General features: G+C 65.2%; 52 protein-coding genes and 1 pseudogene. 33 read left to right on the top strand and 20 right to left on the bottom strand.

All coding sequences use genetic code 11. The features are described from left to right. Positions 1–124: 124 nt before the first annotated feature. From PMI15_RS06935 to PMI15_RS06880, 13 genes are all read left to right on the top strand, one after another. A complete protein-coding gene (locus PMI15_RS06935; RefSeq protein ID WP_007865713.1) occupies positions 125–223 on the top strand; it encodes a potassium-transporting ATPase subunit F in 99 nt (32 codons plus the stop codon). Continuing rightward, positions 223–2,022: a potassium-transporting ATPase subunit KdpA gene (kdpA, locus tag PMI15_RS06930; protein ID WP_007865710.1), complete on the top strand. Its 1,800-nt coding sequence runs from the start codon at positions 223–225 to the stop codon at positions 2,020–2,022. Before PMI15_RS06935 ends, kdpA begins: the two co-directional genes overlap by 1 nt. A gap of 25 nt (positions 2,023–2,047) precedes the next feature. Next, on the top strand, positions 2,048–4,138 hold the full coding sequence (gene kdpB / locus PMI15_RS06925; protein WP_007865709.1) for a potassium-transporting ATPase subunit KdpB: 2,091 nt from the start codon (positions 2,048–2,050) through the stop codon (positions 4,136–4,138). 15 nt (positions 4,139–4,153) lie between these two features. Beyond that, the gene (gene kdpC / locus PMI15_RS06920) at positions 4,154–4,726 is read left to right on the top strand and encodes a potassium-transporting ATPase subunit KdpC (protein WP_007865708.1); all 573 of its coding nucleotides are present in this window, start codon (positions 4,154–4,156) and stop codon (positions 4,724–4,726) included. 10 nt (positions 4,727–4,736) lie between these two features. Then, positions 4,737–5,072 carry a hypothetical protein gene (locus PMI15_RS06915; protein WP_007865707.1) on the top strand — a complete coding sequence of 112 codons (336 nt, stop codon included), beginning with the start codon at positions 4,737–4,739 and terminating at the stop codon, positions 5,070–5,072. After that, positions 5,062–5,199, top strand: coding sequence for a hypothetical protein (locus PMI15_RS24690; RefSeq protein WP_157214555.1), 138 nt, complete (start codon positions 5,062–5,064; stop codon positions 5,197–5,199). Before PMI15_RS06915 ends, PMI15_RS24690 begins: the two co-directional genes overlap by 11 nt. Continuing rightward, the gene (locus tag PMI15_RS06910) at positions 5,189–5,371 is read left to right on the top strand and encodes a hypothetical protein (protein ID WP_007865706.1); all 183 of its coding nucleotides are present in this window, start codon (positions 5,189–5,191) and stop codon (positions 5,369–5,371) included. The genes PMI15_RS24690 and PMI15_RS06910 overlap by 11 nt, the downstream gene beginning before the upstream one ends. Before the next feature lie 189 nt (positions 5,372–5,560). After that, positions 5,561–8,278 (top strand): DUF4118 domain-containing protein, encoded by a 2,718-nt coding sequence (locus tag PMI15_RS06905; protein ID WP_007865705.1) that lies wholly within the window; start codon positions 5,561–5,563, stop codon positions 8,276–8,278. 9 nt (positions 8,279–8,287) lie between these two features. After that, positions 8,288–8,995, top strand: coding sequence for a two-component system response regulator KdpE (kdpE, locus tag PMI15_RS06900; protein WP_007865703.1), 708 nt, complete (start codon positions 8,288–8,290; stop codon positions 8,993–8,995). A gap of 44 nt (positions 8,996–9,039) precedes the next feature. Continuing rightward, entirely contained in the window at positions 9,040–9,891 is an 852-nt protein-coding gene (locus PMI15_RS06895; RefSeq protein ID WP_007865701.1) for a pseudouridine synthase, read from the top strand. Between the two features lie 107 nt (positions 9,892–9,998). Next, positions 9,999–10,478, top strand: coding sequence for a response regulator (locus PMI15_RS06890; RefSeq protein ID WP_007865698.1), 480 nt, complete (start codon positions 9,999–10,001; stop codon positions 10,476–10,478). Positions 10,479–10,645: 167 nt separating this feature from the next. Continuing rightward, positions 10,646–11,845: a serine hydrolase gene (locus tag PMI15_RS06885; protein ID WP_036837820.1), complete on the top strand. Its 1,200-nt coding sequence runs from the start codon at positions 10,646–10,648 to the stop codon at positions 11,843–11,845. A gap of 58 nt (positions 11,846–11,903) precedes the next feature. Continuing rightward, complete coding sequence (locus PMI15_RS06880) at positions 11,904–13,238, top strand: triacylglycerol lipase (protein WP_007865695.1); 1,335 nt, start codon at positions 11,904–11,906, stop codon at positions 13,236–13,238. A 59-nt stretch (positions 13,239–13,297) separates the two neighbouring features. Here the strand turns inward: PMI15_RS06880 and PMI15_RS06875 are convergent, their stop codons facing one another. The 7 genes from PMI15_RS06875 to PMI15_RS06845 form a co-directional block, all read right to left on the bottom strand. Continuing rightward, on the bottom strand, positions 13,298–13,669 hold the full coding sequence (locus tag PMI15_RS06875) for a hypothetical protein (RefSeq protein WP_007865693.1): 372 nt from the start codon (positions 13,667–13,669) through the stop codon (positions 13,298–13,300). A 277-nt stretch (positions 13,670–13,946) separates the two neighbouring features. Continuing rightward, positions 13,947–14,846, bottom strand: coding sequence for a spore coat protein U domain-containing protein (locus PMI15_RS23970; protein ID WP_007865690.1), 900 nt, complete (start codon positions 14,844–14,846; stop codon positions 13,947–13,949). A 204-nt stretch (positions 14,847–15,050) separates the two neighbouring features. Continuing rightward, positions 15,051–15,923 (bottom strand): spore coat protein U domain-containing protein, encoded by an 873-nt coding sequence (locus tag PMI15_RS23965; RefSeq protein ID WP_007865687.1) that lies wholly within the window; start codon positions 15,921–15,923, stop codon positions 15,051–15,053. Beyond that, on the bottom strand, positions 15,920–18,235 hold the full coding sequence (locus tag PMI15_RS06860) for a fimbria/pilus outer membrane usher protein (protein ID WP_238541087.1): 2,316 nt from the start codon (positions 18,233–18,235) through the stop codon (positions 15,920–15,922). Before PMI15_RS06860 ends, PMI15_RS23965 begins: the two co-directional genes overlap by 4 nt. Positions 18,236–18,336: 101 nt before the next feature. Continuing rightward, on the bottom strand, positions 18,337–19,068 hold the full coding sequence (locus tag PMI15_RS06855) for a molecular chaperone (RefSeq protein WP_007865677.1): 732 nt from the start codon (positions 19,066–19,068) through the stop codon (positions 18,337–18,339). Positions 19,069–19,070: 2 nt separating this feature from the next. Next, positions 19,071–19,661 (bottom strand): hypothetical protein, encoded by a 591-nt coding sequence (locus tag PMI15_RS06850; protein WP_238541086.1) that lies wholly within the window; start codon positions 19,659–19,661, stop codon positions 19,071–19,073. A gap of 7 nt (positions 19,662–19,668) precedes the next feature. Continuing rightward, positions 19,669–20,121 carry a spore coat protein U domain-containing protein gene (locus PMI15_RS06845; protein WP_007865671.1) on the bottom strand — a complete coding sequence of 151 codons (453 nt, stop codon included), beginning with the start codon at positions 20,119–20,121 and terminating at the stop codon, positions 19,669–19,671. A gap of 274 nt (positions 20,122–20,395) precedes the next feature. Here PMI15_RS06845 and htpG point away from each other — a divergent pair, with 274 nt between their 5' ends. Continuing rightward, positions 20,396–22,276 carry a molecular chaperone HtpG gene (gene htpG, locus PMI15_RS06840; protein WP_036837835.1) on the top strand — a complete coding sequence of 627 codons (1,881 nt, stop codon included), beginning with the start codon at positions 20,396–20,398 and terminating at the stop codon, positions 22,274–22,276. 58 nt (positions 22,277–22,334) lie between these two features. Here the strand turns inward: htpG and PMI15_RS06835 are convergent, their stop codons facing one another. The 5 genes from PMI15_RS06835 to PMI15_RS06815 form a co-directional block, all read right to left on the bottom strand. Further along, positions 22,335–23,405 carry a serine/threonine protein kinase gene (locus PMI15_RS06835; protein WP_007865667.1) on the bottom strand — a complete coding sequence of 357 codons (1,071 nt, stop codon included), beginning with the start codon at positions 23,403–23,405 and terminating at the stop codon, positions 22,335–22,337. A 73-nt stretch (positions 23,406–23,478) separates the two neighbouring features. Then, positions 23,479–24,585: a DUF2855 family protein gene (locus PMI15_RS06830; RefSeq protein WP_007865664.1), complete on the bottom strand. Its 1,107-nt coding sequence runs from the start codon at positions 24,583–24,585 to the stop codon at positions 23,479–23,481. 71 nt (positions 24,586–24,656) lie between these two features. After that, positions 24,657–25,073 carry an organic hydroperoxide resistance protein gene (locus PMI15_RS06825; RefSeq protein WP_007865659.1) on the bottom strand — a complete coding sequence of 139 codons (417 nt, stop codon included), beginning with the start codon at positions 25,071–25,073 and terminating at the stop codon, positions 24,657–24,659. Positions 25,074–25,139: 66 nt separating this feature from the next. Continuing rightward, positions 25,140–25,589, bottom strand: a complete 450-nt coding sequence (locus PMI15_RS06820; RefSeq protein ID WP_007865656.1) for a MarR family winged helix-turn-helix transcriptional regulator — start codon at positions 25,587–25,589, stop codon at positions 25,140–25,142. A 170-nt stretch (positions 25,590–25,759) separates the two neighbouring features. Then, positions 25,760–26,161, bottom strand: coding sequence for an RNA-binding protein (locus PMI15_RS06815; RefSeq protein WP_007865653.1), 402 nt, complete (start codon positions 26,159–26,161; stop codon positions 25,760–25,762). 277 nt (positions 26,162–26,438) lie between these two features. Between PMI15_RS06815 and PMI15_RS06810 the strand changes: the two genes are divergently transcribed. Further along, a complete protein-coding gene (locus PMI15_RS06810) occupies positions 26,439–27,368 on the top strand; it encodes an SAM-dependent methyltransferase (RefSeq protein WP_007865651.1) in 930 nt (309 codons plus the stop codon). Here the strand turns inward: PMI15_RS06810 and pcaQ are convergent. After that, positions 27,365–28,321, bottom strand: coding sequence for a pca operon transcription factor PcaQ (pcaQ, locus tag PMI15_RS06805; protein WP_007865649.1), 957 nt, complete (start codon positions 28,319–28,321; stop codon positions 27,365–27,367). The two genes, PMI15_RS06810 and pcaQ, sit on opposite strands and share 4 nt — an antisense overlap. A gap of 154 nt (positions 28,322–28,475) precedes the next feature. On the opposite strand from pcaQ, the gene pcaH reads away from it, so the two are divergent. The 3 genes from pcaH to PMI15_RS06790 all read left to right on the top strand — a co-directional run bounded on the left by pcaH (position 28,476) and on the right by PMI15_RS06790 (position 30,268). Further along, positions 28,476–29,189, top strand: coding sequence for a protocatechuate 3,4-dioxygenase subunit beta (gene pcaH, locus PMI15_RS06800; RefSeq protein ID WP_007865644.1), 714 nt, complete (start codon positions 28,476–28,478; stop codon positions 29,187–29,189). Positions 29,190–29,208: 19 nt separating this feature from the next. Next, positions 29,209–29,799: a protocatechuate 3,4-dioxygenase subunit alpha gene (gene pcaG / locus PMI15_RS06795; RefSeq protein ID WP_007865643.1), complete on the top strand. Its 591-nt coding sequence runs from the start codon at positions 29,209–29,211 to the stop codon at positions 29,797–29,799. A 79-nt stretch (positions 29,800–29,878) separates the two neighbouring features. After that, complete coding sequence (locus PMI15_RS06790; RefSeq protein WP_007865640.1) at positions 29,879–30,268, top strand: VOC family protein; 390 nt, start codon at positions 29,879–29,881, stop codon at positions 30,266–30,268. Positions 30,269–30,863: 595 nt separating this feature from the next. Here the strand turns inward: PMI15_RS06790 and PMI15_RS06785 are convergent. After that, positions 30,864–31,679, bottom strand: coding sequence for a siderophore-interacting protein (locus tag PMI15_RS06785; protein WP_007865637.1), 816 nt, complete (start codon positions 31,677–31,679; stop codon positions 30,864–30,866). Between the two features lie 212 nt (positions 31,680–31,891). Here PMI15_RS06785 and purT point away from each other — a divergent pair, with 212 nt between their 5' ends. Next, complete coding sequence (gene purT / locus PMI15_RS06780; protein ID WP_036837815.1) at positions 31,892–33,097, top strand: formate-dependent phosphoribosylglycinamide formyltransferase; 1,206 nt, start codon at positions 31,892–31,894, stop codon at positions 33,095–33,097. A gap of 40 nt (positions 33,098–33,137) precedes the next feature. Beyond that, positions 33,138–34,238: a mechanosensitive ion channel family protein gene (locus PMI15_RS06775; RefSeq protein WP_007865629.1), complete on the top strand. Its 1,101-nt coding sequence runs from the start codon at positions 33,138–33,140 to the stop codon at positions 34,236–34,238. Positions 34,239–34,254: 16 nt separating this feature from the next. Here the strand turns inward: PMI15_RS06775 and ddpX are convergent, their stop codons facing one another. Beyond that, positions 34,255–34,824 carry a D-alanyl-D-alanine dipeptidase gene (gene ddpX, locus PMI15_RS06770; protein ID WP_007865625.1) on the bottom strand — a complete coding sequence of 190 codons (570 nt, stop codon included), beginning with the start codon at positions 34,822–34,824 and terminating at the stop codon, positions 34,255–34,257. Positions 34,825–34,832: 8 nt separating this feature from the next. After that, on the bottom strand, positions 34,833–36,332 hold the full coding sequence (locus tag PMI15_RS06765) for an AMP nucleosidase (RefSeq protein ID WP_036837811.1): 1,500 nt from the start codon (positions 36,330–36,332) through the stop codon (positions 34,833–34,835). 99 nt (positions 36,333–36,431) lie between these two features. Between PMI15_RS06765 and PMI15_RS06760 the strand changes: the two genes are divergently transcribed. Together PMI15_RS06760 and PMI15_RS06755 are read left to right on the top strand one after the other, a co-directional pair. Then, positions 36,432–37,802: a serine protease gene (locus PMI15_RS06760; protein WP_036837808.1), complete on the top strand. Its 1,371-nt coding sequence runs from the start codon at positions 36,432–36,434 to the stop codon at positions 37,800–37,802. Beyond that, complete coding sequence (locus PMI15_RS06755) at positions 37,799–38,800, top strand: FHA domain-containing protein (RefSeq protein ID WP_007865616.1); 1,002 nt, start codon at positions 37,799–37,801, stop codon at positions 38,798–38,800. The genes PMI15_RS06760 and PMI15_RS06755 overlap by 4 nt, the downstream gene beginning before the upstream one ends. Positions 38,801–39,018: 218 nt before the next feature. Here PMI15_RS06755 and gorA read toward each other — a convergent pair whose 3' ends face one another. Together gorA and PMI15_RS06745 are read right to left on the bottom strand one after the other, a co-directional pair. Further along, positions 39,019–40,389: a glutathione-disulfide reductase gene (gorA, locus tag PMI15_RS06750; RefSeq protein ID WP_007865615.1), complete on the bottom strand. Its 1,371-nt coding sequence runs from the start codon at positions 40,387–40,389 to the stop codon at positions 39,019–39,021. A 53-nt stretch (positions 40,390–40,442) separates the two neighbouring features. After that, positions 40,443–41,333 carry a LysR family transcriptional regulator gene (locus tag PMI15_RS06745; protein ID WP_007865614.1) on the bottom strand — a complete coding sequence of 297 codons (891 nt, stop codon included), beginning with the start codon at positions 41,331–41,333 and terminating at the stop codon, positions 40,443–40,445. A gap of 152 nt (positions 41,334–41,485) precedes the next feature. Here PMI15_RS06745 and PMI15_RS06740 point away from each other — a divergent pair, with 152 nt between their 5' ends. Both PMI15_RS06740 and PMI15_RS06735 read left to right on the top strand, forming a co-directional pair. Continuing rightward, positions 41,486–42,139, top strand: coding sequence for a glutathione S-transferase family protein (locus tag PMI15_RS06740; RefSeq protein ID WP_007865613.1), 654 nt, complete (start codon positions 41,486–41,488; stop codon positions 42,137–42,139). After that, positions 42,136–43,104, top strand: a complete 969-nt coding sequence (locus PMI15_RS06735; RefSeq protein WP_007865612.1) for a pyridoxamine 5'-phosphate oxidase family protein — start codon at positions 42,136–42,138, stop codon at positions 43,102–43,104. The genes PMI15_RS06740 and PMI15_RS06735 overlap by 4 nt, the downstream gene beginning before the upstream one ends. Here the strand turns inward: PMI15_RS06735 and PMI15_RS06730 are convergent. Beyond that, positions 43,101–44,021, bottom strand: coding sequence for a LysR substrate-binding domain-containing protein (locus PMI15_RS06730; protein ID WP_007865611.1), 921 nt, complete (start codon positions 44,019–44,021; stop codon positions 43,101–43,103). The genes PMI15_RS06735 and PMI15_RS06730 overlap by 4 nt on opposite strands. Positions 44,022–44,143: 122 nt before the next feature. On the opposite strand from PMI15_RS06730, the gene PMI15_RS06725 reads away from it, so the two are divergent. Next, positions 44,144–44,428, top strand: a complete 285-nt coding sequence (locus tag PMI15_RS06725; RefSeq protein ID WP_007865610.1) for a DUF2917 domain-containing protein — start codon at positions 44,144–44,146, stop codon at positions 44,426–44,428. Next, positions 44,422–45,207, top strand: a complete 786-nt coding sequence (locus PMI15_RS06720; RefSeq protein WP_007865608.1) for a crotonase/enoyl-CoA hydratase family protein — start codon at positions 44,422–44,424, stop codon at positions 45,205–45,207. The genes PMI15_RS06725 and PMI15_RS06720 overlap by 7 nt, the downstream gene beginning before the upstream one ends. A gap of 14 nt (positions 45,208–45,221) precedes the next feature. On the opposite strand, the gene PMI15_RS06715 is transcribed toward PMI15_RS06720, so the two are convergent. After that, positions 45,222–46,142: a LysR family transcriptional regulator gene (locus PMI15_RS06715; RefSeq protein ID WP_007865606.1), complete on the bottom strand. Its 921-nt coding sequence runs from the start codon at positions 46,140–46,142 to the stop codon at positions 45,222–45,224. Between the two features lie 201 nt (positions 46,143–46,343). Between PMI15_RS06715 and PMI15_RS06710 the strand changes: the two genes are divergently transcribed. The 7 genes and pseudogenes from PMI15_RS06710 to PMI15_RS06685 form a co-directional block, all read left to right on the top strand. Continuing rightward, the gene (locus tag PMI15_RS06710) at positions 46,344–47,351 is read left to right on the top strand and encodes a porin (RefSeq protein ID WP_007865599.1); all 1,008 of its coding nucleotides are present in this window, start codon (positions 46,344–46,346) and stop codon (positions 47,349–47,351) included. Positions 47,352–47,398: 47 nt separating this feature from the next. Continuing rightward, on the top strand, positions 47,399–48,370 hold the full coding sequence (locus tag PMI15_RS06705; RefSeq protein WP_007865597.1) for a tripartite tricarboxylate transporter substrate binding protein: 972 nt from the start codon (positions 47,399–47,401) through the stop codon (positions 48,368–48,370). 12 nt (positions 48,371–48,382) lie between these two features. Beyond that, complete coding sequence (locus PMI15_RS06700; protein ID WP_007865595.1) at positions 48,383–50,311, top strand: CocE/NonD family hydrolase; 1,929 nt, start codon at positions 48,383–48,385, stop codon at positions 50,309–50,311. Between the two features lie 24 nt (positions 50,312–50,335). Then, entirely contained in the window at positions 50,336–51,766 is a 1,431-nt protein-coding gene (dbpA, locus tag PMI15_RS06695; protein ID WP_007865594.1) for an ATP-dependent RNA helicase DbpA, read from the top strand. A 414-nt stretch (positions 51,767–52,180) separates the two neighbouring features. Beyond that, positions 52,181–52,369 carry a hypothetical protein gene (locus PMI15_RS06690; RefSeq protein ID WP_007865592.1) on the top strand — a complete coding sequence of 63 codons (189 nt, stop codon included), beginning with the start codon at positions 52,181–52,183 and terminating at the stop codon, positions 52,367–52,369. Further along, the gene (locus tag PMI15_RS24685) at positions 52,366–53,022 is read left to right on the top strand and encodes a hypothetical protein (protein ID WP_007865590.1); all 657 of its coding nucleotides are present in this window, start codon (positions 52,366–52,368) and stop codon (positions 53,020–53,022) included. Before PMI15_RS06690 ends, PMI15_RS24685 begins: the two co-directional genes overlap by 4 nt. After that, positions 53,019–56,350 (top strand): annotated as a pseudogene (locus PMI15_RS06685) (hypothetical protein); the annotation flags it as partial. The gene PMI15_RS24685 and the pseudogene PMI15_RS06685, both read left to right, overlap by 4 nt.

Below are 56,350 nucleotides of genomic sequence, written 5' to 3'. Positions count from 1 at the left end.
CATCGTTATTGCTGGAGAAAGTCATGGATCTCGCGTTTGTTCTCGGTGCCGCCGCCCTCTGGGGGGCGATGGTCTTGCTGGTATGGGGCTTTAAAAAGCTCGAAAAGCCTGAAGGAGGCCGTTCATGATCAGCCTTGACGTGCTTTACGGCTTTGGCGGCATCTGCGCCGTCCTGCTGCTCACCTACCTCGTGTATGCGCTGATCTGCGCCGAGGAGTTCTGATGAGCAATTCTTCATGGGGCCTGCTGGCCCTTTTCCTCGGTGCCTTGCTGGTCACCGCTTGGCCGCTGGGCATCTGGTTGGCGCGCCTCTATTCCGGCAGCCTGCCCAACTGGATGCACAAGCTGGAAGCGCCGCTGTACCGTCTGGCCGGCACCTCGGCCGATACGAACATGAAATGGTCGCAGTACGCACTGGCCCTGTTGGCCTTTAATGCGCTGGGCGTGCTTGCCGTGTATGTCCTGCAGCGCCTGCAGGTCTGGCTGCCGTTGAACCCGGCCGGCATGGCCGCCATCTCGCCCGACTCGGCCTTTAACACCGCCATCAGCTTTGTCTCCAACACCAACTGGCAGGGTTATGCCGGTGAATCGACGATGAGCTACCTCACGCAGATGCTGACGCTGGCTGTGCAGAATTTCTTCTCCGCCGCCACCGGTATTGCCGTGGTGTTCGCCTTGTTCCGCGGTTTTGCCGCGCGGGCCACGGGCGCCATCGGCAACTTCTGGGTGGACGTCACGCGCATCACGGCCTGGCTGCTGCTGCCGCTGTCGCTGGTGTTCGCCATCTTCCTCGTGGGGCAGGGCGTGATCCAGAACTTCGATGCCTACAAGGACGTCGCGACGCTGGAAACCACGTCTTACCAGGTTGCCAAGAACGGCCCCGACGGCCAGGCCCTCAAGGACGACAAGGGCAATGCCGTGATGGAAGACGCCAAGACCGACAAGCAGACCCTGGCCATGGGCCCGGTCGCTTCGCAGGAGGCGATCAAGATGTTGGGCACCAACGGCGGCGGTTTCTTTAACGCCAACTCGGCCCATCCTTATGAAAACCCGACGGCGCTGAGCAATTTTTTCCAGATGCTGTCCATCTTCCTGATCCCCGCGGCGCTGTGTTTTGCTTTCGGCCGCGCGGTGGGTGACACACGCCAGGGCTGGGCCGTGCTGGCCGCGATGACGCTGATATTTGTGGTTGCCGTGGTGGCCATTACGCCCGCTGAGCAGGCCGGCAACCCGCTGCTGCCGCCTCTGGGCGTGGACCAGACCGCCAGCCTGCTGCAGGCAGGCGGCAATATGGAAGGCAAGGAAACCCGTTTCGGCATCGATGCCTCCAGCCTGTTCGCGGTCATCACCACGGCGGCCTCGTGCGGCGCGGTCAATGCCATGCACGACTCCTTCACGCCGCTGGGCGGCATGGTGCCCATGGTGATGATGCAGCTCGGTGAAGTGGTGTTCGGCGGCGTTGGCACCGGGCTTTACGGCATGCTGATTTTTGCCATCCTCGCGGTGTTCATCGCCGGCCTGATGATTGGCCGCACGCCCGAGTACCTGGGCAAGAAGATCGAGTCGCATGAGATGAAGCTGACCTCCATCGCCATCCTGGTCACGCCCATCCTGGTGCTGGCCGGCACAGCCATCGCGGTACTAGCCGGCGCCGGCAAGGCCGGCATCGCCAACCCAGGTGCGCACGGCTTTTCTGAAATCATGTATGCGCTGACCTCGGCCGGTAACAACAACGGCAGCGCCTTCGCGGGCCTGTCGGCCAACACGCCGTTTTACAACACGCTGCTGGGCCTGGTCATGTGGCTGGGCCGCTTCGGCGTCATCGTGCCGGTGCTGGCGATTGCCGGCGCGCTGGCCGCCAAGAAACGCCTGCCGGTCACGGCCGGCACCATGCCCACGCACGGCCCGCTGTTCGTGCTGCTGCTGATAGGCACCGTGCTGCTGGTGGGCCTGCTCAATTACGTGCCTGCCCTGGCGTTGGGCCCGGTGGTCGAGCATCTGATGCTCTGGCCAGGCAAATAACCGCAAGGCCCAAAGAGAAATTTATATGAGTACCAAAAAATCCTTAGTGTTGCTGGACCCGGTCCTTCTGAAACCGGCCATCGTGGCTTCGTTCACCAAGCTGAACCCGCGCGTGCAATGGCGCAACCCGGTCATGTTTGTCGTCTACATCGGCAGCATACTGACCACCTTGCTGGGCCTGCAGGCCTTGCAGGGGCAGGGCGAGGCGCCGGCAGGCTTTATCCTGGCCGTGGCGGTGTGGCTGTGGTTCACCGTGCTGTTCGCCAACTTCGCCGAAGCGCTGGCCGAAGGCCGTAGCAAGGCGCAGGCCGCCTCGCTGCGCAGCCTCAAGAAAAGCACCTGGGCCAAGAAGTTCAAGGAGTCCAATAGCAAGGTTTTCCACGGCACGGCCTGGCTGCCGGAGCAGGCCGAGAACCTGCGCAAGGGCGCGGTGGTGTTCGTGGAAGCCGGCGACATGATTCCGCTGGACGGCGAAGTCATCGAGGGCGTGGCCTCGGTCGACGAAAGCGCCATCACCGGCGAATCGGCACCGGTGGTGCGCGAGTCGGGCGGCGACTTCTCGGCCGTGACCGGCGGCACGCGTGTGCTGTCCGACTGGCTGGTGGTGCGCATCGTGGTCAACCCCGGCGAGTCCTTCCTGGACCGCATGATCAGCATGGTCGAGGGCGCCAAACGCCAGAAGACGCCCAATGAGATCGCGCTGACGATTCTGCTGGTGGCGCTGACCATCGTCTTCCTGGTGGTCACGGTCACGCTGCTGCCTTACTCGGTGTTCAGCGTGCAGGCCGCGGGCTCGGGCACCGTGGTCAGCATCACGGCGCTGGTGGCCCTGCTGGTCTGCCTGATCCCGACCACCATAGGCGGCCTGCTGTCGGCCGTGGGGGTGGCCGGCATGAGCCGCATGATGCAGGCCAATGTGATCGCCACCTCGGGCCGCGCGGTGGAAGCCGCCGGCGACGTGGACGTGCTGCTGCTGGACAAGACCGGCACCATCACCCACGGCAATCGCCAGGCCTCCAGCTTTTTGCCGGCGCCCGGCGTGAACGGCGCGAAACTGGCCACCGCCGCGATGCAGGCCTCCATGGCCGATGAAACACCCGAGGGCCGCAGCATTGTCGCGCTGGCGCAGCGGCTGGGCGCCAGTGAACCCCTGGTCGGCGACAGCCACGAGGTTCCCTTCACGGCACAGACGCGCATGAGCGGCATGGATGTGCAGCGCCCCGACGGCAGCACGCGCCAGCTGCGCAAGGGCGCGGTCGATGCGATCCGCAAGCATGTGGAGGCGCTGGGCGGCAGCGTGCCGGCCGAGGTGATTCGCGCGGCGGACGAAGTGTCGCGCCGCGGCAGCACGCCGCTGGCGGTGGCCGACGGCGCCGTGGTGCTGGGCATCGTGGAACTCAAGGACATCGTCAAGGCCGGCATCAAGGAGCGCTTCGGCGAACTGCGCCGCATGGGCATCAAGACGGTGATGATCACCGGCGACAACAAGCTCACGGCCGCGGCGATTGCCGCCGAGGCCGGTGTCGACGACTTCCTGGCCGAGGCCACGCCGGAGGACAAGCTCAAGCTGATACGCCAGTACCAGGCCGAAGGACGTCTCGTGGCGATGATGGGCGACGGCACCAACGACGCGCCGGCCCTGGCCCAGGCCGACGTGGCGGTGGCCATGAACAGCGGCACCCAGGCCGCCAAGGAAGCCGCCAACATGGTCGATCTGGATTCGAACCCGACCAAACTGCTGGAAGTTGTGGAGACCGGCAAGGCCTTGCTGATGACGCGCGGCTCGCTGACCACCTTCTCCATCGCCAACGACGTGGCCAAGTATTTCGCCATCATCCCGGCGATTTTTGTGACCACCTACCCGCAACTGGCCGCGCTCAATGTGATGCGCCTGGGCAGCCCGTCCTCGGCCATTTTGTCGGCGGTGATCTTCAACGCGCTGATCATCATGTTTTTGATTCCGCTGGCGCTCAAGGGCGTGAAATACCGGCCCGTCGGCGCGGCGGCACTGCTGCGCCGCAACCTGCTTATTTACGGCCTGGGCGGGCTCGTCGTGCCTTTTATCGGCATCAAGGCGATTGACCTGCTGCTGGTTGCGTTCAATCTCGCGAACTGATCCCAAGGAAACCTTATGACAAACATTCTTCGCCCCGCACTCGTGATGTTCACCGTGCTGACCCTGGTCACCGGCGTGGCTTATCCCCTGGTGGTGACCGGCACTGCGCAGTCGCTGTTTCCATCGCAGGCGGGAGGCAGCCTGGTTGTTCGCGACGGCAAGGCCGTCGGCTCCGCGCTGATCGGGCAAAACTTCAGCGATCCCAAAAATTTCTGGGGCCGCCCTTCGGCCACCGGCCCCATGCCCTACAACGCCGCGGCTTCCAGCGGCGCCAACCAGGGGCCGCTCAATCCCGCGCTGGTCGATGCCGTGAAGGGCCGCATTGAAGCGCTCAAAGCGGCCGACCCCGGCAACACGGCGCCCGTGCCGGTGGACCTGGTCACCGCTTCGGCCAGCGGGCTGGATCCGCACATCAGCCCGGCTGCCGCGCGCTACCAGGTGGCCCGCGTGGCCAAGGCGCGCGGCCTGGCCGTCGAAAAAGTGCAGGCCCTGGTGGAACAACACACCGAACAACCCCTGCTGGCCGTTCTGGGCGAAGCCCGGGTCAATGTGCTGCGGCTCAATCTTGCGCTGGAGGCTCTTCGTTAAGAGATGCACCATGGCCTATGCCGCTTACTGTGAGTCGTTTGGGTTAACCCCGTCCTTGCATGTGCCGCGCCCCGTTGCGGTGAGGTGGGTGGTGATGGACGTCACCGTGCGCAGCCGCGACGCCCTGCGGGTGCGCCGCGCGCTGGTGAACTGCGCGGGTGCCGGTATCCTGCGCTGCATTCCCCAGCTCGATGAGCACCGGGCCCGGCTGGAGATCCGCCTGACGGCGCACAGCACGGCCGAGGTGATGGATTGTGTGATGGCCTGCGTGCCCGACGGTGTGATAGGCCCGCTGGTCTCCTGGCGCCGCCACCTGCAACGGCGTGGGCTCAGCCATGGACTCTGATCTCCTGCGGGCCTTGTGCGCGCTGGCGGCCTTTGTGTTGCCGCTGGCCCTGGCCTGGGCCATCGTGTGGTGGCAGGGCCGGCCCCAGAAGCGCCGGCGGCAGCATGGAGCCGGCCATGGACTTTGACCTGCTGCACGCGCTGTGCGCGCTGGGGATTGTCGGCATCCCACTGGGCGTGGCCTGGTGGAGCGCGAGCCGCGGCAAGCAGGTCGGGCCCTTGCGGGACGACGAGGCTGACTGGGGAGATCCCGGTGAAGCGGCGCAAGCCACCAAACTTCCTTGGCGAAGCGACCTTTGACCCGCCAGGGGCTGGGTTGATGGCCCCTTTTTGTGTTTCCTGACGGCCGGTGCTGCCAGGTGGGTGATTCGAGCGGGCTGAACCCCAAACGGCTTGCAAAAACCACCTTGGCCGTGTCCGTGAGCAAGATGTTTCAAGGTTTGCGAAGGTGTTACGCTTTCGCATGCATGACCCGCGAGAGCGTTTCTGATGGCCTATAACCTCAACGACCGCCCCGACCCGGACCAACTGCTCGAGCAGATCCGCGGTGAGGACGAGCGGGCCCGGCGCGGCCGGCTGCGCATCTACTTCGGCGCCAGCGCCGGCGTGGGAAAAACCTACGCCATGCTGAGCGCCGCGCAGCGCGAGCGCAAGGCCGGGCGCGATGTGTTGGTTGGCGTGGTTGAAACGCACGGCCGCAGCGAAACCCTGGAGCTGCTGGCCGGGCTGGAGCAACTGCCTTTGCGTGAGGTGGCCTACCGCGGCCGCACGCTGAAAGAATTCGACCTGGACGCGGCGCTGGCGCGCAAGCCGGCGGTGCTGCTGGTCGACGAGCTCGCGCACAGCAATGTGGAGGGCTCGCGCCACGCCAAGCGCTGGCAGGACGTGCATGAGTTGCTGGAGGCCGGCATCGACGTCTGGTCGGCCGTCAATGTGCAGCACCTGGAAAGCCTCAACGGCACGGTGGGCGCCATCACCGGCATACGCGTGCATGAAACCGTGCCGGACACGGTGCTGGACGGCGCCGATGAAATCATCCTGGTCGACGTCACGCCCGACGAGCTGATGGCGCGCCTGAAGGCCGGCAAGGTCTACATGCCGCAGCAGGCCGAGCGCGCGGCGCAGAATTTTTTCCGCAAGGGCAACCTGATCGCGCTGCGCGAGATCGCGCTCAGGCGCACGGCCGAGCATGTGGAAGACGACGTGCGCAGCTACCGCGTCGAAAAATCCATTGCCCCGGTCTGGAACACCGAAGGCGCCATCCTGGCCTGCATAGGCCCGCGCGAAGGGGCCGAGCAGACGGTGCGCACGGCGGCGCGCCTGGCCGGCCAGCTCAATGTGCGCTGGCATGCGGCTTATGTGGAAACGCCGCGCCTGCAGCTGCTGGAGGTCGCCAGGCGCGACCGTATCCTCGCCGTCATCCAGCTGGCCGAGGAACTGGGCGCGGCCACGGCGGTGCTGACCGGAAGCGATGCCGCTGCCGAACTGGTGGCGCAGGCGCAGCAGCTCAATTGCGCCACGCTGGTGGTGGGGCGCCCGCAGTTGCCGGGATGGCGTGCGCTGTGGGCCGGCTCCACCATGACGCGCCGGCTTGCGATGCTGGCGCCTACGCTGGACATTGTGGAGGTGGGCCGCGCCGACAGCGCGCGGCGGCTGGCGCGCGCCGTGCAGCGTTCCGCCGAGGATGAGGAGGCCGCGGCCTGGTGGGGCAAGCTGCCGGCGTACGCCTGGGCCGCGGCCGGCAGTGCGGCCATCACGCTACTGGCCCTGCCGCTGCTGGCTTACTTTGACCTGGCCAACATCGTCATGGTGTTCCTGTTGGGGACGGTTCTGGTGGCGTTGAAGTTCGGGCGTGGGCCGGCGGCGCTGGCGGCTTTCCTCAACGTGGCGGCGTTTGATTTTTTCTTTGTGCCGCCGCGTCTGTCGTTTGCCGTCAGCGATGTGCAGTACCTGGTGACCTTCGGCGTGATGCTGGTGGTGGGGCTGCTGACCGGGCAGCTCACGGCGGGCCTGCGGTTCCAGGCACGAATTTCGTCCGGCCGCGAACGGCGTGCGCAATCGCTCTTTGAACTCACGCGTGATTTGTCGGCGGCTTTGCTGAGCGAGCAGGTCGTGGAACTCGGCGAGGCGGCTGCGCAGCGCAACTTTGGCGGGCAGGCACTGGTGATGGTGACCGACAGCCACGATCAGCTGCTGCCGCCCGCGAAGCCGCCTGCGGATTTTGATGCCAGCGTGGCCGACTGGGTGTTTCGCAACGAACAGCCGGCCGGCCTGGCCACCGCCACCTTGTCGGCCCAGGCCTGGCACTATTTGCCGCTCAAGGCGCCCATGCGGGTGCGCGGCGTGCTGGCCGTCAAACCGGCGCAGCCGCGCTGGCTGCTGATTCCCGAGCAGATGCGGCAGCTCGAGACCCTGGCGCGGCAGATCGCCATCGCGCAGGAGCGCGTGCATTATGTGGAGGTGGCCCAGCAGGCGGTGGTGCAGATGGAGTCCGAAAAACTGCGCAACGTGCTGCTGGCCGCGATTTCGCACGACGTGCGCACGCCGCTGACGGCGCTTATCGGCCTGGCCGATTCCCTGCAGCGCACGGCACCGCCGCTGAGCGAAGCGCAGTCGCAGGCGGTGCGCGCCATCGCCGGCGAGGCGCGCCACCTGAGCGCGCTGGTCAACAACCTGCTGGACATGGCGCGGCTGCAAAGCGGCGCGGTGAACCTGCGCAGCGACTGGCAGTCGGTCGAGGAAATCGTCGGCTCGGCCATACGCCAGGCACAGCACGCGCTGGCCGGCCGGGCCGTGGTGACGGCGCTGCCGGCCGACCTGCCGCTGGTGGAATTTGACGCGGCGCTGATGGAGCGTGTGCTGGTCAACCTGCTGGAAAACGCCGCCAAGTACGGCAAGCCGCCCATAGAGATCAGCGCCGAGGTGACGGACACGGCCTTGCTGCTGACGGTGCGCGACCATGGGCCCGGCCTGCCCGCGGCGCTCAAGGGCCGCGAGCACGAGCTGTTTGAAAAATTCACGCGGGGCGAGGCCGAGTCGGCCACACCGGGCGTGGGCCTGGGCCTGGCCATCTGCCAGGCGGTGGTGCAGGCGCACCGTGGGCAGATCGCCGCAACGAGCCTGCCGCAGGCGGCCGGCGGTGGTGCAGAATTCAGCATCACCCTGCCGCGGCGCCCGCCGCCACCGGGCCTGCCCGAACCCGCCTGATTACCGTCCATGTCTCAGCCCACACCCGTCGCCGTCGTCATTGAAGACGAGCCGCAGATACGCCGTTTTGTGCGCGCGGCGCTGGAGGCCGAAGGCTGGCAGGTCTTCGAGGCCGACAGCGCCCAGCGCGGGCTGACCGAGGCCGGCACGCGCAAGCCCGACCTGCTGGTGCTGGACCTGGGCCTGCCCGACGGCGACGGCCTGGAGGTGATCCGCGATGTGCGCGGCTGGTCGGCGGTGCCCATTGTCGTGCTCTCGGCGCGCACCGACGAGGCCGACAAGATCGCCGCACTGGACGCCGGCGCCGACGACTACCTGACCAAACCCTTTGGCGTGGGCGAGCTGCTGGCCCGGGTGCGCGCCAACCTGCGCCGCCCGCGCGGGGCCGGCGCGGACGGCACGCCCGAGGAGCCGCTGTTCAGCTTCGGCGAGGTGGAGGTGGACCGCCAGGCGCGCCTGGTGCGGCGCGCCGGCGTGGAGGTGCACTTGACGCCCATCGAATACCGCCTGCTCACGGTGCTGGTCGGCCATGCCGGCCGGGTGCTGACGCACCGGCAGCTGCTGCGCGAGGTCTGGGGCCCCTCGCATGCGGGGCAGAACCACTATTTGCGCATCTACATGGGCCATTTGCGCCAGAAGCTCGAGGCCGACCCGGCCCAGCCCAAACACCTGCTGACGGAAACCGCGGTGGGTTACCGGCTCTGGGTGGGACAATAAGCCGCGATCCAGCCGCCCGGGCTGGCCCCTAAAGTACACCGCCCATGCAAGACCCCCTCAAACCCGGCGCTCCCAAACCCGTGGGCGCCGCCGTTCGCATTCCCAAAGCCGCCGCGCCGGCCCTCGCACCGGGCGCACCCGCCGCCACCGTGCGGCTGAACAAGCGCATGGCCGAACTGGGCCTGTGCTCGCGCCGCGAGGCCGACGACTGGATCGCGCGCGGCTGGGTGCGCGTGAACGGCGCGCCCGCCGTGATGGGCCAGCCCGTGGCCGTGGACGCGCGCATCGAGGTCGACCGCCAGGCCGAGCAGCAGCAGCGCCTGCAGGTCACCATCCTGATCAACAAGCCGGTGGGCTATGTCAGCGGCCAGGCCGAGGACGGCCATGAACCGGCCGTGGCGCTGGTGCAGCCGCAAAACCGCTGGCGCGAATGCAACAGCCGCATGCGCTGGGGCCACGAACAGCTGCGCGGCCTGGCGCCGGCCGGCCGGCTGGACATCGACTCCATAGGCCTCTTGGTGCTGACGCAGGACGGCCGCATCGCGCGCCAGCTGATAGGCGAAGACTCCGAGATCGAAAAAGAGTACCTGGTGCGCGTCAGCTACGGGCCGGAAACGGTCAACGTGCAGTCGGTGTTTCCGCCCGAAAAACTGGCCTTGCTGAACCACGGCCTGAGCCTGGACGGCCAGGCGCTGCGGCCGGCCAAGGTGTCCTGGCAAAACCCGGAGCAGCTGCGTTTTGTGCTCAAGGAGGGCAAAAAGCGCCAGATCCGCCGCATGTGCGAGCAGGTGGGGCTGTTTGTGACCGGGCTCAAGCGCGTGCGCATAGGCCGGGTCAACCTGGGGCATCTGCCGGTGGGCCAGTGGCGCTATCTGGCGCCGCACGAGCGGTTTTAAGGCCCTTTAGCCTTGCTGGCGGCGTGGCCGGTAGTAGTGCCCTGTCCTACCCGCACGCGCGCCAACGGACGGCAGCGTTTGCCCGGCCGCGGCCTAAAGTGGGTTTCATGGCACTGATTACCTATCTGGTCGAAGACAACGACATCGTCCTGGAAAACCTGATGGAGGCGCTCCAGGAGATCGCCTCTGTCCGGGTCACGGGCCATGGGGCCACCCAGGCCGAGGCCAGCCAGTGGCTGAGTTCGCACGACGGCGAGTGGCACCTGGCCATCGTCGACCTCTTCCTGAAAGAGGGCAACGGCCTGGGCGTGCTGGCGGGCTGCCGCAGGCGCGAGCCCTACCAGAAGGTGGTGGTGCTCACCAACTACGCCACGGATGAAATCCGCCGCCGCGCCGCGGATCTGGGCGCCGATGCGCTGTTCGACAAATCCAGCGAGCTGGACGACCTGTTCGCCTACTGCGCGGAACAGTCCTCCCATGAAGCGGAGCCGGAAAACCGGCAGGCCCAGCTCCTGGCGGTGTCGCGCCTGCGCGCGGCCGCGGCGCCCCCGGCCCCGCGCGGGACGCCGCCGGGCTCGCGGGGCTGATCCGGCCGGCCTTGCCGCGTCGCCAGCCGGTTTTATTTGCCATGGGCGCGCAGGCGTTTGCCCTTGCTAAACCGGCGCTGGGGAAAGTAAGCTGCGCCCAGGATTCATAAGAACGGAGGGACGCCTGAATGCACGCTTGCCATGCCGCCCGGGTTTTTGCAAAACACTTGTTGGCCCGCGCGGCCCTTACCTGCGGCCTGGCCTTGGCCGCCGGCGCCGCGCAGGCCCAGGCTGAAACGCCGGCGCAAGTTTCGCCGGCCGTGGCCGCGCAGATCGATGCGCTGGTTGCCGAATACGTTCCGGGCGCGCTGCCGGGCCTGCAGCTCGCGGTCGGCAAGGGCGGCGCTGTGCTGTATACGCGCGGTTACGGCGCGGCCGACGTGCGCGCCGGTGTGCCCATGACACCCACCACGCCGGTGAAGATAGGCTCGGTCACCAAGCAGCTCACGGCGGCCGCGCTGCTCAAGCTGCAGGAGCAGGGCAAGCTCTCGCTGGCGGACCCGCTGTCGCGCTGGATTCCCGAGCTGCGTTACCAGCCCGACCCCAGCATCGCCCAGGTGATGCAGATGGTGGCGGGCATTCCCGGCGCCGAGAAAGACCCCGACGACCTGCTGCTGGACGGCATGCCGGCCGTGCTGCAGGAGCCGCCCCTCAGCCGGGCGAGGCTGTTCGCCAACATGCAGGCGACGGGCCTGTTCGCCGCGCCGGGCACGGCTTACGACTATTCGAATGCCGGCTACACCGCGCTGGGCCGCGTGATAGAGCGCGTCAGCGGGCAATCACTGGAAGCGGCCTTCACGCAGCTGCTGTTCAAGCCCGCGGGCATGGCGGCCTCCTACCTGCTGGGTTCGCAGCCGCGGCCCGGGATCGCGGTGGGCCACTACCGCGTCAAGCCGGGCGACGCCTGGCGTGTCTGCCCCGACCTCAATTCGGGTTTTGACGCGACCGGCGGTGTGGTCTCCACCGCGTCCGACATGGTGCGCTGGAACGGCGCGCTCAAAAGCGGCGCCGTGATCTCGGCGGCCAGCCTGGCGCGCATGCGCACGCCGGCCGCGCTGGGCGGCGGCAAGTTCGCGCCCATAGGCATGGGGCTGGCGGCGCTGGGCGGGCCGGGCAGTTACGGCGCGGCGGGGCAGACGGTCAGCTTCGCCGCGGCCAACGCGAGCTACGGCAGCGGCTACGACGTGATCCTGCTGGCCAACGGCAGCAACACGGTGGGCGACGCGGCCTACCCGCGTTTTGTGCTGGCCGCGCGCATCCACAATGTGCTCAATCCGGGTGCGCCCGAACCCGTGCCGGCGCTGCCGCCCAGCGGCGGGATCGTCGAGCCGGCCGCGCCGGCGGAGCTGTTCAGCCTCTGTAAATAAGAATAAGCGCGCCGCAACATTCGCTGGCGCGCGCGGGGCCCAGCCCCCACAATCGGGGATGCCTACACCCGAGCAGCCCGGCGGCGCGCCACCTTCTTTCCCCGGCGGACTGCTGCCCACCTGGCTGCACGTTTCCGACGTCCAGGGGCTGGCCCAGCTCGCCACCCAGGCCACCCTGGGCGTCACGGGCCTGGCCGAAAGCGTGCAGGGCAATGTCTACAAAGCCGTCGCCAGGCCCTTCGGCCCGCTGGGCGCGAAGTTCATCGACCGCATGCCGGGCGGCAGTGGCGTGCGCGCCCGGGGTATCACCGGCTTGGTCTATGGCGGCATCAAGGGCGTGACGCGGCTGGCCGGCGGCGCTGCCAACGCGCTGCTGTCGCGCGCGGCGGTGCCGGCAGACCAGCGCCCCTCGACGCCGCAGCGCGAGGCCATGCTGTCGGCGTTGAACGGTGTGCTCGGTGACCGCCTGCAGGAGACGGCCAACCCGCTGGCGATTTCCATGCGCTTGCGCTCTGCAGGACTGCCGCTGCTGCTGGAGCCGCAGGCGCTGGCCGGGCGGCTGCCGGGTGTGACCGGCAAGCTGCTGGTGATGTTGCACGGCCTGTGCATGAACGACCTGCAGTGGAACAGCGATGCGCCGGCCGGCGGCCACGGCGAACAGCTGGCGCGCGAACTGGGCTACACCCCGCTCTACCTGCACTACAACACCGGCCTGCACACCTCGGACAACGGCGAGCAACTGGCCGGCCTGCTGCAGCAACTGGCCAGGGCCTGGCCGCGGCCGGTGGAAGAGATCACGCTGCTGGCACACAGCATGGGCGGCCTGGTCGCGCGCAGCGCATGCCACCAGGCGGCCGCGGCCGGCTATAGCTGGCCGGCGCAGCTCAAGGCCCAGGTGTTCCTGGGCACGCCGCACCACGGTGCGCCGCTGGAGCGCCTGGGCAGCTGGGTGGACGGCGTGCTGGGCGGCAACATCGTGACCAAACCCTTCGCGAAGATCGGCCAGCTGCGCAGTGCCGGCATCACCGACCTGCGCCACGGCAACCTGTTGCGTGCCGACTGGCACGACGCGGGGCGCTTCGAGCGCGGGCCGGACGCGCGCCAGCCCGTGCCCTTGCCGGCCGGCGTGGCCTGCTACACCGTGGCGGCCACCACGCTGGCGCCCGGCAAGGGAGCCATGGTGGCGGTGCGCGAGGCGCTGGCGCGCAAGATGGTGGGTGACGGCCTGGTGTCGCTGGACAGCGCGCTGGGCCTGCATGCGGACCCTGGCCGCTGCCTGGCCTTTCCGCCCGAAAACCAGTGGATCGCGCAGGGCATGAACCACATGGAGTTGCTGAGGCGGCCCGAGGTCACGCGGCAACTGGTGCGCTGGCTGGGCGGCCGGCCTTCCTAGCGCTTGATGGTGTTGCCGCGCATTCGACGAATGCGGGGCCGGGCGCCGTTAGCGAGTGCTCACCACGAAATCGTCAATTCAACCGGTTCCAGGGAATGCATGGGCTTGCCCGCCACTACGGCCAGGCGGTTGCCAGCGGAATCGGGCACGGTGTTCATGCGCTGCGTCTGGCCGGCTTTGCTGGCTGAAGCGCTGGCAATGGCTTTGACGTCCACGGTGGCCGGGCAGCTGATACGCAGGATTCCGGCATTGCCGTCAGGCTGCCCGCGATGGGTGCAGCGATGGTCTGCCGTCACGGCTTCACTGAAAGTGCGCAGCACGATGGTCACGTCAAAGGAGCCGGAAGCCGTTTGCGCCTGGGCCGTGCCGTGAAGCCCCAGCAGGGACTGGCTGGAGATGGCAAGGATAAAAGCAAGCTTGAGGGTCTTCATGGCGCAACTCCTTCAAAAGGATGAGCTGTTGCGATCCATGCTAGCGAATCTGATAATTTGAAGCAATTGGTAAAATTAACAATAAATCTGTTAATTGGTGATTTTTCACACAAATCGCCCCTTAAATTTGATTTCTCTTTCAGATTGATAGTTTTGGCAGGACGTTTTCGCAATAAAACAGGCGTTTTATCAGTTTAGCGGCAGCGAAAAGCGGCAAAAATACCGCGCCGGGGCGACGGCCTGTCGGCGTGTTGAATGCCCGGAGGGGGCGTTCAGCCTAGTAAGTGATGGTGACGGTCACCCCGGTCTGGGTGGCGGTGCAGGTGCCCGTGGAACAGGTGCCTGCCTGGCCGGCCGCGATGCTGCCAGTCACGGTGTAGGGCTGGGCGAAGCCGTCGCCTGTCGCACCTGCGCCGCTGAGCGCCAGGGTGTAGTTCAGGCCCAGCAGCGTGCCCGAGGTCGGCGAGAGCGCCAGGGTGTAGCTGGTGCCCCGGGTGCAGTCCACCGTGAAATTCATGGTAGCGGTCTGCGGTGCAGCCACAAAAGAGGTGTAGTTCAAGGTCAGCGTGGACGGGGAAATCGCGCCGGGAGCCAGATTGCCGGTGGCGACCTGGCCCACGAAGCACTGGGCAATGATGCTGACCGTGGGCGTGAAGCTCCCGGTTGCGACGACAGCCCCGGCGGTGGTGAGCTGAAGGCTGGTGATGAAGGCCTCGTCAAAGATACCCGCGGTGTTGCCGGTTTGCCCAGCGGGAACGCGGAAATCGTAGGTCAATGCCACGCTGGCGCTCAGGGCGGCGCCGAAAGTCAATGTCCCGTTCACGCGCCCGATGCCGGTATTGATCCAGTCGGTGGTGGTTCCGCTCTTGTAGATGTTGACGTCCAGCCGGTTGGCGTTGGTGGTGGTTCCGCCATGACGGAAAACCCGGCGGGTGAGGCCTGTGCGGCTGCCGTAGTCAATGCTGACCCAGTAGGTCGTGCTGGTGGGGTCCGTTGACAGCCGCGTGCAGTTCACGGTGATGGTACCGCTGGCATTGGCGTTGGCCGCCTGCCCGTTGGTGTAATTGAGATTGACCGACGTGGTGGTGAGCGTGCATGTGATGGCAGCCTCAGCCTGCAGCGCGCAAGTGCACAGCAGGGCGGCCAGGGCGAAACGCAGCGCGTAAGAGACACTCATCGATGACTCCGTGATATCGCCCAGGCACTTTGCAAGTGCGACGACTGTTATCTCGTGATGGTAACGTCTTGTAGCAGTATCGTGAATGGTGTCGTTTTGCGCCGTTTTCGAAGGCCCAGGCGCTGCAAATCCGTGACAAAAGTCACACTGTGTGGGCCGATGGGCTGCCCAGGTGCTAGCGCGAGGCCTTGAGGCGGAGGCCGCTCAATAGCTAATGGTCAGGGTCCGCGTTTGGGGTGCGCTGGTGCAACTGCCCATGCCGCAGGTGCCGGACTGGCCGCCCGGGATGCTGCCGTTGATCGTGAAATTCTGCGGAAAGCCCGTCCCGGTCTGGCCGGCGAGGGTGCTCAAGGCCAGGTTGTAAGTGAGCGTGAGCAGGGTTCCCGTCGTCGCGTCCAGCGCCATGGTGTAGGTTTCGCCCAGGGTGCAGCGCACGGCATAAGCCGAGCTGGCCGTGGCGGCGGCGGCCTGGAATGAGGTGTAGTTGAACTGGATGTTGCCGGGCGGTGTGCTGAGCAGGCAGACGGATTGGTTGTTGATGCTCACGGGGAAGGTGGGAAAGACGTCCGTATTGTTGTTGGGGCCGTTGTCGTAGCGCAGGCGCATGGTCACGGTGTCGGTGAAGATCTTGGCGTTCTTGTTGAGCCCCGCCGCAATCCGGCTGTAAAAGACGTGCGTGACGCTGGCCGTCAGGGCGGTGCCGAAGTTGATGGTTCCCGCGAAGTCCGTGGCATTGGTGTAGCCCCATTCCCCTGTGCCCGGCGCCGTCCTGAAGAGGTCGTAGGCCATCTGGTTGGCCGTGCCGGTGCCGTTTACCGCCTGGTTGCTGCTTCCGGCGCCCGGGTTGAAGCCGTCGTCGGCCCGCAGGGTGTAGGCCGAGGTGGTCGGGTCCGTGGGGCCGCGCGAGCAATTGATGGTCACGGTCCAGGCGCCGTCCGTGGGGTTGGGGTCGTTCTCAAAGTAGACCATCTGCACGGGTGTCGCGGTGGCGTTGCAGACCAGCGCGGCCATGGCCGGTGCCGAGCCCAGCAGGGACAAGGCCGCGGTGGCGAGGCGCCAGGGGTTGAGGGGGTTCACGGTTTGACTCCTGAGCAGTGGACAGGGCCCACGCGGGTGATGTCTTCCAGGCTGCCGGGCGGTAGCTCGACGGTAAAGGTGCAGCTTGCGCCATTCCATTTCAGGCGCAGGCTGTTGGTGGTTTGCAGGCCGGTGACGAAGGCTTCACCGCGCCGGGCGACAAAAAATTCCTTCTTGTCGCCGACCAGTTCGATCTCGGCGCCGGCCGGCGCGGGCTCGCCGCCGTCGAGCACGATGCGTATCAGGGCACCGCGGCCCGAGCGCACGGGAAAGCTGATTTTGACGGCGCCGCGCAGCGCCGGCACGGCCTCCCGCTCGATGGAGTCGAGTTCGGCGCTGATGGGTAATTCAGTGGGATCCAGCCGCACGCTGTTGCGCTGGAAGGGCAGCAAGCGGGGCAGCAGCGCGACGCCGTCCTTGTCCGTGCGGGTCAGCGTGCTGCCCTGAAAGCCCACGCCCACGTTCGCATAGCCCGGCACCTCGACAATGGCGAAGCTGTCCTGCACCCGGCGTGTTGCGAAAACCTGCCCGTCGGCCGCGACCATGCCGCCTATCAGGCCCAGGCGCAGGTTCTGCTGGGTCTGCCCCGCGCTGACGTCGGCTGAAAACAGGCCTTTGCTCCCCTGGTAATAAGCGCCGCCCTCGGTGTAACCGCCATCGGCGCGCGAACCCAGCGCCGTGCGCCAGCCCCAGCCGGTTTCGGCGCTCAGGGCCCGGCTGGCGTTCACATAACTTTCGGTGGTGCCGCTGCGGTTGGTGACGCCGGAGGCAATCGTGACGCGGTTCTCCAGCGGCACGATCAGGGTCGCGCCCACCGAGTTGCCGGTGGAAATTCCGCTGAGCCGCGTGGCGCTGAGCGTCAGGGCGCTGTGCGGCCCGAGCCGCACGGTGTAGTTGAGGCTGAGGGTGTCGAGTTTGCCGATGTCGTAGTTGTCAAAGCTCGCATAACTGAGGTTGAAGGCCCCGAACTTGTCGGTACTGTAGCTGTAGCTGGCGGTGGTTTGCAGCCGCGGCAGCGGGCTTGCCGTGTCTATGCCCAGTTGCCGGTAGCCGCGCGAGGCGCCTTCCGCGCTTAGCGAAACGCCGTGGCGCAAGCCGGTGCGCTCTATGCCGACCAGCCAGTTGTGGCCGCGGCCGGCGGTGTCGCTGCGGCTGAAGGACATCGCGGTTTGCCCCAGCATCTGGAAAGGCAGCTCGTAGCTGGCGCCCGCGCCCACGCGCGCCAGGGGCCGGGACCATTCACCGTTGGCCTCGACGGTGATGCTTTTGGTCAGGCCCTGGCGCCACAGGCCCGACACAAAGCGCGGGCCGTAGTCGGCGTTCTCAGTTCCCAGCTGGTTGCGTATGGCGCCGGCCTCGAAGCTCCAGTCGCTGAGGTTTTCTTCCAGCAGGTTGGCATTGCTGAAAAAGGACTGGGTGATGACGGTCTCGCGGCCCAGGATGTCGCGCACCACCACCCGCGCCTCGCCGGCGCCTGTCAAGGCCGGGAAGTTGTCGATGCTGAACGGGCCGGAGGGGACCTTGGATGTCTGCCGCAGTGCGTCGTTGACGTACAGCTCCACGGTGCTGGGCGCGGCCGACAGCCCGGTGACGGTCGGGATGGGCTGGGTGACAAAGCCGGGCTGCAGGGAGAAATTTTTCGCGAACTGCACGCCGCCGAAATAGACCGACCGCCCCGAAATACCGGTGCGCGTGCTGCTGTCACCCAACCGCAGGGTGCTGTTGGACTCCAGGAAATTGCGCGTATAGGTGGTTTCCAGCCGCCGCCACGAGGCCTTGAGCGTCGGGTCCTGGCTCACGAGGTTGCGGCCCACGTAACTGCTGGTCAGCAAGCCCCACTGCCCTGAAAACCCAAACTCGGTCAAGGCGCCCAGGTCGCGGGCCGTTGTGGTGCCGCTGATGGCGTCACGGTTGTGGCTGGTGAGGTAGTTCAGGTCGTAGTTGGCAAAGAAGGCCGGGATGGACGGCGACAGCGGGGGCCGCATGGCCGACTCCTGCGTCAGGCGCACGGCATTGAAAGCCGAAGGGGAAAACACCAGGTCCACCGACTGGTCGGCAAAATTCAGGCGCGCCTCGAAGCCCGGGATGGACGAGAGGGCGTACCAGCGCTGGCCCTGGAAATCGATGTCCTGCGCGCTGGGGCGGCGGTTCAGCCGCCATTCCTCAAAAGCGTCCTCGGGCGCATACAGGATGCCGTTGCGCTCCAGCAGGGTCCAGACCCCGCCCTTGGTGCTGTTGATGAACACTTCCAGCGGAAGCAGGCGGTCGTTGGCGGCGCGGGCCGCGGGCGGCGCATTGGATGAGGCCGCCACCTGCGCCTGCGCCGGCAGGCCATAGCAGAGGACGGCAATGGCTATCGCGAGGGGATGCTTTCGTAGAGCCCGTCTACACCTCATGGAACAAGGCGCTCCCCTCAGGGAAGCGCGATACTGGTCGTCAGGCTTTGTCCGTCGTCAAAGGTCACCACTAGTTGGGCCTGGCCTGCAGTCAAGGGTTGCTCGCCCTTGAGGTTGACGGTTTTACGGGCGCCCGGAAGGATATAGCTGCCGCCTTCAAAACGGGCCAGTGTTTGCGGGCCGCGGGTCACGACGGCCTCGCGTATTTGTGCATAGGCTGAGCCGGTATTGCTGCACTGCAAACTCAGGGTTTTGGGATCCGCGAGCTGATTGGTGCAATTGACTTCGCGCTTAGCTGCCGGCGGGGTGATGAACACCGGCATGCTCAGGGCCAGCGCAATGGGAACCTGGATGCCGGCTGCGGGCAGGGCTTCGGGCACCTCGCGGATGATCATGCGGTAGGTCAGTTGCCGGCTGGCGTCGGCCGGCTTTAACAATGCCAGGCGGACCACCTGGCGAGCCTTGGGCGCCAGCTTGATGATGGGCGGCGCCAGGATCAGGTCTTCCGTGAGCACCAGTTCATCAGTGCCGTCGGGTTTCTGGCTCCAGGCGTTGATGTCGGCCTGCAGGACGACCTCGGTGTCCGCTTCGTTGGTCAGGGTGACGGCGATCGCGCGGTCGCGCGGTGTCATGTAGAGGCGTACGGGGGTGACGGAAAACACGCCGGCCGTGACGACGGCCCAGGGCGCCAGCAGACTGAGCAGGAGAGCGTAGGTGACGAGGCTGCTTCGGCGCGGAGGGACGTTCATCCCTAGAAGGATACCAGCATCTCGATAGATTTCGGTTGATTGCCGGCATGGGCGAGGCGCACGGCCGTAAGCGTTCCGCGGACGTCCTGGAAGCGCAAGCGGGCCTGCTTTTCAATCTCGGTGGCTTCCGGGCCCATGGCATAGCGCCGGCTTTCGAATTCCCAGCCGTCGTCGGCCTCATCGCCCGCCGAGGCCTGGCGCTGGTCATCCAGCCGGCAGGCCATGCGGGAACCCGGGTCGTTGCGGGACGCCTCGCTGCGGCAGTAATCGGGCAGCAGGGAGTCGCGCGTGGGCCGGTATCCGGGCATGAACCGGGAGTTTGCCAGGGCGCTGGCGTTGCGGACCTGGACGATATTGACAAAGACGTTGGAGTTGCAACTGACCTGCACTGAGGCGCCGCCGCTGCCAGAGCCCGTGGCGCTGGTGCAGGCGTTGGTGGCGGGGTCGCCGCCGTTCAGGTGGATCTGTACGCCGAACTGGCCGCCGGCGGTGCCGGAAAAGCTGCAAACGCCGGCCGAAAGCAGTGAAACACCGAGAGCCAGCTTTGCAAGCGAGCGCATCGGTGTTGCCATGATCCGGGCCTTGAGCGTCAAGATCCGCTTAGTACGTGATCGTCAGGGTACGGGTCTTGTTGGTCGCAGCGGTGTTCGAGCAGGCGCCGCCAGCGGTGGCGCACTGGCCGGCCTGGCCAGCTGCCATCGAACCGGTCACGCTGTAGGCTTGCGCGTTGCCGTTGCCGGTGCCGCCCGTTGCACTCAGTGCCAGGGTGTAGGCAAGGTCAACGGCATCATCGGTCACGGAGGTGGAATCCAGCGCCAGGGTGTAAGGCAGTGTTTTCGTGCACTGGATCGTGAAACCGCCAGCGGTGGTGTGTGCCTGGGCTGCTGCCTGGAACGAGGTGTAGTTGAACACGACGTCAGAGGTCTTGACGTATTTGCAGGCGCTGGTCAGGTTGATGGTGACATCGAACTGTCCAGTGGCCGTTGCTGCTTGAGCAGGCACGGAGGCGATAGCGGCAAGGCCGAGGGCGATTACTAAAATAAGCTTTTTCATGACTGTTCTCCGGGTGAATGAACGAGTTAACGGGGGACAAAATGTGAAGGTGAGTGAACTGTAACTAGGTATTTCTGAAAAACGCACATTTGTAACCGTAACAGAGCACCGGAGTAGGGAATTTATCACGTCAACTCGTTGAAAAGATTGGATTTATTCATATATTAGTCCAAAAGAATTACACGTAACAAAGGTAAATACGACCAGTAGGGCTGGTTATTTTCCGCAGAAATAACGAGTTGGTAACAGATTTGAAACAACTATGACCCAGACCATGCAAAAACAAACCCTTTCCTTCCAGGCCGAGGTGGCGCAGCTGCTCAAGCTGGTCACGCACTCGCTGTACTCGAATCCCGAGATCTTTCTGCGCGAGCTGATTTCGAATGCGTCGGATGCCTGCGACAAGCTGCGCTTCGAGGCGCTCAACGACGCTTCGCTCTACGAGAACGATGCCGAACTCAAGGTGCGCGTGAGCTTCGACAAGGCCGCCAATACGCTGACCATCACCGACAACGGCATTGGCCTGTCGCAGCAGGAAGCCATCGACAACCTGGGCACCATCGCCAAGAGCGGCACGCGCGACTTCATGGCCAAGCTCTCGGGCGACCAGAAGAACGACGCGCAGCTGATAGGCCAGTTCGGCGTGGGTTTTTATTCGGGCTTTATCGTGGCCGACCGCATCACGGTGGAAAGCCGCCGCGCGGGCCTGCCGGCGGGCCAGGGCGTGCGCTGGAGCAGCGACGGCACCGGCGAGTTCGAGGTCAGCGAAATCGAGCGCGCCGAGCGCGGCACCAGCATCATCCTGCACCTCAAGGAGGACTCGCTCGACTACCTCAACGCCTGGAAGCTCAAGGGCATCATCAACAAATACTCCGACCACATCTCGCTGCCCATCCTGATGCAGAAAGAGGAATGGAAAGAGGGCGAAAACGACCAGCCCGGCGAAATGGTGACGACCGGCGAGTGGGAAACCGTGAACCAGGCCGCGGCCCTGTGGACGCGCGCCAAGAAGGACATCACCCAGGACCAGTACGATGAGTTCTATCGCCAGCTCAGCTACGACAGCGAGGCGCCGCTGGCCACCACGCACAACCGCGTGGAGGGCTCGACCGAGTACACGCAGCTGCTGTTCATCCCGGCCAAGGCGCCCATGGACATGTTCAACCGCGACAAGGCGGCGGGCGTGAAGCTGTACGTCAAGCGCGTCTTCATCATGGACGACGCCCAGGCGCTGATGCCGACCTATCTGCGCTTCGTCAAGGGCGTGGTGGACTCGTCGGATCTGCCGCTCAATGTCTCGCGCGAACTGCTGCAGGAAAGCCGCGCCGTCAAGGCCATTCGCGAAGGCTGCACCAAGCGCGTGCTGGGCATGATCGAGGACCTGGCCGCCAACGATGCCGACAAGTTCAAGAGCTTCTATGCCGAATTCGGCGCCGTGCTCAAGGAAGGCCTGGGCGAGGACTTCGCGAACCGCGACCGCCTGTCCAAGCTGCTGCGTTTCGCCTCATCGACCACCGACACGGTGAGCGTGGGTTTTGCCGACTACAAGGCCCGCATGAAGGAAGGCCAGGACGCGATTTACTACATCACCGCCGACACGCTGGCCGCCGCGAAGAACAGCCCGCAGCTCGAGATCTTCCGCAAGAAGGGCATAGAAGTGCTGCTGATGGCCGACCGCGTCGACGAGTGGGCGCTCAACTACCTGCACGAGTTCGACGGCACGCCGCTGCAGTCGGTCGCCAAGGGCGCGGTGGACCTGGGCAAGCTGCAGGATGAGGACGAGAAGAAGGCCGCCGAAGAGGCGCAAACCCAGTTCAAGCCCATCCTCGACAAGCTGAAAGAAGCGCTCAAGGACAAGGCCAAGGACGTGCGCGCCACCACGCGCCTGGTCGACTCGCCGGCCTGCCTGGTGGTGCAGGACGGCGACATGTCGACCCAGCTGGCCCGCATGCTCAAGCAGGCCGGCCAGGCCGTGCCCGAGGTCAAGCCCATCCTGGAGGTCAACGCCCAGCATCCGCTGGTGAAAAAGCTCGAAAGCGGCGAGCACTTCGACGACCTCGCGCACATCCTGTTCGACCAGGCCCTGCTGGCCGAGGGTGGCATGCCGAATGACCCGGCGGCCTATGTGCGGCGGGTGAATGCGCTGCTGGTGTAAGAACCTGGTCAACCCCAAAAAGCCCGCCATGCGCGGGCTTTTTTCTGCGCCTTGTCGTCTACACCACCAGCGGCGTTTCCTGCATGGCCTCGGTCTGCTCTTCGAGCATGTCGACCTGGCCCTTCCAGTAGTCACTGGAGCCGAACCACGGGAAGTTGATGGGGAAGATGGGGTCGTGCCAGCGCTGCGCCAGCCAGGCGCTGTAGTGCACCAGGCGCAGTGTGCGCAGTGGCTCGATCAGCGCGAGTTCGCGCCGGTCGAACTCGCGGAACTCCTCATAGCCGTCGACCAGCGCGCCCAGCTGCCGGGTGCTCTGGGCGCGGTCGCCGGAGACCAGCATCCATAAATCCTGCACGGCCGGGCCGCTGCGGGCGTCGTCGAGGTCGACAAAATGCGGCCCCGCCAGCGGCAGGCCTTCGGGTGTCCACAAAATATTGCCGGGGTGGCAGTCGCCGTGCAGGCGCAGGGTGCGCACGTCGCCCACGCTCTCAAACACGGTTTGCGCCACCAGCATGGCTTCGTCAAAGGCCTTGCGCCAGCGCGATTCCATGTCCAGCGGGATGTAGCCGTGGGCGCCTTTCGCGCTGTGGTCGCCGCCCAGCAGGATGTCGCGCGGGCCGAAGCCGAATGTCTGCAGGTTGAGCGCCGGTCTATGGACAAACGGTTTTGCGCTGCCCACGGTGTGGATGCGCGCCAGGAAGCGGCCTATCCATTCGAGCACCTCGAGGTTGTCGAGCTCGGGCCGGCGCCCGCCGCGGCTGGGCGAGACGCTGAAGCTGAAGCCGCCGAAATGGTGCAGCGTGGCGCCTTCCAGCACCAGCGGGCCGACCACCGGGATTTCGGCGGCCATCAGTTCGGCGGCGAAAGCGTGTTCCTCGATGATCTGCGCGTCGCTCCAGCGGTCCGGCCGGTAGAACTTGGCGACCACCACGTCGCCGGCCAGCTCGGCTTCGCCCACCGGGCTTTCGAGGTGCACCTGGTAGACCCGGTTTTCATAGCTGGACAGCGCCATCAGGCGGCCGTCGCCCAGCAAGCCCACGCTGGCCAGCGCGTCCAGCACGCGGTCAGGGGTCAGCGTCTCGTACGCATGCAGCGCAGCGCTGGCGGGGGCTTGGCTTTTCTCGGTCATGCACCGATTGTCGGCGCAGTTGCCGGGCCCAGCCAGCCGGGGCTTGTAAATGGCTGTTCCCGTGAAGCGCTTTTCAGGGCAGCAGGATGTGGCCGGTGCGCGGATCGCCCTTGCCGGCGAGCACCTCCTGGTACACCGCCTGCAGGGCCGCCCGGCCGGCGTGCCGCTGGGGGCTGAGCCAGGGCGGCCGGGCGCCGGTTACTTGCCGGGTGAAGTCCTGCCAGGCTTGCGCCAGCTTGCGGCCGAAGGCTTCCGCACCCCAATCGGCAACGCGCTTCTTGACCTGGGCCGGCGCGAAAAACAGCACTGGCCTGGGGCCCGGCAAATCCCGGCTGCCGCCCTTGGCCGCGAGCTCGTCGACATGGGTGCCGCCTATGGAGCAGTTGTAGCGCAGCTGGCCGAAGCGGCTGTGTATGCGCTGGCGCAAAGGGGCGCTGCCCGCGAAATCGACATAAATGCAGGGCGTGTCGGCGGCCAGGCTGTCCAGCTGTTCATAGCCCAGCACGCGGCTGTAGCAGCCCAGGCTTTCACAAAAAACCGTGTTGCCCGGCGAGGTCAGGCCCACGACCGCCAGGCCCGGACGCCTGGCAAGCTGGAAGGCCGTGCCGTAAGCGGTCTTGCTCGACGCGCTGGACAGCAGCAGGGTCGTGCCCCCGCCGAAAAAATCGTTGTCGGCCAGGAAATCGTCGATCAGGAAAGAGGTGATGAACAGCGGGCGCAGCAGCGACTGCACGTCTTCGGTGGCGGCGTCGTAAAACGGGTCCGTGGCGCAGCGCATGTACTGGTTGTAGACCACCGGCAGCGCCTGCCGGTGAGCAGCGCCGTCAAAAAAGCCCGCGGGCGTCACGCGCGCGGGCTGCGCCACCACCTCGCTGCCCATGGGGTAGTAACCGTAAAACTTTTCCCCCACGGCGACTCCCTCGCATTGCGATTCCGTCACCACGGCGAAACCCCATACCGGGATGCAGCCCCAGCCCTCTTCACCGGTCGGGAAGAACTGCCAGTAATTCATGGCCTCGCCAAAGGCCGCGTAGGTGATGTTGTTGGATGTGAGCGCGAACGACTCGATGGCCAGACGCACCTGGCCGGGTACGAGCGCAACCAATGCGGTGGCTTGCCAGCGTGCTTCGGTGAGGGCGTCTTTTCGGACCAGGAAAGTGGCGGGGGCTACGGTGTTCATGCGCCACACCGTAAATGAAACGGCCCGCCGGTTCAACACCGGCGGGCCGCATTCGCGACACCGAGGCCTGATTACTTCAGGGTAATGGTCACGTCAATGTTGCCGCGCGTGGCGTTGGAGTAAGGGCAAACCTGGTGCGCTGCGTCGACCAGGGCCTGGGCGGCGGCGCGGTCCATGCCGGGCAGGGTCACGTCCAGGCGCACGGCGATGCCGTAGCCGTTGGGGATCTTGCCCAGGTCAACGCTGGAGTCGATGGACACGTCGGCGGGCACGTCGATCTTCTTCATGCCGCCCACGGCCTTCATGGCGCCGATGAAGCAGGCTGCGTAGCCGGCCGCGAACAGCTGCTCGGGGTTGGTGCCGGTGCCCGAGGTGCCGGGCGAGCTCAGGGTGACGTCCAGGCGGCCGTCGTCGGTCTTGGACTTGCCGTCACGGCCGCCGGTGGTGTGAGCGTGGGCGGTGTAGAGAACTTTTTCGAGCGTGGTCATGGTGGCTTCCTTTGGAAAATACCCCGGTGCGGGGTGGGTTAAAAATCGGTGAGAACGTGAAAGGGATCAGGCCGTGAGGCGCTTGCGGAAAGACTGCACTTGCTGCGTCAGCGACACCAGTTCGGGAATCGAGCACTGGGTGGCGCTCAGGATGCAGCCCGGGATCCTGGCGGCCTTGTCCTTGAGCTTGCGGCCCGCGGCCGTCAGCGTGATGTGCACGCGGCGCTCGTCCTGCACGGCGCGCAGGCGCGAAACCAGCCCGGCTGTTTCCATGCGCTTGAGCAAAGGGGTCAGCGTCCCCGAATCGAGGTACAGCCGCTCGCCCAGCTCGGACACGGTAAGGCCGTCCTGCTCCCACAGCACCAGCATCGCGAGGTATTGCGGGTAGGTCAGGCCCAGCTCTTCGAGCATGGGCTTGTAGAGCTTGGTCATGGCCAGCGAGGTGGAATACAGCGCGAAACACAGCTGGTTGTCCAACTGCAGCATGGCGTCCACGGAGTCGGTTTTGTTTGGCATGGCTAAATTGTAGCTCACAATTAAATTGTGTACAAGTTAATTTCTTGGAAGGTGTTTCAAAGCCTCAAACCCGCCGGGGCATGCGCCAATAGAAAAAGGCTTCAAAACCGAAGTTTTGAAGCCTTTCGTGCTTTGCTCAGCGCGGGGCTGAGTCAGCTGGGTTACAGGGCTTAGTAGCCGCCGCGGCCGCCACCACCGCCACCGTAGCCGCCACCACCGGAACGGCCGCCACCGCCGCCGTAGCCGCCACCGCCGGAGCGATCGCCGCCACCGCCGTAACCGCCACCACCGCCGCCGAAGCCGCCGGTACGGGGAGGACGTGCCTCCATCGGACGGGCTTCGTTCACGGTGATGCTACGGCCGCCCAGGGACTGGCCGTTCATGCCGGCGATTGCGGCTTGTGCTTCGGCATCGCTGCCCATTTCGACGAAACCAAAACCCTTGGAGCGACCCGTGTCGCGCTCCATCATGACTTTGGCGCTGGTAATGGAGCCGAAGGCGCCAAAAGATTGTTGCAGGTCTTCGTCGCGGACCGTGTATGGCAGATTGCCGACGTAAAGTTTATTGCCCATGGGGACTCCTAAAAACACATAAAAACAAAGCGATGGGGTCCCGAAAGCACAACAAACTCAAAAGTAACGCCGTAGCGCGCGAAACTGACCGATCACCAACTTGTGCGGGTGTTTTGAACACCCGTACTGCTCGATTATGCGCCCATAAGTGCCAAAACCCCTTTTTTAGTTTTTCTTGCGCTGGTTCTTGCATCTTCTCCCCCGGAGAGGGCGTCATCAAAAGGGCTTTGCACCGGCGTAGGCAGGGTCTTGCAGCACCCCCACTAAACTTGGGGCCATGCAAATCTCCAGCTCCGCGCGCGCCGCAAAACCTTCCAAAGGCGCCGCAAAGCCATCTCCTGCCGCGCAAGTGATTGAAGAGCTGCGCCCCGGGCAGTCCATCGAGCTGCTCAAGGAACTGCACATCCTCACGCGCGAGGGCAAGCTCAACCAGGACACGCGGCGCAAGCTCAAGCAGGTTTACCACCTGTATCAGTTCATAGAGCCCCTGCTCAGCGAGGTGGCGGCGCGCAAAGCCGGCTTCACGCTGGCCGACCACGGCGCCGGCAAGTCCTACCTGGGTTTCATCCTGTACGACCTGTTCTTTAACGTGGCGCACGCGGGCGAGCCCATGGACGGCCATGTCTACGGCATAGAAACCCGCGCCGAACTCGTCGACAAATCCCGCAGCCTGGCCGCGCGCCTGGGTTTTGCGCGCATGTCCTTCCTGAATTTGACGGTGCAGGAGGCCACGACGTCGGCCGAATTGCCGTCCACGGTGGACATCGTTACCGCGCTGCATGCCTGCGACACCGCCACCGACGATGCGATTGCCTTCGGCCTGGCCAAAGGCGCGCGCCACATGGTGCTGGTGCCCTGCTGCCAGGCCGAGGTGGCCGGCGTGCTCAAGAAAAGCCGCGCCTTGTCGCTGGCCAAGACCCCGTTGGCCGAACTCTGGCGTCACCCGCTGCACACGCGCGAATTCGGCAGCCAGATCACCAACGTGCTGCGCTGCCTGCAGCTCGAAGCCAATGGCTACCAGGTCACCGTCACCGAACTCGTGGGTTGGGAGCATTCGATGAAGAACGAGTTGATCCTGGCCAGCCGCCCCGCCCAGCCGCAGGCCGGCAAGACCCGCGCGGCGCAAGCACGTTTGCGCGAGGTGCTGGATGAACTGGGACTGGGCGAACTGACGGCGCGCTTTGCCGTCCAGGCCGAGCCGGCCTAAGCCTGGGGCGTAGCCTCGCTGCGGCGTTCCGCGGCCAATTGCCGGATATTCGCAATCAGTCCCTGCTGCGCGGGCGTGGGCGCCATGTCGGCGCGCAAGGTCAAGCCCACCAGTTCCTCGGTGCCCGCCATGCTGACGGGCAATTGCCGCAGCATGCCGCTGTCCAGCTCGGGCCGCACCGCGCCCAGCGGCGAGACCCAGACCGCATCGCTTCGCAGCGTGTAGCCGCGCGCGATGGACACCGACAGCGTTTCAATGCTGCGCGCCGGCAGGGCCAGGCCGCGCGAAAGGAAAAAGCCGTCCGCCGTGTGGCGTATCGCCGTTCCCTGCGTGGGCAGGATCACCGTAAAGGCCTGCAGCCCGGCCAGTACATCAGCTTTGAGCTCATCCTGCGCCAGCAGCGGATGGCCGGGCCGCACCGCCAGCACCAGCGGGTCGGCATACAGGTGCTCAAAACTCAGGCCCAGCATATGGGCCGGCTCGGCGAAGCGGCCTATGACCAGATCCAGCTCGCGCTGCCGCAGCCGCGCCAGCAGCTCGGGGTTGGCACCCGTGTGTATGCGCAGGCTGGTGTGCGCGCCTTCCCCTTGCTCGGCATCCTGGCGCAGCAGCAGTTTCGGCATCAGCCAGGGCGCCACCGTGGGCAGCACGCCTATCGCGACCACGGCATTGCCCTGGCGCCGCGTTTGCGCCACGCTGGCCACGGCCTCGCGCAGCGCGCTGACGCTGGCGCCGGCATGGCGCAAAAAGGCCTCGCCCTCGCGCGTGGGCACCGCGCCGCGGCGCCCGCGCTCAAACAGCCGCACGGCCAGCAGGTCTTCGAGCTCTTTCAACGTCTTGGAGACGGCAGGCTGGGTGACAGCCAGCACGTCGGCCGCCTTTTGCAGGCTGCCGTGCTGCGCCACCGCCAGGAAGCACTGCAAATGCCGGTACTTGATGCGTTCATCAACCATGGCGCGATTTAACCACCATCGGCAAGTTTGGTTATGGATAAAGCGAAAAAATCTCAATATACATAACCAATCTGAGAGATTAAAGTCATCGCTGCACCGGAAACCGCCCCAAAAGGCGTCCAGGCCGCCCCATCTGACCCACGGAGACACCCCCATGAAACCCGACCTGAGCAACAGCTTTCTCGCCCCGCGCGACTGGACCAGCCATTCGCCGCACATCTACCCCGGCTACAAGTCCACCCTGTTGCGCGGCCCCAAGCAGCCGCTGGTGCCCATCAAGCAGGCGCTGGCCCAGCTCAACGCGCCGGTCTACGGCGTCGAACAATTCGGCCCGCTGGACAACGACCTCACCAAAAACGCCGTCATGAACGGCGACCCGCTGGGCGAGCGCATCATCGTCACGGGCCGCGTGACGGACGAAGACGGCCGGCCCGTGCGCAACACCCTGGTCGAAGTCTGGCAGGCCAACGCCGCCGGCCGCTATGTGCACAAGGTCGACCAGCACGATGCGCCGCTGGATCCCAACTTCCTGGGCGCCGGCCGCTGCATGACCGACAACGAAGGCCGCTACAGCTTCAAGACCATCAAGCCCGGTGCCTATCCCTGGGGCAACCACCCCAACGCCTGGCGGCCGCAGCACATCCACTTCTCGCTGTTCGGCGACTACTTTGCGAGCCGCCTGGTCACGCAGATGTATTTCCCCGGCGACCCGCTGCTCAGCTACGACCCCATGTACATGGGCGCACCCGACAGCGTGCGCGAGCTGATGGTCTCCAAATTCAGCCTGGACGTGACCCAGCCCGACTACGCGCTCGGTTATGTGTTCGACATCGTGCTGCGCGGCCCCAAGGCCACGCGGTTTGAATAAGCGGCGGAAAGACACCACCATGAGTCAGCTCAAACAAACCCCTTCCCAGACCGTCGGCCCCTTCTTTGCCTACGGCCTCACGCCCACGCAATACGGCTACGACCTCAAAAGCCTGTTCACGCCCGTGCTGGCCCAGCCGAACGCCAAAGGCGAACACATACGCATCACCGGCCAGGTGTTTGACGGCGCCGGCAACGCCATCATGGACGCCATGGTCGAGATTGCCCAGCCCGACGGCAGCGGCCAGCCCATCACCTCCGTGGCCGATGCTGAAGCGCGCGGCTTCACCGGCTTCGGCCGCTGCGGCACCGGTACCCTGCCGCAAAGCCATTACGAGTTCTTCACCGTCAAGCCCGGTGTGGCTGCGGCGGGGCAAGCACCCTTTATCAACGTCTGCGTGACCATGCGCGGCCTGCTGGTACACACCTTTACGCGCATCTACTTTGAGGATGAGGCGGAAGCGAACGCCAAGGATGCGGTGCTGGCCAGCGTGCCGGCCGCGCGGCGTGCCACCCTGGTCGCCAAACGCGAGATGACGGGGGCCGGGCCCCAGTACCGCTTTGACATCCATATGCAGGGTGACAAGGAGACGGTGTTTTTCGACCTCTGAAGGCAGAGGGCTGTCAGGTCCTCGCGTGGCAGGCCGGCCGTGGGAGCGCTATAAAAGCAGTTCCCCCACGGAGACCTGCATGACCATCGAACTCGACCACGCCATCGTTTCGGCCCGCGACAAGGTGGCCTCGGCCCGGCAGCTGGCGGAGTTGCTGGGCGTGCCCTGGGCGCCCACGGCGCTGGGGCCTTTCTCCGCCGTTTATGTCAATGAGGGCCTGACGCTGGACTTCATTGACACGGACGAGGACTTTCCCGTCCAGCATTTCTGCTTTCGCGTAAGCCCGGAGGAGTTCGACGCCATCCTGGCGCGCATCCAGGCGGCCGGCATTCCCTATCGCAGCACGGTGCGCGGCCCGATGGACGGGAAGGTCGACACCCAGTTCGGCGGCAAGGGTGTTTACTGGAACGAGCCTGAGGGGCACCAGTGGGAGATGCTGACGGTAAGCTATGCGCGGCAGGCGGGGTAAATTTTGATGCTTTACTCCTGCGTCGCTTACGATGACTCTCCAGTGTCCCATCAAGAAGACGGGGCTACAGCAACCACCAATCCAGCCCAAGGCCTATGCACAAGACACTCACAGTTCGAACTAACGGTTTGTTCATTCTTCTGTGGGGTCTACTGACTACCGCTAGCTTCTCGATTGGAAAAGCCCCGGCTTTACAGGTGATTTATCTATTCGCGTTGATAGGGTTTGCTGTCGGAGTGTTGCAGTCTCTTGCCGTACATTCTTCGCCGGACACGTTTTTGGTAACCAAAACATCTACAGACGTTAAGCGAGCACTGATTTCATCGACATTCGGAAAGGCATCCTTCGCCGTACATTGGATTTCGGTGCCGGCGCTTTTCTGCTTGCTATGGTTTTACGAGGAGTTGGCATCGACGCAAACAATCGCTGGCTCATATTTGTCCCTACTTTTTGCCAGAGAATTGGCATCTTTTCCAGGGGTGTTGTTTCTTGCCCGGCGTCGCAGCAGGCCATAGAGCTACTGTGCCCAAAGCCAGCGCATAGCCGGTGGCCCGCAACCATGCCATGTTGCTGCTGCCCTGCAGGACTTACCGGCTCAATCTTCGCCGTAATCATGGTCCGGGTGATTAACGGTTCCCAGCTTCCAGTAACCACGGCCCACAATGCGGCTGCGCTCCACGCCGAGTTCTTCAATCAGCAGCCGACGGATGCTGCGCATGGCGGCGGCTTCGCAGGCCAGGTAGATGCGGGCATCGGCTGCGGGTGCGCCGGCTTGGCGCAGGGCGGCTTCCAGTGCGGTGCCGGCCTGGGTGTTGTCTGTGCCGCGCGCCACCCAGCGGGCCTGCACTTTTGCGGCGCTGTGCAGCGAGCGTTCCTCGGCGGCATCGACCACTTCGACCAGCACCTGCGCCTGTGCACTCGCGGGCAGGGCGGCCAGGATGGTTTCAAACGCGGGCAGGGCGCTGTCGTCGCCTATCAGCACGTGCACGGGTGCATCGAGCGCGAGTTTGTAGCCGGGGCCGGGGCCCATCAGATACAGCACCTGGCCGGCCTGCGCCTGCGCGGCCCAGGTGGAGGCGGGGCCGTCGCCGTGCAGCACAAAGTCGACGTCGACTTCATGCACCTCATTGCGCACGGCCAGCGGCGTGTAGGTGCGCATGGACTTGGGGCGGGGTGCGTCGGGCAGCGGGCGTTCGGGTTCGGTTTGCCCCGGCTCGGGAAAAATCAGCTTCATGTAGCTTGCCGGGTCGTTGGCTTCAAAGCCTTCGAGTTCCGCGCCCTGCAGCGTGATGCGGCGCATCAGCGGGCTCAGCGTCTGCACACGGGTGACCTGCACGCGGCGCGGCGGACGGCGTTTGCGCGGGGCGGCCTCGGGTGCGGGAGCGGATGGGGAAGCGGGTAGGGTGGACATACGGGTCTTTCGGGTGGCGGCACATCAAGGCCGCTTGAGGTGAAGTGTTCTAGTTGAGAATAATTATCATCTGACGGGAATGTCCGGTGCTGGGCAAGGGCAAACGTCCTACCCGGGCGCGCGGAGCCGGTGCAGTAAAGTAAGCCCAGGTGCCTGCCCCTGCCGTCGCCTTTCCCCACTTCCCTCTTCAGCGCTTACCTATACCTATATCTATGACAACTTTCGGAACCCCCTTGTCCCCCCACGCCACCAAAGTCATGCTGCTCGGCTCCGGCGAGCTGGGCAAGGAGGTGCTGATCGCGCTGCAACGCCTGGGTGTGGAGACGATTGCCACCGACCGTTACGAGAACGCGCCGGGCCAGCAGGTGGCCCACCATGCACGCACCATCACCATGAGCGACCCGGCCCAGCTCAAGGCCCTGATTGAAAAGGAAAAGCCCGACCTGGTCGTGCCCGAGATCGAAGCCATTGCCACGCCCATGCTCGAGGAGCTCGAAGCCGCCGGCACGGTGCGCGTGATCCCCACGGCCCGCGCCGCGCGCCTGACCATGGACCGCGAAGGCATACGCCGCCTGGCTGCCGAAACCTTGGGCCTGCCGACCAGTCCCTATGTGTTCTGCGACTCCCTGGAGGAGCTGCAGGCCGCCATTGATTCGACCACCGGCTACCCCTGCATCGTCAAACCGGTGATGAGTTCCTCGGGCAAGGGCCAGAGCAAGATCTCCGGCCCCGCCGACGTGAAAAAAGCCTGGGACTACGCCATGGCCGGCGGCCGCGTGAGCCATGGCCGCGTGATCGTCGAGGGTTTTATCGACTTCGACTACGAAATCACCCAGCTCACCGTGCGCGCGCTGGGCGCGGACGGCAAGGTGGAAACCCATTTCTGCGAGCCCATAGGCCATGTGCAGGTCAGCGGCGACTATGTGGAAAGCTGGCAGCCGCACCCCATGCGGCCGGCCGCGCTGCAAAAATGCCGCGAGATCTGCAAGGCCGTGACCGACAACCTGGGCGGCCAGGGCCTGTTCGGCGTCGAGCTGTTCGTCAAGGGCGAGGACGTCTGGTTCAGCGAAGTGAGCCCACGCCCGCACGACACCGGCATGGTGACGATGTGCACGCAGTGGCAGAACGAGTTCGAGCTGCATGCGCGCGCCATCCTGGGCCTGCCGGTCAACACCGCGCTCAAGAGCCCGGGCGCCAGCGCCGTGATCTACGGCGGTGTCGATGCCCAGGGCATCGTCTTCGAGGGCGTGGCCGAGGCGCTGCGCGTGCCCAATTCCGACATCCGCCTCTTCGGCAAGCCCGAGAGTTTTGTGAAACGCCGCATGGGCGTGGCCTTGGCCTTTGACGCCGACGTGGAGACCGCGCGCATCAATGCCAAAACGGCGGCCGCGCTGGTGCGCCCGCGCAAGGCCGGCTGAAGCGCCGGGAAGCTGGGGCCACGGCAGGAGCGGTTCACAGATGAATGTCGGCGATCTTCACCTGCTGGAGGATTCCGCCTGGCGCGTGCTGCTGTCAGCCGTCGTGGCCGTGGTGCTGGCCCTGGTGGTGCACCGCGTCGGCGCCGCGGTGATCTGGCGCCTCACGCGCAACCTGCCCATCTCCAGCGCGGTGGCGCGCCGCAGCTGGCGGCCCACACGTTTCGCCTTGCCCCTGATTGCGCTGCAGGCCGTCTGGCAGGCCGCGCCCGATGCGCTGCCGCTGATTTCCCAGGTGCGCCACGGCAATGCCCTGCTGCTGCTGGCCACCCTGACCTGGCTGGCGCTGCGCGCCATTGATGGCATGGCCCAAGGCGTGATCGGCCAGCATTCCGTCGAGGTCGAAGACAACCTCAATGCGCGCCGCATCCACACCCAGACGCGGCTGCTTGCGCGCACCGCCGATGTGATGGTGCTGATCGCCGGCCTGTCGCTGATGCTGATGACCTTCCCGGGCGCGCGCCAGTTGGGCGCCAGCCTGCTGGCCTCGGCCGGTGTGATCGGCATCGTCGCCGGTATCGCGGCCCGGCCGGTGTTCAGCAACCTGATCGCAGGCCTGCAGCTCGCGCTGGCCCAGCCGCTGCGCATCGACGACGTGCTCATCGTGCAGGGCGAGTGGGGCCGCGTCGAGGAAATCACCGGCACCTATGTGGTGCTCAAGATCTGGGACGAGCGGCGCATGATCATCCCGCTGCAGTGGTTCATCGAGAATCCCTTCCAGAACTGGACGCGCAACAGCGCGCAGATCATAGGCACGGTGTTTATGTGGGTGGATTACCGCATGCCGCTGGAGCCGCTGCGCCAGGCCGCGCGCCGCGCCTGCGAGGCGGCGCCCGAATGGGACAAACGTTTGTGCCTGCTCCAGGTGGTGGAGGCTGGCGAGCGCAGCATGCAGCTGCGTGTGCTGGTGACCTCGGGCAACTCGGGGCTTAACTGGGATTTGCGCTGCAAGGTGCGCGAGGCGCTGGTGGATTTCATGCAGCGCGAGTACCCGCGGTTCCTGCCCACCATGCGGGCCGAGATCACGGAAAAGGGCGATCCCGAGGGCGCGAAGACCCCCGGCAGCCTGCCTGCGCAGGCCTGAGCCCCGAGCGGCTTCTTCAGGCCGCGGCGTCCAGGCAGCCGGCAAACACGGCGCTGCTAACCAGCTCGAACTCCTTGGCCTCGGGCAGCTGGTAATGCCACCATTCCATGGGGTGGTGCACAAAGCCGGCCTCCAGCATGATGGTCAGCAGCTTCATGCGGTTGAGCTGTACCGCGGCCGAAAGGTCGGGATAAAAATGGTGCGAGGCCGCCGTCATGGTGTCCACCGGTGTGCCCATGTCCAGCTCATGGCCTTGGGCGTCCAGCAGGGTCAGGTCCACCGCCACGCCGCGTGTGTGGTTGGAGCCCTTGGCCGGGTCGGCCACATAACCGGGCACGGGCAGCACCGCCCACAGCGCTTCCTGCGCCTCGTGCGGGCGGAAGGCGTCAAAAATCTTGAGCTTGAAGCCAAAGGCGCGCGCGCCCGCCACCGCGCGCCGCAGGCAGGCCTCGGCCTCGGGGTGCAGAAAGCAGAGCTTGTGGCCGTAGATCACCTGGCCCGTGAAGTTGTCGGGCCGCGCATACATCATGTCGATCACGACATCGTGCGTGGCTTCCCGGATCTGGACGAGGGGCGCTGGGGTCATGGCCCGGTTTACTGGAAAGCGACTTCCGAAAAACTGCGCAGCTTGCGGCTGTGCAGCTGTGTGATGCCCTCGGCGCGCAGCAACTCGATGGCGCGTATGCCTATGCGCAGGTGCTGGTCCACGCGTTCGCGGTAGAAGTGGTTGGCCATGCCGGGCAGCTTGATCTCGCCGTGCAGCGGCTTGTCGCTCACGCACAGCAGGGTGCCGTAGGGTACGCGAAAGCGAAAACCATTGGCCGCGATGGTCGCGCTTTCCATGTCCAGCGCCACCGCGCGGCTCTGGCTGAAGCGGCGCTGCGGCTGGTTGCCCGGCAGCAATTCCCAGTTGCGGTTGTCGGTGGAGGCCACGGTGCCGGTGCGCATGATGCGCTTGAGATCGGGCCCGACCGCATGGGTCACGTCGGCCACGGCTTTTTCCAGCGCGACCTGGATTTCGGCCAGCGCCGGGATAGGCACCCACAAAGGCAGTTCCTCGTCCAGCACATGGTCTTCGCGCACATAACCGTGGGCCAGTACGTAGTCGCCCAGCTGCTGGCTGTTGCGCAGGCCCGCGCAGTGGCCCAGCATGACCCAGGCGTGCGGGCGCAGCACGGCGATGTGGTCGGTGATGTTCTTGGCGTTGGCCGGGCCCACGCCGATGTTGACCATGGTGATGCCGCTGTGGTCGGCGCGCAGCAGGTGGTAGCCCGGCATCTGCGGCAGGCGCGGCGGCGGCACGCCGAGCTCGTCGCCCTCGGCGGCGGGCAGGCCGGTGCGCCGGGTCACCACATTGCCGGGTTCGATGAAGGCGATGTATTCGCTGTCCGGGTCGGCCATGGCCTCATGGCCCAGGCGCACGAACTCGTCGATATAAAACTGGTAGTTGGTGAACAGCACGAAGTTCTGGAACCAGTGCGGCGAGGTGCCGGTGTAGTGGCGCAGGCGCTGCAGCGAATAGTCGACGCGCGCGGCGGTGAACAGCGCCAGCGGCTGCGGCTCGCCGGGCAGGGGCTCGTAAGTGCCGTTGGCGATGCCGTCGTCCATGGCGCTCAGGTCGGGCAGGTCGAACACATCGCGCATCAGCATGCGGCGCGCCGCCGTCATGCTGCCCTCGATGTGGTCATTCTCCGCGAACGAGAAGTGGATGGGTATCGGCTGCGCGCTGGTGCCGACTTCGAGCTCCACGTCGTGGTTCTGCATCAAGAGGCGGAACTGCTCGAGGTAGTAGTTGCCAAAAAGGTCGGGCCGGGTCAGCGTGGTTTCAAAGCGGCCCGGGCCGGCCACAAAGCCGAAGCTCAGTTGCGAGATGTCGGGCGTCTCCAGGATGGCGCGCGCCACCGTGTCGGTGTGTATGCGCACAAAGGGGTAGCAGGCGCGCACATGGCCGGGCAGGGTTTCGCCGGCCACATAACGCTGCATCGCGTCGCGCAAGTGGGCGATCTGCTGGTCGTAAATCGCGCGGACCTGGGCCAGCGCGGCGGCCGGGTCGCTGTAACGGGTGGGGGCGATGAAGGGAGGGAGATAGGGCATGAAGGGCTGGCCTGTCTTTCTGCTGTGTACTGTGTAGGTTGCCATTGTGCGGCAACTCCCCGGAGGCTGTTCTTCATCTTCAGCCCCTAGAATGCGTCGATGAATCATTCCAGGCCCTTTGGGCAATTTTTGGGGCCGTTGCGCGCGATGCGGGGCGCCTTCGTTCTCCTGGGGGCTTTATGCCTTCAGGCCGTCCATGCCCAGGCCCCCGCGCCGGCGCGCGGTGCCACGGCCGCGGCGCCGGCCCAGATTTCCCGCGATGCCCAGCGCGCCTATGAAACCACACGCGACAAGCTGGTGCAGATACGCACCCTGCTGCGCAACTCCAACACCCAGGCCAGCGTGGGCTCGGGCTTTTTCGTCTCGGCCAACGGCCTCATCATCACCAACTTCCACGTGGCCAGCCAGCTCGCGCTGGAGCCCGAGCGCTACCGCGGCGTCTATGTGCCGGTGGACGGCAAGGAGGCCGAGGTCGAACTGCTGGCCTTCGACGTGCGCAACGACCTGGCCCTGCTGCGCGTGAAGGCGCCGGCCGCGGGCGCGACGCCGCAGCTGGCCTTTCGCGGCGCCGACCGCCCGCTGGCGCGCGGCGAGCGCATTTATTCGCTGGGCAACCCGCTGGACATAGGCTTTGCCGTCACCGAAGGCACTTACAACGGCCTGGTGCAGCGCAGTTTTTACCCGCGCATCTTTTTCGGCGGTGCGCTCAACCCCGGCATGAGCGGCGGCCCGGCCCTCGACGACGCGGGCCAGGTGGTCGGCGTCAACGTCTCCAAGCGGCTGGACGGCGACTTGCTGAGCTTCCTGATCCCCGCCGAATTCGCCCAGGCCCTGCTGGCCAGGGCCGCCACGGCCCAGCCCATCACCAAGCCCGCGCATGCCGAGGTCGCGCGCCAGCTCGGCGAGCACCAGGCCTTGCTGACGCAGCGCTTTACCGCCGCGCCGCTGACCGCGCAAAAGCACGGCGGCTACAGCGTGCCGGTGCCCGACGATGCGCTGGCCCGCTGCTGGGGCCGCGGGCGCGAGCCCGACTTCAAGGCCTTCGACCTGGAGCGCACCGACTGCCAGATCGACAGCCATGTGTACGCCGGCGACTTCAACACCGGCTACATACGCCTGCGCTACGAGGCCTACAACGCGCCCAAGCTGGGCCCCTTGCGCTTTTCCGCGATGTACTCGCAAAGCTTTGCCAATGAATACTTCGCCACGCGCGGCTCGCGCAAGGCCACGCCCGCCGAATGTTCTGAACGCTTCGTCGAAACCGGCGGCATGCCCATGCGCGCCGTGGTCTGCATGAGCGCCTACCGCAAGCTGACCGGCCTTTACGACGTGTCGGTGCTCACCATGTCGGTCAACCAGTCCACGCGCGGCGTGCAGGGCCGCATGGATGCGCAGGGCGTGAGTTTCGAGAACGGCCTCAAGCTGGTCGCGCATTACCTCGCCGGCTTCAAGTGGGAGGCCGCCAAATGAGCGCCACCCCTATCCTGGGCCTGCTGCAGGCCACCGACCGAACCGGCGCCCTGGTCGCCCGCCTCGAGGTGCGGCACTGGCCCGTCACCGCGGGGCGCGCGCTCACGTGCGACCTGGTGCTCGACGACAGCCACGTGGCCGGCGAACACCTGCGCATCAGCCGCACGCCCGAGGGCGGCGTCAGCGTGCAGGTGCTGGACAGCGTCAACGGCGTGGCCCTGGGCCGGGCCCGCCACGGCCGCGATGCGCAATTCAACTGGCCCGCGAGCGAGGCCCTGACGCTGGGCCGCCTCAAGCTGGGCCTGCGCCTGGCCGAGGCACCTGTGGCGGCCGAGGAGCTGTTGCCGCATTTCCCCTGGCGCACCACCGGCTGGACGCTGCTGGCCCTGGCCGGCATGCTGGCCCTGGTGCTGGGTCAGTCCTGGCTCACGCTGACCGAGCCCTCGCAGCTCGCGCGGCAACTGCCCGGCCTGCTGGGCGGAGTGGTCCTGGCGGTCAGCGTCTGGGCCGGGCTGTGGGCGCTGGCCACCAAGCTGTTCACCGGCCACCTGCAGTTCTGGCGCCATGTGCGCATTGCCTGCTTCAGCTCGCTCGCGGTGCAAGCGGTGTCCACCCTGGCCGGCCTGCTGGCCTTTATGTTCTCGCTCGAAAGCCTGGCGCGTTTTGAGGGCCTGATGCTGCTGCTGGGCGTCGCGGCCGGCATTTATGTGCACCTCACCGTCATCGCGCCGCAGCGCCGCCGCGGCCTGGCCGCGCTGGTGGCCGGCATCGCCGTGCTCGGCACGGTGGCCTTGCTGGGCACCAACTGGCTGCAGAACAAACGCCTGTCCAACAAGCTTTACCTGTCCACGCTGTACCCGCCTTCATTGCGCATGGCGCCCGCGGTGCCGGTGGCGCAGTTTCTGGAGGAGGCGGGTTCTATCCGCAAACGCCTGGATGAACGCTTGAAGGACCGCGAGCCGGATGCGGATACGCCGGAGGATCCCGATGCGGACTGAGCCGCAGACCCGTTAAAAAAGACGGCTTGGAAGCCTTGTTTTCAATCTGCGTACATCTGCGTCATCTGCGGATAAAGAGATTCATCCACAGATGACGCAGATTTGCGCAGATGAAGACAGGGATCAAGTCCTCAGGACAAATGCCTTCTCTTCAATCTGCTTTGATCTGCGGATAAATTCATATCCACAGATGACTGCATCAACCACATGATCAGGCCCTAGTTTTTAATCGGCTCGCGCATGGTGACGAACTCCTCCGCCACCGTGGGGTGTATGCCAATCGTGCCGTCAAAAACCGCCTTGGTCGCACCGGCCTTCATGGCCACGGCAAAACCCTGGACGATCTCGCCGGCGTCCGGGCCCACCATGTGCAGACCCACCACGCGGTCGGTGGCGTCCTCGACCAGCAGCTTCATCAGCGTGCGTTCGGTGCTGCCGCTCAACGTGTGCTTGAGCGCCTTGAAGTCGGCGCGGAACACCGTGACCTTGCCGAATTTCGCGCGCGCATCGGCCTCTGAATAACCGACGGTGCCGATGTTGGGGTGGGTGAAGACGGCGGTCGGCACAAACTCATAACTCATGTTGCGCGGCTTCTTGCCGGCGGCGGGGCCGAAGAGCTGGTCCACCACCACCATGGCCTCGCCCAGCGCCACCGGCGTGAGCTGCATACGCGCCGTCACGTCGCCCAGCGCGTAGATCGAGGGCACGGAGGTCTGGTAATGCTCGTTGACCTGGATCGCGCCGGCGGCGTTGACCGCCACGCCCACGGTTTCCAGGCCTATGCCGTTCGCATTCGGCACGCGGCCGGTGGCGTAAAGCACCGCGTCCACTTCCAGGCCGGCGGCCCCGCCCTTGAACTCGACCTGCAGGCCGGTGTCGGTCTTGGTGATGGTGCTCACTTCGGTGCCCAGCCGCAGCGTGATGCCGGTCTTGCCCATCTCGGCGGCGATAAAGCGGCGCACGTCCTCGTCAAAGCCCGTGAGCAGCATGTCGCGGCGGTGCACCTGCGTCACTTCCGAGCCCAGGCCGTTGAAGATGGAGGCGAACTCGCAGGCGATATAGCCGCCGCCCACCACCATCAGGCGTTTGGGAAAAGGGCTGAGATCAAACATATGGTCCGAGGTCAGCACATGCTCGCGGCCCGGCAGCGCGGGCACGGTGGCGGTGCCGCCGGTGGACACCAGGATGTGTTTGGCGGTGAACTTCTGCTCGTCGACTTCGATGGTGTGCTCGTCGAGCAGCCGGGCCCAGCCCTTGATGATTTTTACGCCCGCGCTCTCCAGCAGCTGCACATAAACGCCGTTGAGCCGCGAAATCTCGCGCGCGCGGTTGGCTTTCAGGATGTCCCAGTCGAACACCGGCTTCTCGCCGACCCAGCCGAAGCCGTGCGACTCCTCAAAGCTGTCGCCGTAGTGCGCGGCGTAGCTGTAAAGCTTTTTCGGGATACAGCCCACATTCACGCAGGTGCCGCCCATGGCCGCGACCTCGGCCAGGCCCACGCGCGCGCCGCGCTGGGCCGACATGCGCGCGGCGCGCACGCCGCCGCTACCGCCGCCGATCACAAAGAGGTCAAAGTCAAATGTCTGCATGCGCTGTGTTCCTTCTTATCGTCTTCTCTTCTGTGGTGCCTGGATGCCGGCCCTCAAGGCTGGAACTCCTTGAGCTCCTGTTTCATCCATTCAATGAATACCCGCGTGCGCATGGGCAGCAGCCGGGCGTGCGGGTAAACAATGTTGATGGGCCGGGGCGGCGGCTCGAACTCCTCCAGCACGGTGCGCAGCTGCTTTGTTTGCAAGAACGGCGCCACCTGGTAGGAGAAAAACGAACCAAAGCCTGCGCCCGCCGCGCAGGCCGCCACCGCCGGCGCGATCTGGTTGAACTCCAGATTACCACTGACCGCCAGGCGCAGCGGCTTGCCCTGGTCATTGAACGGGCCCCATGTGGGGGAATGGTCGGTCACGCGCACGCAGTTCGCCTTGAGCAGGTCTTTCGGGTGTTTGGGTACGCCGTGGCGGCGCAGCCAGGCCGGGCTGGCCACCACCAGGCGGCGAATCTGGCCCACCTTCTGCGCCACCAGGCTGGAGTCCTCGGGCTCGCCTATGCGTATGCCCACGTCTATGCCTTCTTCCAGCAGGTTGACCACGCGGTCCAGCAACACCATGGAGCAGCGCATCTTCTCGTGCTGCTGCACAAAACGCGTGACGGCGGGCGCTACATGCATTTGCCCGAACAGCATGGGCGCGGTGATGGTCAGCTGGCCCGCGGGTTCGGCCGCGTCGGCCGAGAGCGCCGACTCGGCATCGGCCAGCGCGGCCAGCAGCTGGCGGCAGCTCTCCAGGTGGCGCCGGCCTTCCTCGGTCAGCGAGATGCGCCGCGTCGTGCGGTTGAAAAGCCGCACGCCCAGCTGCGCCTCAAAGCCGGCCAGCGTGCGCACCATGGCCGGCAAGGAAGACTCCATGACCTGGGCCGCGGCCGTGAGACTGCCTTGTTCGGCGATGTGGATAAAGGCCTGCATGGCTTTGAGTTTGTCCATGGGCGAGATGCTACGCCTGTGGGGACTATTAATCCAGTTAATGGATTAGTTAAATACGAGTAATGCCATTTATTCAGGATATCGGTTCAAACAGAATCCATCCACAGAGACCTTTCAGAGCCCATTTTTTGCAACCCCACCGAAAGCCCGCCATGAGCACACCCGCCGCCAAAGCCCAGCCCGCGCAACCCATACGCCTCTACCGTGTCGCCATCTCCGGCCACTCGCACCGCGTGGAGCTGTTCCTCTCGCTGCTGGGCCTGCCCTTCGAACGCATTGAAATCGACCTGGCCGCCAAGGGCCACAAGACGCCGGCCTTTCTGGCCATGAATGCCTTCGGCCAGGTGCCGGTGATCCAGGACGGCGACGTCACGCTGGCTGATTCAAATGCCATCCTGGTTTACCTCAATGCGCGCTACGCGCCGGATGCCGAGCAGTGGCTGCCGCGCGACCCGCTGGCCGCCGCCGCGGTGCAGCGCTGGTTCTCGGTGGCGGCCGGCCAGCTGGCTTTCGGCCCGGCCGCCGCGCGCGTCGTGCAGCTGTTCAAGCGCCCGGAAAACCCCGAAGCCATTGAGCGCGCGCACGCGCTGTTCGCGGTGATGGAGCAGCAGCTGGGCCAGTCGGCTTTTCTCGCGGGCAGCACGCCCACGCTGGCCGACATCGCCAACTACAGCTACGCGGCCCATGCGCCCGAGGGCAATGTCTCGCTTGAAGCCTATCCTCGCCTGCGCGCCTGGCTGGCCCGCATAGAGGCCTTGCCGCGTTTTGTGCCCATGGTCAGAACACCTGTCGGGTTGGCCGCGTGAACGCCCCGGCGTTTCATGAAGGCGAGCGCGCGGCGCAGGCGCGCGTGAGCGCGGCCGTGCGCGAGCGCATGGAAGAAATCGGCCCACGCGTGATTCGCGACTTCATGCCCGACCAGCACCGTGAGTTTTTTGAGCAATTGCCCTTTGTCATTGCCGGCACGGTGGACACGGGCGGCCAGCCCTGGGCCTCGGTGCTGGCCCAGCCGCCGGGTTTTATCCATTCACCTGATACCCGCCACCTGACCTTGCGGGCCCAGCCGCTGGCCGGCGACCCATTGCAAGACACGCTGGCCGACGGCGCGGCGATAGGCCTGCTGGGCATAGAGCCGCACACACGCAGGCGCAACCGCATGAATGGCATAGTCCGCGGCGTCCAAGCCGAGGGCTTTGCGGTGGAACTGAGCCAGAGCTTTGGCAACTGCCCCAAATACATCCAGGCGCGCGAGCCGGTCTATGTGGAGCGCCCCGCCTCAACGGCCGGGCCGGTGGTGCATGAATCGGCGCAACTCAATGACGCGGCGCGCCGCATGATTGAGCAGGCCGACACTTTGTTTATTGCTACCGCCTATGCGGGCGACGAAACGCGGGCCGGCCGTGCCGGCGGCGTGGACGTGTCGCACCGCGGCGGCAAGCCCGGCTTTGTGCGCGTGGAAGCCGACGGCACGCTGACCGTGCCGGACTTTGTCGGCAATTACTTCTTCAACACCCTGGGCAACCTGGTGGTGAACCCGCGCGCGGGCCTGCTGTTTATCGACTTCGACACCGGCGACCTGCTGTATCTGGCCGTCACGGCCGACATCGTCTGGGACGGCCCCGAGGTCGACGCTTTTGCCGGCGCGCAGCGCCTGATGCGCTTCAAGGTCCACTCCATGCGGCTGGTGGAGTCTTCCTTGCCGCTGCGCTGGGGCGAGGCCGAACTGTCGCCGGTGCTGGAAGCCACAGGTACCTGGACCAAGCAGCCTTAGCCTATCGCTTCGAGCGCCAGTTCGCGCTCCAGCCAGGCGCGGAATTTTTGCACCGCCGGCCTGTCCGCGCTGTGGACCGAGGTGATGATGCGGTAGCCCAGGCCGTCCACCGTCTGGCCCGGCAAGACCACCGTGAGCTGGCCGCCGCGCAGCAGCGGCAGCACCAGCGGCGTGCGGCCTATGGCGATGCCGCCGCCCTGCACAGCCGCGTTCAGCACGTGCTCGTACTGCGAAAAATACAGGCAAGGCTGCTGCGCCGATTGTTGTAAACCCAGGCGCTCATACCAGTCCGGCCACGACATCCAGGGGAAACGTGTGGCCGGGTCGTAATACACCAGCAGCGGTATGTGCGCGATGTCGGCCGCCGAATGGATGCGCGCCGCGACGGCCGGCGCCGCCACCAGCAGGGCCTGCTCCTGTAAAAGCGGCGGACTCTCGTCGCCAGGCTGCACCGGGTAGAGCCGCACGGCGAGGTCCATGCCTTCACGCTCCAGATTGACGCGCGCTTCCGAGGCGTCGACGCGCACGTCGATGGCGGGCTCCAGCTGCTGGAATTTCGCCAGCTTGGGCGCCAGCCACAGCGCGGCGAAAGAGGGCGTGGTGGTGACCGCCACCGAGGCCCTGTCCACCGCCAGCAGGCGGTCCACGGCCGAGGCCAGTTGCGACAGCGAGGCACGCGCCGCCTCGTAGAGCTCGCGGCCCTGCGGCGTGAGGCTCAGCCCTTTGCCGCCGCGCAGGAACAGCGCTGCGCCCAGCGCGTCTTCAAGGCTTTTGACTTGCTTGCTGACCGCCGACTGCGTGATGCACAGCTCCTCGGCCGCGGCGGTAAAGCTCAGGTGGCGCGCCGCCGATTCAAAGCCGCGTATCGCGTCCAGCGACATGGCGCGCAGCGCGTGGGAGGAAGAAGGGTTCAGCATGGCATCAATGGTGTGGGCGGCATGAACGACATGAGCAGGAGGAATACCCCGGATGACAAACCATCCGGCCGCTGGGGCCGGTTCCAAAGAAGAATCAGACCACACTTTCCAAGGAGTCCGCCATGCATGCCTCACAAATCCCGCAAACCCCGCTCAAGCTCGGGCCCGTCCCGGAACGCTTTCGCCTGCCGCGCGGCGAAGTCCTGACCTGCACCGGCGGCTGCCTCTGGATCACCAGCGATGCACTGGCCGGGCGCCGCGACAGCGACATCGTGCTGGAAAGCGGCCAGTCTTTTGTCACGCCGCAGGCCGCGACCTATTTTGTGGGCGCGCCGCGCGGCAGCGGTGTGCTGGCATTGTTATCCCCCGGCGCGACCGCATCCAAGCCCGTGGAGACCGCATGCTGATAGAAACCGAACGCCATGGCCAACACGTGCTGCTCACCCTGAACCGGCCTGAAAAACTCAATGCGCTGAGCTACGAACTGATAGACGAACTGATGGACAGGCTCAATGCCCTTGAGCGCGACGACAGCGTGCGCTGCCTGGTGCTGACGGGGCAGGGCGACAAGGCCTTCAGCGCCGGCGCCGACATTGCGGGCTTTGCACCGGATGTCGCCGCGTCACCCGAAACCGCGTACCGCAACTTTGTGATGCGAGGCCAGGGGATGACGCGGCGCATTGAGAACTACCCCAAGCCCATCATTGCGGCCGTCAACGGCATCGCCTTTGGCGGCGGGTGCGAAACCATGGAAGCCTGCAGCATCGCCATCGCGGCCGAACATGCGCGCTTCGCCAAGCCCGAGATCCGGCTCGGCTTTCCACCGCCCTTTGGCGGCACGCAGCGCCTGCCGCGCCACATAGGCCGCAAGCGCGCCAATGAAATGATCCTGACCGGCGACGCCATCAGTGCCGAGGAAGCGCTGCTCATAGGCTTGGTCAATCACGTGGTGCCGGCCCATGAACTGCTGCCGGCCTGTTTGCGCATGGCAGACCGCATCGCCGAAAACTCCGCCGTGGCGGTGACGGCCTCGCTGCGCGCCGTAACGCGCGGGCTCAATGTCTCCATCGACGAAGGTCTGGCCATAGAGGCGGCGCAGTTCATGATCGCGGCGGCCTCGCGCGATGCGCGCGAGGGAACGGCCGCATTTGTGGAGAAGCGGCCGGCGGTGTTTGTCCACCGCTGAAATGCGTTTGTCGTCTATATCCGGCGCGTACCGTCTTCGGGCCGCACCGCCGCCATGATGGCGTCAATCAGATGCTCTGAAAACGCCTCGCCCAGCGCGGACAGCGGTGACTTTTCCAGCGAGGCGATACCCAGCTGGTAAGCGATGCGAGGGCGGAACGGCCGGCTGATGAAGTCCATGTCGCGGCAATAGCTGGCCAGCAGCGCGTTGACGATGGACACCCCCAGGCCCTGCGCCACAAAAGCGCAGGCCACCCCCACGGAATGCACCTCGGCACTGATGCGCGGCATCACGCGGGCTTGCCGGAAGGCCATGTCGATCTCGTGGCGGATCAGGCGCTGGCGGCCCAGCAGGACCAGCGAAACATCCACCAGGTCCAGCACGCCCACGGTGTCCAGTTTCTCAAGAGGGTGTCCCCGGGGCATGATGCAGACGGCCTCGGCCTCCAGGCAGGCCTTGACCTGCAGGCCCGCCATCTCCACCGGCAACTTGACGAGGCCCATGTCGGCTTCGCGGCTCAGCACGGCCCGCTCCGCTTCGGAATAGGAGCCGGACAGCACTTCCAGCACCGCGCCGGGATGCTGCCGCATAAAGCTGTCCACCACCGGGGGCATGAGCTGCTGCGCCAGCGTGCCCGGCACCGCCACTTTCAGCAACTGGCGGTTGAACCCGCCCAGCCGCAGCTGTTCGGTGTGGCGGCGAAAGCATTGCGCGGCATCGACCAGTCCCTGGGCGTCCTGAAGCAGGGCCTCGGCCTCGCCCGTAGGAACCAGCCGCCCCTTTTCACGCACGAAAAGGCGCAGGCCGAGGTCCTCTTCAAACTGGGCCAGCAGGCGGCTGACCGCCGACTGCGACAGATCCAGCCGCTGCGCCGCGCCCGTGGTGGAGCCCGACGCCATGATGGCCTGGAACACTTCGAGTTGCTTGAAATTCATGGCGGAGGCTCGCTTGGAGAGGGATGTCCGGGCCATGCTATTGCGCTGCCGGTGGCGCCGCAACTTCTTCCCGAATCGCATAGCCCAATGCGGATTCATCATACCGTTGCGGGTCCCGGACCCGCGCAACAGAATCCCGTCCCAGCAGTCCTCTGCCGGCCCTGCGCCGAATTTTCATTCAACAGACGGGAGATAGTTTTCATGAATCTTCACGCGTGCACCATCCTCCTGGGTGGCCTCATGCTGGCTGCGGCCGCCATGCCTGCGGCTGCCCAGAACCAGATCTATGGACAGGTGCGCCTGACCCTTAACCGCACCAAGGCCGCCCCGGCAGGCGAGCAGACGGAAATGCGCGACAACGCCTCGCGCCTGGGTATCAAAGGCGCTGAAGACCTCGGTGGAGGCCTGGCGGCCTTGTTCGGGATGGAGATGGGCATCGATGCGGATACCGGGGCCGCCACCGTTCCCGCTTACCGCAACAGCTATGTGGGCCTGCGCGGCGACTGGGGCGCCGTGGCGCTGGGGCGGCTGGACTCGGCCAACCCGACCGGCTCGCCGCTTTATTCGCAGGTGACGGCCATCACCAGTTTTGCCGCGAACGATGCCGGCGCCACCGCCATCGGGACCTCGATGCTGAACGCGCGCAACCGCGTTTCCAATGCCGTGGGGTATGCCAGCCCCAATTTCTCGGGTTTTGACTTCCGGGCTCGCTATTACCTGCGCGGCGCGGTCGCCACACCCGATGTTGAGGATGGCTCCAAATCACTGGACCTGGGACTTAACTACGCCGCCGGGCCGCTGAAGGCCGGTGTCGGGTTCGGCAAGGACACGCGCCCGTCCGGCCTGCTGGCCAACGAGTTTTCGAGCAAATGGCAGGCGGGGCTGCGCTATGACTTCGGCGCGATCGAACCCTATGTGCTCGCCGGACGCGACAGCTACCAGAACACCGCGCTCACGCGCCGCCATGTGAACTACTGGATCGCGGGCGCCAAATACAGCCAGGGTGCCCACGCCGTGGTGCTGAACCTGCTGCGGCGGGATGTGCAGGCTTCACCGGCCGGTGTGCGCAAGCGGCAGCAGTTGGCCTATACCTATGCCCTGTCCAAGCGGACCGAATTGCAGGCCTTCTACGACTGGGATGGCGTCGATTCGAGCAAGGCCAACGCCTCCATCCGGTCCGTGGGCGCCGGCATTCGCCACGATTTCTGATGTCAGCTTCGTCCTCTTTCCCGCCCTTTCTCCCGGAGAATACTTTCATGCGCAGACGCCTCTTGCTGTTGACCACTGCCTGTTTCACCTTGGCCGCCTTCGCCGCGGCGGGTGCCGCCCATGCCGCCGGCTATCCCGACAAGCCGGTGCGCGTCGTCATCCCGTTCCCGGCGGGCGCCGCGGCTGACAATGCCATGCGCGTGGTCGCGCGCAAGCTCTCCCAGTACTGGGGCCAGCCGGTCGTCATCGACAACCGCCCGGGCGTTCCCGGCATGCAGGCCGCCGCCGCAGCCCCGGCGGACGGCTACACCCTGTTGATGGGCGCCGGTTCCGGCATCGTGACCACACCGCTGCTGAACAGCAAGCTGCCCTACAACCCCTCCAGGGACTTCACGCCCGTGGGCAAGGTGCTGACCAACACCCCGGTGCTGACCACGCATCCCTCCATCGGCGTGAAATCCGTCAAGGAACTCATCGCGCTGGCCAAAAGCAAGCCCGGCCAGCTCAACTACAGCTCCAGCGGCACGGGAGGTCCCAACCACCTGGCCATGGAAATGTTCCTGGCGATGACGGGGACCGAGATGGTCCATGTGCCTTACAAGGGGGCCGCGCCCTCCGTCAATGAACTGGTGGGTGGGCATGTCCAGCTGGGCATCAACGCGGTGCCCAGCGTGGCCCATCAAATCGCCGTGGGCAAGCTTACGGCCCTGGCCGTGGCCAGCCCCAGGCGTTCAGTCTTGCTGCCGCAGCTTCCGACCATGGCCGAAGCGGGCGTGCCGGGTTTTGAATACGACATCTGGTACGCCCTGTTTGCACCGGCCCGCACGCCGGCCGCGGTTGTGGACAAGGTCAGCGCGGACTTGCAGCGGGCATTGCGCGACTCCGAAGTGGCCGGGCAACTGGTGGCGCAGGGCAGCGAGCCCGCGCCCGGCAGCGCGCAGGATCTGGCCCGCTACATCCGGGAAGACACGGCACGTTGGACCCAACTGATCGCCGGGCGCAAGCTCAAGATCGAGTAGGCGGAGCACGGCATGAAAAATCTGACGCAATGGCCGCAAGCAGCGCCCACCGCTTCGGCAAGGCCGGCACCGGCGCACGAGGTGGCAGCCCAAGGCAATGTCATGGTGGCGATGCGCGACGGCATACGCCTGGCAACCGACGTCTACCTGCCGGCCCGCGACGGCCAGGCCCTGCCCGGCCCCTTCCCGGTGCTGGTGGAGCGCACGCCCTACGGCAAAAGCAACGAAACCGTCCGGGAGCGCACGGTGCGCGACCCGCGCCCCGTCTCCCGCGCCGAGGTGGCGGCGAGGTTCGCGCGGCAGGGCTATGCTGTGGTCCTGCAGGACTGCCGGGGGCGCTTTGCCTCGGAAGGCGTATTCACCAAATACCTGGGTGAGGCCAACGACGGCCATGACGCGCTGGCCTGGGTTGCCGCGCAGCCCTGGTGCAACGGCCGCATCGGCACCCTGGGCCTGTCTTATGCGGCGCACACGCAGACCGCACTCGTGAGCCAGCGCCCGCCGGGCCTGGCCGCGATGTTCCTGGAGGCCGGCGGCTTTGCCAGTGCCTACCGCGGCGGCATTCGCCACGGCGGCGCGTTTGAGCTCAAGCAGGCGACCTGGGCCCACACCAACGCCCAGCGAACCGGCCCCGCGCAGCGCGACCCGGTCATCCGGGCGGCACTGGCCGCCGAGGACATCGCGGCCTGGTTCACCGCCATGCCCTGGAAGCGCGGGCATTCGCCACTCAAATGGGTACCCGAGTACGAGAACTACCTGTTCGAGCAATGGGAGCACGGCAACTTCGACGCCTACTGGCGCCAGCCGGAGCTCTACGCCGCCGGGCACTACGACTGCTTTGACGGCATTCCCACGCTGCTGATGTGCGGCTGGTGGGATCCTTATGCGCAGACCGCCACGGACAACTACCTCGGCATCTCGCGCCGCAAAAATGGCCTGGCGCGCCTGGTGCTCGGGCCATGGACCCACGGCGAGCGCAGCGTGACGTTTGCCGGTGATGTGGATTTCGGTCCGCAGGCCACCCTCGATGGAACGTTGGCGGAAGACCACCTGGCTTTTCGCCTGGCCTGGTTCGACCGCTGGCTCAAGGGCCAGGCGGAGCAGGCGCCGGACGCTGCCGACGATCCGCCCGTGCGCTATTTCCGCATGGGCGGTGGCTCCGGGCGGCGCAACACGAACGGGCGGCTCGACCATGGCGGGCGCTGGTGCAAGGCCGCTGACTGGCCGCTACCCGGCACCGAGTTCCGGCCCTACTACCTGCAGGCCGACGGCACGCTGCAGACGCGGGCGCCGGCGTGCGAGGCCGTGCTCGCGTTTGACTTCGACCCGGCGCACCCGGTGCCCACCATTGGCGGCTCTATCACCTCGGGCGAGCCGCTGATGACGGCGGGCGCCTATGACCAGCGCACCCACCCAGGAGTCTTCAGCGCCCGGCCTCCTTACCTGCCGCTTGCCGCGCGCCCCGATGTGCTGGTGTTTGAAACTTCGCCGCTCGAAGAGGACATGGAGGTGACAGGCCCGGTCGCCATTACGCTGTGGATTTCCTCGAGCGCGCCGGACACCGATTTCACCGCCAAGCTCATTGATGTGCATCCGCCCAATGCCGACTACCCGCGGGGCTATGCCATGAACCTCACCGACGGCATTCTTCGCTGCCGCTACCGCCGCTCATGGGAAAGCCCGGAATTGCTCGCACCAGGCGAAATCGCCGAAATCACCATAGAGCCCATGCCCACTTCCAACCTCTTCAAGAAGGGGCATCGCATCCGGCTTGACATCTCCAGCAGCAACTTCCCGCGCTTCGATGTGAACCCCAACACGGGTGAACCCGAGGGACGATCACAGCGCAGGCAGGCAGCCGTCAACCGGGTGCACCTGTCGGCCGACAGGCCCTCGCGGCTGGTGCTTCCCATCGCGCCGCGAGCGGCTGAGGGCTTGTGAACACCATGCGCCGATAATCGGTGCATGACCACCTCTTCCAAGACAGCCGCACCCGGCGCATCCAACACCGACTTCGCCACCCTGCCGCTGACCCCCGCCACGCTGGCCAACCTGCAGCAGCTTGGCTACCTGAACATGACGCCCATCCAGGCCGCGAGCCTGCCCGTGGCGCTGCTCGGCAAGGACCTGATCGCCCAGGCCAAGACCGGCAGCGGCAAGACAGCGGCCTTTGCCATTCCGCTGCTGGCCAACCTCAATCCACGTCGCTTCGCGGTGCAGGCCATGGTGCTGTGCCCCACGCGCGAACTGGCCGACCAGGTGGCCACCGAAATCCGGCGCCTGGCGCGCGCCGAAGAGAACACCAAAGTCGTGGTGCTGTGCGGCGGTGTGCCGCTGCGTAACCAGAGCGCCAGCCTGGAAAACGGCGCACATATCGTGGTCGGCACGCCCGGCCGCATCATGGACCACCTGGCGCGCGGCAACCTCACGCTCGAAGCGCTCAACACCCTGGTGCTCGACGAAGCCGACCGCATGCTGGACATGGGATTTTTTGAGGACATCGTCACCGTCGCCAAGCAGTGCCCCAAAGAGCGGCAGACTCTGCTGTTCTCGGCGACCTACCCCGAAGGCATCGCCAAGCTCAGCCAGCAGTTCATGAAGGCGCCCCAAACCATCACGGTGCAGGCCCAGCATGAAAAAACCAAGATACAGCAGCGCTGGTACCAGGTTCCCGACAGCGACCATGACGAAGCCCGCCTGGGCGCCGTCGCGCAGGTGTTGCGGCACTTCCGCCCGGCCAGCACGCTGGCGTTCTGCAACACCAAATCGCAGTGCCGCGCCCTGGTGGCCTATTTGAGAGACCAGGGCTTCAGTGCGCTGGCCCTGTTCGGTGAGCTCGAGCAGCGTGAGCGCGACCAGGTGCTGGTGCAGTTCGCCAACCGCAGCTGTTCGGTACTGGTGGCCACCGACGTCGCCGCGCGCGGCCTGGACATTGCGCAACTCGCGATGGTCATCAACGTTGACGTCACACCCGACGCCGAGGTGCACATCCACCGCATAGGCCGCACCGGCCGCGCCGACGAAGAAGGCTGGGCCATCAGCCTGGCCAGCATGGACGAGATGGGCCACGTCGGAAAAATCGAAGTGCTGCAGAAAGCCGAGTCCGAGTGGCACAAACTGACGGAACTGACGCCCGCCAGCAATGAGCCGCTGCTGCCGCCCATGGTGACCCTGCAGATCGTCGGCGGCCGCAAGGAAAAAATCCGCGCCGGCGACGTGCTGGGCGCGCTGACCGGCGAGGCCGGCTTCACGCGCGAACAGGTCGGCAAGATCAATGTCAATGAGTTCTCGACCTATGTTGCGGTGGACCGACGCATTGCGAACGAAGCGCTGCAAAAACTCTCCACAGGCCGGGTCAAGGGCAAGAGCGTGAAGGTGCGCTTGCTGGAAGATTAAGGGCTGGGGCGCTTGCTGCCCTCGGGTGACGCGCCTTCCATCTTGAGCCAGTTTGAATGCCGGCAACCTGCTGCGCCCCTGGTGCGAGCTTTCGCTTCACCTGATTGTCGGTAACGAAAAAATCTCCGAGGGACATCCGCGCCCTCCGCATTCAATCCCGTTTTTCGATCCGCATGCGTGACCAGCGCAGGCGGGCACACGCGCGTGCGGGTCTGTGTCCACGCCGAAGTTTGTGTCCATTCTCTCTATGAGGGAAGCGTATGCGCGGATGTTTAAACACTATTGGCGCGTTTCCCTGCATGTCTTTACAGTCCGTCCCCTGGTGCGTTGGAAAGGGAGGTGTGTGATGAGTTTCAGATCGCAGGCGGCGGCATGGCAAGACATGCCTGGCTGTTTTAAAAGCAGAAGCATTCGATGAAAGAGCTCCTTCTTTTCGTCGTGATTGCCGTATGGATCACCGTGTGCGGATGGGGCGTTGAGAAGGCCGGCAACCTGATCCCGGACCGGTCCATGCGCTTGCTGACCAAGTTTCTGTTGTTTGTGATTTTTGCTTTTTCGCCGCTGCTCAGTATGGCGACAGGAGCTGCAGGAACCCCGGCATGAACCGCCGTAACTTGCTGCTTGCTGCGGCATCCACTCCATTGCTGAGCGCTTGTCTGTATGACCGGCGGTTTGATCTTGACTGGGATGAAGAGGTGCGGCTGCACGATGGGCGCGTGATTGTTGTGCATTTGAAGAATACCTACGAACGCATCCATCAAGGGTTCACGCGGTACGGCGGAACCATCATGTCCAGGGATACGACGCTGACCTTCGATACCGGCGGAACCAGCGGCAAGGTCACGCAGCTATTCAAGGGATATAGCCCTTCGCTTCTTGATCAGCATGAAGGCGCATGGTACGTGACGCTGAGAGGGGGACCTTATTACCGCTCCGAGGAAATGCCGGGACAAAACTGGGGGCGCTATCCCTCGCTCAATTGCGATGAGGTAGCGAAGCTTGTGGGTACTGAATTTGTTCCCATCCGAATCCAAGATTTGCCGCGTGCATTGCGCATGCCGAACATGCTGCTATACGGCACAGCCGCTGAGCACGCCCAATTTCATGAGCGACGCATATCGCTAAAAAACAAGGAGGACTGGTTGGTCAAACATCCTCTTAGCTCCGGTCATATCAACACTTGCCGCCCACGGGAGGAGGCCACAAGTCCAACCGGACTTTCTACATCAAACAAAGAAGCAGGAGGTTCAAAGTGACCCAACCATTCGAGTATGCATTGCTGTCAGGCGACGCCTATCGGGACACCAGGCAATTTAAAGGTAACTATGCTCCTATCCCGCCGAGCTGGACTGAGTTAACTCAATACGCAATCTCAGGGTCTGGCCCCAATGCCAGTTTTCCCGGTACCGGTTTTAGCGCTCGGGTGTATCGGGACGTGACAGGCGAAATTGTGATCGCCTACGCGGGAACGCAGTTTGGCGGATCCGGTGCGGGGCAAGCCGGTGACTGGTTTGCAGGCAATATGCCCTTGGCTGTCGGCCTGCTGGGCCCGCAAGCGGTTGCCGCTGCGGAGCTGTACCAAAGGGTTGCTGCCGATCTTGGCAACGGCAACATCACCTTTACCGGACATAGTCTGGGCGGCGGCTTGGCCGCCATGATGGCTGTGTATTTTGATCGGCCCGCCAAGGTGTTTGCGCCCGCGCCGTTCGGCAAGTCCGCCGATCCCACGCAATACGCCTTGGGCGCCTTGGGGCCACTGGCCGCCATCAGGGCGAAGCTTTTTGCCAATGCACTGGTCGATCCTCATTTAGGCGGTATTCCGGAAGCGCTGGCCGACTTCAGCCCGGGCGGCGACTACACCGCGCGCTCGGCCAAAGTCCAGGCCTGGGCCGTCAAGGGCGAGATACTCGAAAAAACGCTCTTTCTCCTGCCCTTTATCGAAACCCCGGGCACACGTACCTCGCTGTTCACCGCCGGCGAAACCGAACTGGGCATGACCTCCAAGCACAGCATTGATTTGCATGCCGCGGGCTTGATGAGCCCGACCTTCAACAAATGGGCCGCCACCTTGACAGGCGCCTTGTCGCTGATATTTGACAGGACTTTCTATGCGGTGGATCTGATTACGGGCAAAGAGCAGGATTTTCTGGTCTGGCTCAACCGCAATCAAATTGGGGTGGCGGACATTGCCCCCAATGCCATGCTCAGCCACTTTGCCAACGACCTGCAAAAGATTGGCACCAGAATGGCCGACTTGAACCGTGCCGCGCAAGACGCCCTGGCGGCCCAGGGCATCGAGTGGTATTTCTGGCAAGACAGCAACTATGCGGGCCAGGAATTCTTCACCCAGACCGGCAACCTGCTGCAATACACCTCTGCCCAGGGCGCGGGCCTGGCCGGTGCGGAAAACAAAGCCCTGCGTTATGTGACCTCCTGGCTGAACCCCGTTGCCAGCGCGCATGACACTTTTGCCGAGATGGTCAACTACGACCAGTGGAATGTTGTCAGCGGCACTGAAGGCGTTACGGTGACAGCCATGGATGGCAACAAGAGGCAGATATTCATTGGTGGCGCCGGTGGCGACACGCTGACCGGCGGCAACAGGGCCGACACTTTTTATGCGGGCGAAGGCGACGACACCCTGAACGGCGGCGCCGGCACCGACCTGCTAGCGGGCGGTGGAGGTTCTGACACCTACCAATTCACGGGCGCATTCGGGTCTGACACCATCGTGGACAGCGATGGCCGGGGCGGCATCCAGGTGGACGGCAGCGTGCTGCAAGGCGGCAAGAAGGTGGAGGGGCTGGACAACGTCTGGCAGAACAAAGAGCAGGGTTACACCTTCACGCTGGCAGGCAGTGGCGCTGCTGACCGCGACCTTTTGATCACGAAAGACGGCAGCCTTGATGCCATCCGTGTCAAAGACTGGCAAGACGGGCAACTCGGCCTGACGATGGATGGCGCTACCGCGCCACCGCCCGTCACCCAGCACATCTTCAACGGCGACCAGCATGGCCCGTTGGTAGGTGACAGTTACGACTGGCTGTCCACCCACTGGGGCGCTGATGGTACCTTGATAGGCGGCGTGGAGGAGCAAAACTTCTTTGATGTGATTTCGGGCAGCTTTGCGGGCGACCTGATCAATGGCCTGGGCGGCAAGGACGTGCTGCAAGGATGGCTGGGAGATGACGAGATCAATGGCGGAGAGGGTGACGACCTGATTGCCGGTGGCCCCGGTCGCGACCTCATCCATGGCGGTGCCGGTGACGACGTCATCATGGGCGCCGGAACCTTTTATCACCTCGACTACAACCCGTATTCCTATTCGTCGGTCCAGGCATGGAATCCCGTGTTTGGCGTTAATGCCCTTGCACAGGTTCAGTTTGACCCGTCCGGCATGAATCAGTGGGTCAATGGTGCACAAACCTGGGTTGATCTCACGGGCCCCGATCCCGACGTCATCGGTGCGGGCGATGGTGATGACATTGTTTTTGGCTCAGGCTACGACGACGTCGTTGCCGGTGACGGAGGCGCGGACTTGTTGTGGGGGATGGAGGGCAACGACATCATGGCGGGCGGCGGTGGTGGTGACATCCTGGTCGGCGACGTTGACGGTATTGACTATGCCCTGAGCCGGTCCCTGGGTAGTGACGTTCCTCCGGTCATCTACGGCAAGGATTTCCTGGATGGCGGCGATGGCAATGACGTTTTGCTGGGAGGCGGTGCCGGTGACGCACTGTACGGAGGAGCCGGTAACGATCTGTTGTCCGGAGACGGCTCTTCCGGTCTTTTCCTTGATGGCAACTACAGCAATGACCTTGTTTCTGCAGGCCAGCAGGGTGACGACTTCCTGGATGGCGGGGACGGCGACGATACGCTGACAGGTGCCGGAGGGGGCGATGTCCTGATCGGCGGCTCCGGGGTGGACACGCTGGATGGCGGGAGCGGCAACGACAGTTTCTCGGCAGGCGCGGGCGATACAGTGGTCGACAGCGAAGGCGTTGACGTCCTGGTGCTGGCGGATGGCTCACCCGCTTCCGTGGCAACTGACAATGCCGACTTGTTGCTGGGCTACGGCAACCGGGGCACTCTGCGCATTGTGGATGCGTTGCGGGGAAGTATCGAGTTCATCGACGGCATTCGAATGGGCGACTGGCTCAAGGACCATCTGAATGAGGCCATTTCTGTGGAGTCGAACGGCGACGACCAAAGCATAAGCGGTGGATCGGGCAACGACATCCTGGCAGCCGGGCACGCACGCGTTCGACTGGCGGGAGGACCCGGCAACGACGCTTACATCGTGGGTCATGCCAGCGTCATGGTGGTTGAGGAGGCCGATGAAGGGACGGATACCGTGCAGAGCACTCTCAGCCATACCTTGGCCGAGAATGTCGAAAATCTCACACTCACCGGAACGGCCGCCATCGATGGGGCCGGTAACACCTCGAACAACGTTCTAACTGGCAATGCGGCTGCCAATGTGCTGGCAGGCGGCTTTGGCAACGACACGCTCAATGGCGGTGACGGCAACGACATGCTGTACGGCGAAGGCGGCAATGACTTGCTGTACGCCAGCCGCGGCAA

The organism is Polaromonas sp. CF318 (genome assembly GCF_000282655.1).
Taxonomy (GTDB): domain Bacteria; phylum Pseudomonadota; class Gammaproteobacteria; order Burkholderiales; family Burkholderiaceae_C; genus Polaromonas.
The sequence above is the reverse complement of the archived record's forward strand: the minus strand, read 5'-3'. Positions and strand labels throughout refer to the sequence as shown.

Coding starts and splice junctions, on each gene's coding strand:
- PMI15_RS06775 (WP_007865629.1), top strand. CDS start 33,138: ATGAATGTCGGCGATCTTCACCTGCTGGAGGATTCCGCCTGGCGCGTG.
- PMI15_RS06740 (WP_007865613.1), top strand. CDS start 41,486: ATGAGCACACCCGCCGCCAAAGCCCAGCCCGCGCAACCCATACGCCTC.
- PMI15_RS06760 (WP_036837808.1), top strand. CDS start 36,432: ATGAATCATTCCAGGCCCTTTGGGCAATTTTTGGGGCCGTTGCGCGCG.
- PMI15_RS06915 (WP_007865707.1), top strand. CDS start 4,737: ATGGCCTATGCCGCTTACTGTGAGTCGTTTGGGTTAACCCCGTCCTTG.
- PMI15_RS06890 (WP_007865698.1), top strand. CDS start 9,999: ATGGCACTGATTACCTATCTGGTCGAAGACAACGACATCGTCCTGGAA.
- PMI15_RS06845 (WP_007865671.1), bottom strand. CDS start 20,121: ATGAAAAAGCTTATTTTAGTAATCGCCCTCGGCCTTGCCGCTATCGCC.
- dbpA (WP_007865594.1), top strand. CDS start 50,336: ATGACCACCTCTTCCAAGACAGCCGCACCCGGCGCATCCAACACCGAC.
- PMI15_RS06785 (WP_007865637.1), bottom strand. CDS start 31,679: ATGTCCACCCTACCCGCTTCCCCATCCGCTCCCGCACCCGAGGCCGCC.
- PMI15_RS06690 (WP_007865592.1), top strand. CDS start 52,181: ATGAAAGAGCTCCTTCTTTTCGTCGTGATTGCCGTATGGATCACCGTG.
- ddpX (WP_007865625.1), bottom strand. CDS start 34,824: ATGACCCCAGCGCCCCTCGTCCAGATCCGGGAAGCCACGCACGATGTC.
- PMI15_RS06725 (WP_007865610.1), top strand. CDS start 44,144: ATGCATGCCTCACAAATCCCGCAAACCCCGCTCAAGCTCGGGCCCGTC.
- PMI15_RS06700 (WP_007865595.1), top strand. CDS start 48,383: ATGAAAAATCTGACGCAATGGCCGCAAGCAGCGCCCACCGCTTCGGCA.
- kdpE (WP_007865703.1), top strand. CDS start 8,288: ATGTCTCAGCCCACACCCGTCGCCGTCGTCATTGAAGACGAGCCGCAG.
- purT (WP_036837815.1), top strand. CDS start 31,892: ATGACAACTTTCGGAACCCCCTTGTCCCCCCACGCCACCAAAGTCATG.
- PMI15_RS06880 (WP_007865695.1), top strand. CDS start 11,904: ATGCCTACACCCGAGCAGCCCGGCGGCGCGCCACCTTCTTTCCCCGGC.
- PMI15_RS06875 (WP_007865693.1), bottom strand. CDS start 13,669: ATGAAGACCCTCAAGCTTGCTTTTATCCTTGCCATCTCCAGCCAGTCC.
- pcaG (WP_007865643.1), top strand. CDS start 29,209: ATGAGTCAGCTCAAACAAACCCCTTCCCAGACCGTCGGCCCCTTCTTT.
- PMI15_RS06710 (WP_007865599.1), top strand. CDS start 46,344: ATGAATCTTCACGCGTGCACCATCCTCCTGGGTGGCCTCATGCTGGCT.
- PMI15_RS24685 (WP_007865590.1), top strand. CDS start 52,366: ATGAACCGCCGTAACTTGCTGCTTGCTGCGGCATCCACTCCATTGCTG.
- PMI15_RS23970 (WP_007865690.1), bottom strand. CDS start 14,846: ATGAGTGTCTCTTACGCGCTGCGTTTCGCCCTGGCCGCCCTGCTGTGC.
- PMI15_RS06730 (WP_007865611.1), bottom strand. CDS start 44,021: ATGCTGAACCCTTCTTCCTCCCACGCGCTGCGCGCCATGTCGCTGGAC.
- PMI15_RS06720 (WP_007865608.1), top strand. CDS start 44,422: ATGCTGATAGAAACCGAACGCCATGGCCAACACGTGCTGCTCACCCTG.
- pcaH (WP_007865644.1), top strand. CDS start 28,476: ATGAAACCCGACCTGAGCAACAGCTTTCTCGCCCCGCGCGACTGGACC.
- PMI15_RS06910 (WP_007865706.1), top strand. CDS start 5,189: ATGGACTTTGACCTGCTGCACGCGCTGTGCGCGCTGGGGATTGTCGGC.
- PMI15_RS06935 (WP_007865713.1), top strand. CDS start 125: ATGATCAGCCTTGACGTGCTTTACGGCTTTGGCGGCATCTGCGCCGTC.
- PMI15_RS24690 (WP_157214555.1), top strand. CDS start 5,062: ATGGACTCTGATCTCCTGCGGGCCTTGTGCGCGCTGGCGGCCTTTGTG.
- PMI15_RS06815 (WP_007865653.1), bottom strand. CDS start 26,161: ATGGGCAATAAACTTTACGTCGGCAATCTGCCATACACGGTCCGCGAC.
- PMI15_RS06905 (WP_007865705.1), top strand. CDS start 5,561: ATGGCCTATAACCTCAACGACCGCCCCGACCCGGACCAACTGCTCGAG.
- PMI15_RS06755 (WP_007865616.1), top strand. CDS start 37,799: ATGAGCGCCACCCCTATCCTGGGCCTGCTGCAGGCCACCGACCGAACC.
- PMI15_RS06830 (WP_007865664.1), bottom strand. CDS start 24,585: ATGAACACCGTAGCCCCCGCCACTTTCCTGGTCCGAAAAGACGCCCTC.
- PMI15_RS06820 (WP_007865656.1), bottom strand. CDS start 25,589: ATGCCAAACAAAACCGACTCCGTGGACGCCATGCTGCAGTTGGACAAC.
- PMI15_RS06835 (WP_007865667.1), bottom strand. CDS start 23,405: ATGACCGAGAAAAGCCAAGCCCCCGCCAGCGCTGCGCTGCATGCGTAC.
- htpG (WP_036837835.1), top strand. CDS start 20,396: ATGCAAAAACAAACCCTTTCCTTCCAGGCCGAGGTGGCGCAGCTGCTC.
- pcaQ (WP_007865649.1), bottom strand. CDS start 28,321: ATGGTTGATGAACGCATCAAGTACCGGCATTTGCAGTGCTTCCTGGCG.
- PMI15_RS06705 (WP_007865597.1), top strand. CDS start 47,399: ATGCGCAGACGCCTCTTGCTGTTGACCACTGCCTGTTTCACCTTGGCC.
- kdpC (WP_007865708.1), top strand. CDS start 4,154: ATGACAAACATTCTTCGCCCCGCACTCGTGATGTTCACCGTGCTGACC.
- kdpB (WP_007865709.1), top strand. CDS start 2,048: ATGAGTACCAAAAAATCCTTAGTGTTGCTGGACCCGGTCCTTCTGAAA.
- PMI15_RS06715 (WP_007865606.1), bottom strand. CDS start 46,142: ATGAATTTCAAGCAACTCGAAGTGTTCCAGGCCATCATGGCGTCGGGC.
- kdpA (WP_007865710.1), top strand. CDS start 223: ATGAGCAATTCTTCATGGGGCCTGCTGGCCCTTTTCCTCGGTGCCTTG.
- PMI15_RS06825 (WP_007865659.1), bottom strand. CDS start 25,073: ATGACCACGCTCGAAAAAGTTCTCTACACCGCCCACGCTCACACCACC.
- PMI15_RS06765 (WP_036837811.1), bottom strand. CDS start 36,332: ATGCCCTATCTCCCTCCCTTCATCGCCCCCACCCGTTACAGCGACCCG.
- gorA (WP_007865615.1), bottom strand. CDS start 40,389: ATGCAGACATTTGACTTTGACCTCTTTGTGATCGGCGGCGGTAGCGGC.
- PMI15_RS06810 (WP_007865651.1), top strand. CDS start 26,439: ATGCAAATCTCCAGCTCCGCGCGCGCCGCAAAACCTTCCAAAGGCGCC.
- PMI15_RS06790 (WP_007865640.1), top strand. CDS start 29,879: ATGACCATCGAACTCGACCACGCCATCGTTTCGGCCCGCGACAAGGTG.
- PMI15_RS06745 (WP_007865614.1), bottom strand. CDS start 41,333: ATGGACAAACTCAAAGCCATGCAGGCCTTTATCCACATCGCCGAACAA.
- PMI15_RS06895 (WP_007865701.1), top strand. CDS start 9,040: ATGCAAGACCCCCTCAAACCCGGCGCTCCCAAACCCGTGGGCGCCGCC.
- PMI15_RS06855 (WP_007865677.1), bottom strand. CDS start 19,068: ATGAACGTCCCTCCGCGCCGAAGCAGCCTCGTCACCTACGCTCTCCTG.